The sequence below is a fragment of the Afipia sp. MLSD5-FHT05B12 genome, from assembly GCF_058793355.1.
Window position 1 is genome coordinate 1 of the sequence record NZ_JBXAFS010000027.1, and the last position, 46,455, is coordinate 46,455.

Below are 46,455 nucleotides of genomic sequence, written 5' to 3' on the forward strand. Positions count from 1 at the left end.
TCTTCCGTCCCCTGACAGGCCGCCCCGTGACATTTTAACTTTGCTGAGATCGAGACATCTCAACTTTGTTGCAACACGCAGTCCAGCTTGTCGGCAAGCACGTCGATTCCACGGTCAATAATCCGATCGAAGCTGTCGCGCAATGGCGCGGTGGAGCTGTTCGCCCGCTCTGCGTATTCGACGCCAAGCCGCTCCCTTACAAGGACGTGATCGTCGACGGAAAATCATGGGGCGATATTCCGACATGCAAGTCGCAGGGACTCGATGTCGAGTACGTGATGCTGCGCGGGTTCTTCACATCGCCGAAAGCGACCAAGGAGCAGGTCGATTATTATGTGGATGTGTTCAAGAAAGTTCGCGAAACGCCCGAGTGGCAGAGCCTGATGAAGGATGGCGCCTTTAATCAAACCATGATGGTCGGTCCCGAATATTCGGCGTGGGTTGATAACGAACAGAAACGGCATCAGGCCTTGATGAAGGATGCCGGTTTCCTGGCCTCGCCGCAATAATTTCAACGATAAGCCGCCGGCGGACTTGGTCCGCCGGCAAGGCTTCAGCGTGGTGACAAATATGAGCGAGCATTCTTCTGGGGTTGGTCAGCGCGGACCGTCGCATCGGTGGACGGAGTTCGGCGTTGGCGTGTTTTGCATTCTATTCGGTGTGATCACGATTGTCGGCAGCATGAAAGCCGGAGCCGGGTGGGGGCCGGATGGTCCCAAGTCCGGATTCTTTCCCTTCTATATTGGCATTATCATCGTGATGGCGAGTTGCGTGAATTGCATCCAGCTTCTGATGGAGCCCGATGACGGTCGCCTCTTTGCGGATTGGGGACAGCTTCGCCAGGTCCTCTCCGTTTTCATACCGACTACTGTTTACTGTCTGAGCATTCCGTATCTCGGCATTTACGTCGCCTCGGTGATTCTCATTGCCTTGTTCATGAAGTGGCTCGGTAAATACCCGTGGACCACAACGGCCGCCGTGGCGCTGGGCACGCCGTTCGCGGTCTACTTGTTCTTCGAAAAATGGTTCCTCATTCCGCTGCCAAAGGGCCCGCTGGAAGAGTTGCTTGGTCTCTAGAAATTCTCGCCGCGGCTGAGGACATTGATATGGAAGAAATCGTAAATCTGTTTCACGGCTTCGCGACAGTACTGCAGCCGTTCAACATTCTGGTTATGGTTATCGGGATCGTTCTCGGTGTGGTGATCGGCGTGCTGCCCGGCCTCGGCGGTGCGAACGGCGTCGCGATCCTGCTGCCACTGACGTTCAGCATGCCTCCGACATCGGCAATCATTATGTTGTCGTGCATCTATTGGGGCGCTCTGTTCGGCGGCGCCATCACGTCGGTTCTGTTCAACATACCGGGCGAGCCGTGGTCCGTGGCTACGACATTCGACGGTCATCCAATGGCGCAGAAAGGCAAGGCCGGCGAGGCGCTCACTGCGGCGTTCACTTCATCATTCGTCGGCGCATTGTTTGCCGTGATCATGATCACGCTGGTTGCGCCGTTGGTGGCGAAATTCGCGCTTCAGTTCGGGCCGGCGGAAAAATTCGCGGTGTTCTTCATCGCGTTCTGCAGTTTCATCGGCATGGGTAAGGAGCCGCCGTTCAAGACAATTGTCGCGATGATGATAGGTTTCGCCCTAGCGGCTGTGGGCCTTGACAGTATCACGGGACAATTACGCCTGACCTTCGGTTTCTCCGAAATGCTCAGCGGTTTCGATTTTCTGATTGCGGTCATCGGTCTCTTTGGAATTGGCGAGATCCTTCTCACCATGGAGGAGGGGCTCAATTTCAGAGGCAAGCCGGCCAAAATCAACGCGCGGGTGGTGTGGGATACTTGGAAAGAGCTCCCGGGCTACTGGGCGACGTCATTGCGCTCGTGCCTCATCGGCGTGTGGATGGGCGTGTCACCGGCCGGTGCGACGCCTGCTTCTTTCATGAGCTATGGCATCGCCAAGCGCATGTCGAAGCAGGGCAAGAATTTCGGCAAGGGTGAAATCGAGGGCGTGGTCGCGCCTGAAACTGCGGCGCATGCCGCAGGCACCGCTGCGCTGTTGCCGATGTTGTCGCTCGGCGTTCCAGGATCGCCGACGGCCGCGGTGCTGCTCGGCGGATTGCTGATCTGGGGATTGCAGCCCGGACCGTTGCTGTTTGTCGAGCAGAAGGAATTCGTATGGGGCCTGATTGCCAGCATGTATCTCGGCAATTTCGTCGGGCTGATCGTGGTGCTGACTTGTGTGCCGCTGTTCGCTGCGATCCTGCGTATTCCATTTAGCATCATCGCGCCCGTCATTCTGGTTCTGTGCGCAATCGGCGCGTATACTGTTCACAACAACACCTTTGATGTCGTGATGATGATGGTGTTTGGCGTGGTCGGTTACGTCATGAAGAAGTGTAACTATCCGATGGCGCCGCTGGTTCTAGCCATCGTGCTTGGGGACAAGGCTGAGGAGGCATTCCGGCAAGCACTGCTTGGATCGCAGGGTAGCCTCGGCGTCTTCTTCTCCAACGGTCTTGTTGGAACGATCATGACCTTGGGACTGATCGCCCTGTTCTGGCCTCTGATCTCGAACGGATGGTCGCGGCTGCTGTCACGCGCGCCGAAAACAGCAATGTAAGCAAAGAGAAAGAGGGTATGCCCTCTGAATCGTGCGTGCCTATCGCGCGACTTTTCTGATAGACTATTGTCCTATCGAATGGCTCCGGCGACCGCCGGAGCCATTTTTCTTTGCGGAAACCCATGATCGCTATGCATAGCTAAAAAGTCGCAGTTCCCTCGAATACCTCTTGCAATCTGGCATATCATATACCAGCCTCCGCGCCTGTAGCGTCTGCCGAATTTTAACAGAGCAAGGGCGCACTCGGAGGAACGATGACGGATACTGTTCATACGGCGGCCCCGGCGGCTGCACGCGTCAGCGATACGTATCGCTGGGTTCAGTTGGCGATCGGCGTTGGCGCCATGGTGATGATCGCGAATTATCAATACGGCTGGACGTTCTTCGTCCCCGACATTCAAAAAAAATTCGGATGGGATCGCGCATCGATCCAATGGGCATTCACGTTGTTCGTGTTGTTCGAAACGTGGCTGGTCCCCGTCGAAGGCTGGTTCGTCGACAAGTACGGTCCGCGCATCGTTGTTCTTGTGGGCGGCATTCTCTGCGCGATCGGCTGGGCGATCAATGCACAGGCCACATCGCTCAACGGTTTCTATCTGGGCATGATTATCGCGGGTATTGGCGCCGGCGGTGTTTACGGTACCTGCGTCGGCAACGCGCTCAAGTGGTTTCCCGACAAGCGCGGTCTTGCTGCGGGCATTACCGCTGCCGGTTTCGGTGCAGGCTCCGCGCTTACGGTCGCTCCGATCCAGGCAATGATCAAGAACGACGGCTTCCAGAACACCTTCCTCTATTTCGGTCTGGGGCAGGGCATTATCATTGTGATGCTCTCGTTCCTGCTGTTCGCACCGAAAGCGGGACAGGTACCGGCGCCGGTGATGAATGCGGCTCTTCAGCAGACGCGCCGTAACTACGCGCCGACCGAAGTCATCCGGCATCCGATTTTCTGGCTGATGTACTTCATGTTCGTCATCGTCGGCGCAGGTGGATTGATGGTGACTGCGAACCTCAAGCCGATCGCCGTGGACTGGAAAGTCGATAGCGTTCCCGTCACGCTGATGGCGATGACGATGACCGCGGTTACGTTCGCCGCGACCATTGATCGTGTCCTCAATGGTCTGACACGGCCGTTCTTCGGCTGGATCTCCGATATGATCGGCCGCGAGAACACGATGTTCATTGCGTTCGGCATGGAAGGCGTCGGCATCTACATGCTCTACCTCTGGGGGCACGATCCGGTCTGGTTCGTGTTGCTATCGGGCTTCGTGTTCTTTGCCTGGGGTGAGATCTATTCGCTCTTCCCGTCGACCTGTACGGATACGTTCGGATCGAAATTCGCGACCACGAATGCGGGCCTGCTATACACCGCGAAAGGAACGGCGGCGCTGCTCGTTCCCGTCGCGAACTACATGCAGCAAGGCTCGGGCACGTGGGACATGGTCTTCATCGTGGCGGCCGGCGCGAACATTCTCGCCTCGCTGCTTGCGGTCATCGTGCTGAAGCCGTGGCGCAAGGTCGTGGTCGCGAAGTCGCAGACGGCCTGATCGATCACGACACACGTCTCAAGAAGCGCGCTCGTCTCTGGATGGGCGCGCTTTTTCTTTTTCCGGCCCGATTGACTCGCACCGGACGAGTGGGCAATCTCTGGTATACATAATGCAAGACAACAATGTGAATCTCATAAGCTCTGAAAACAGGGCGTTTCCTGACCTCGGGTCATGACGGGAGGATTGCAATGAATATCCACGAGTATCAGGGCAAGGCGGTCCTGAAGAATTTCGGAGTGACGGTGTCCGCGGGCGCGCCAGCGTTCACCGTCGATGAAGCAATCGCTGCGGCGAAGTCGCTGCCGGGTCCGGTCTATGTCGTGAAATCGCAGATCCACGCTGGCGGTCGCGGCAAAGGCAAGTTCAAGGGATTACCGGCAGACGCGAAAGGCGGCGTGCGGCTGGCGAAGTCGATCGATGAAGTCGCAAGCTTCGCCAAGGAAATGCTTGGACGCACGCTGGTGACGGTGCAAACCGGGCCCGCGGGCAAGCAGGTCAACCGGCTCTACATCGAGGACGGCTCGGACATCGAGAAGGAATTCTATCTCTCCATGCTGGTCGATCGCGAAACTTCGCGGATTGCATTCGTGGTGTCGACCGAGGGTGGCATGGACATCGAGAAGGTGGCGCACGACACGCCGGAGAAGATCGTGACGTTCTCCGTCGATCCGGCGACCGGCGTGATGGCGCATCACGGCCGCAAGGTCGCGCAGGTGCTGGGCCTGAGCGGTGATCTCGCCAAGCAGGCCGAGAAGCTCACCGCGCAGCTCTACAACGCGTTCGTCGCCACCGACATGGCGATGCTGGAGATCAATCCGTTGGTGGTAACGAAGCAGGGCGAACTGCGTTGCCTCGACGCCAAGATCAACTTCGATTCCAACGCGCTTTATCGTCACCATGAGCTGGTGAAGCTGCGCGACCTGACCGAAGAAGACGAAAAGGAAATCGAGGCGTCGAAGTACGATCTGAACTATATCGCACTCGAAGGCACCATCGGCTGTATGGTCAACGGCGCCGGGCTCGCGATGGCGACCATGGACATCATCAAGCTCTATGGCGCGACGCCGGCGAACTTTCTCGATGTCGGCGGCGGTGCGACCAAGGAAAAAGTCGCCGCAGCCTTCAAGATCATCACCTCCGATCCGAATGTGAAGGGCATCCTGGTCAACATCTTCGGCGGCATCATGCGTTGCGATGTCGTCGCCGAGGGCGTGGTTGCCGCTGTACGCGAGGTCGGCCTCAGCGTGCCGCTGGTGGTGCGGCTGGAAGGGACTAACGTCGAACTCGGCAAGAAGGTCATCGCCGAGTCCGGACTGAATGTCGTCGCCGCAGACGATCTCGACGACGCCGCGCAGAAAATTGTTCGCGCCACACTGAAGGAAGCCGCGTAATGGCCATTCTCATCGACAACAATACCAAGGTGATTTGCCAAGGTTTTACGGGCAAAAACGGCACTTTTCACTCCGAACAGGCGGCGCTCTACGGCACGCGCATGGTCGGCGGAACCTCGCCCGGCAAGGGCGGCTCCTCGCATCTCGGCTTGCCGGTGTTCGATACGGTGGCGCAGGCGCGTGAGGCAACCGGCGCGGACGCCAGCGTGATCTACGTTCCACCACCAGGCGCTGCGGATGCGATCTGCGAAGCGATCGATGCCGAAGTGCCGTTGATTGTTTGCATCACCGAAGGCATTCCGGTGACGGACATGGTGCGCGTCAAGCGCGCGCTCGAAGGCTCAAGCTCACGGCTGATCGGTCCGAATTGTCCTGGCGTGATGACCGCGGGCGAATGCAAGATCGGGATCATGCCCGGGAACATTTTCAAGAAGGGTAACGTGGGAATCGTGTCGCGCTCCGGCACGCTGACCTATGAGGCGGTGTATCAGACCTCCGCCGAGGGCCTTGGCCAGACCACGGCTGTCGGCATTGGCGGCGATCCGGTGAAGGGCACGGACTTCATCTCGATGCTTGAACTGTTTCTTGCCGACCCCGACACCAAGTCGATCGTGATGATCGGCGAGATAGGCGGATCGTCGGAAGAAGACGCTGCGCAGTTCATCAAGGACGAGGCGAAGCGCGGACGCAAGAAGCCGATGGTCGGTTTCATTGCCGGACGCACCGCGCCCCCGGGCCGCCGCATGGGTCACGCGGGTGCGATCATCTCGGGCGGGAAGGGCGATGCTGAATCCAAGATCGCGGCAATGGAAGCCGCCGGCATCCGCGTCTCGCCTTCGCCTGCGCGCCTTGGCAAGACACTGGTGGATGTGTTGAGAGGCTGAGCGGGTATATCACGTCATTCCGGACAGGCCGCGCAGCGGACTGATCCGGAATCCCGAAGAGTTCATCGGAAACTATTTCTGGATTCCTGGCTCGCTCGCAAGTGTTCGCGCCCCGGAATGACGAGTGTGTTGTGTCGTTATGCCCGGGCTTGTCCCGGGCACTTTCGTTTTGAGATTGATTTCGCTTCGTCATTGCGAGCGCAGCGAAGCAATCCAGACGAGGCGATCACTGTGCCTCGCATTCGTGTTTTTGCATCAGCTGTCCTGAGTCGACGGGCGAGGAGCGACTATTATGGATCTTCAACACCTTGATCGCCAGTCACGATGCACAGCACTGCATAAGGCGAAAGAGTGACGAACTTTGCTGCAAAGGGCGAAGTGGTGACGGCATGGTGACCGCTGTTTTGTTCTCGAAAACGCATAACCCCACCGGAGGGTACGCCACCGCAGAATAGGAACTCATTCCGATTGACTCGTGGCATAATGTATACCAATATTAACACGTCGGAGGGCCATCGGTCCTCCTGCATGAACCGTCCACGGGGAAGGTCATCCCCACAAGCGAGGAGGTTGTGATGAGAGTCGGAGACATCCTGAGCAGGAAGAGTACCCGTATCGCCACCGTCCGCATGAACGAAACCGTCGCCACTGCCGCGCGGCTGCTGCGCAATGACAATGTCGGCGCGCTTGTTGTGAAGGACGTCTGCCGCACCGAAGGCAATGTTGCCGTTGGCATGTTCTCGGAACGCGACGTCGTGCGCGCTGTCTCCGAGCACGGCCAGGCCGGCCTCGCGATGAAGGTCTCTGCGCTGATCTCGGTGCAGAAGCTGGTGTCGTGCCAGTCGACAGATTCGATCGAGCATGTGCGCGAACTGATGGCCGAGAATCATATCCGGCACGTGCCGGTGATCGACGACCATACACTGATCGGCGTGATCAGCCTCCGCGACATCAACGCCGCTGACGGCATTGTTGCATATCCCGAGGCCTCAGCGACCCAGCCTGCGTTTGTTGTCTGACGGTTCTCCCTGCAGGGCGCGATCACATGCTCTCCCCGGATGTGTGATTGCGCTCTGCTCTTTTTCGCTTTGCGATATTTCGGGAAACACCATGAAGGTTTGTATTTACGGCGCGGGCGCAATCGGCGGGTATCTCGGCGTGCAGCTTGCACTGGCAGGGGCTGACGTCAGCCTGGTGGCGCGTGGCGCGCATCTTGCCGCGATGAAGGCCAATGGCCTCAAGCTTCTGATCGGCGGCGAGGAGCGCGTGGTTCATCCGCGCTGCACCGATAATCCCGCCGAACTCGGTCCGCAGGATTTCGTCATCATCTGTCTCAAGGCGCATTCGATCACCGGCGTAATCGATGCGATGCAGCCGCTGCTCGGACCGAAGACCCGTATCGTCACCGCGGTGAACGGCATTCCCTATTGGTACTTCTACAAGCACGGCAATGAATGCGAAGGCTCGGCGCTGGAGAGCATCGATCCCGGCGGCCGGCAGTGGAACGAGCTGGGACCGGAGCGCGCCATCGGTTGCGTGGTCTATCCCGCGACCGAGATCGAAGCCCCCGGTGTCATCCGCCATGTCTACGGCGACCGCTTTCCGCTCGGTGAACCTTCCGGCGAGAAAAGCGCCGATGTCGAGGCACTGTCGGCGATGTTCGTCAAGGCTGGTCTCCAGGCTCCGGTGCTTGAAAACATCCGCGACGAAATCTGGCTCAAGCTGTGGGGCAACGTCTGCTTCAATCCGATCAGCGCGCTGACCCATGCCACGCTCGATGTGATCGGCAGCGATCCGGGCACGCGGGCGGTGGCGAAGTCCATGATGGTGGAAGCCCAGACCATCGCCGAGAAATTCGGCATCAGGTTCCGCGTCGATGTCGAGCGCCGGATCGAAGGCGCGCGCAAGGTCGGCGCACACAAGACCTCGATGCTTCAGGATCTCGAGCGCAGCCGGCCGATGGAAATCGATCCGCTGGTCACGGTGGTTCAGGAGATGGGTACGCTGTCGAAAATCCCGACGCCGTCGATCGACATCGTGCTGGCGCTGGTGGCGCAGCGCGCCAAGCTCGCCGAGCTTTATTGAACAGATGGCGCAGTAGGCGGCTCTCCACCGGTCGTCCCCGCGACGGCGGGGACCCATACTCCCTGAGTTGTCGTTAAATCCCGGTAGTCGAAAGAGTTGGTTCGAATATCGCGAATTGAATTGAGTGGCTATGAGTCCCCGCCTTCGCGGGGACGACGAGGGGTGTGGCTCCTCGAAACTCTGGAGATGACGCTGTGACGAGTTGGGTTCGCTTTCGCCATCAGGATCAGATCGGGTTCGGCACGCTGTCGGGCCAGAACATCACCGTGCATCACGGCGACATGTTCGACAGCCCGAAGGCGAACGGCAAAACGCTCGCGCTGGCCGATGTCGAACTGCTCGCGCCCACCACGCCGTCGAAGATCGTGGCGCTGTGGAATAACTTTCACGCGCTGGCGGCGAAGCTGGAAAAGCCCGAACCGCCGGAGCCGCTCTATCTTTTGAAAGCGCCGACCACAGCGGCTTCACCCAATGCGGTGGTGCAGAAGCCCGCCTGGTACGACGGCAAGGTGGTCTATGAGGGCGAACTTGCGATCGTGATCGGGAAGGTTTGCCGCGCGGTCCCGGTCGAAGAGGCTGACGAATTTATTCTCGGCTACACCTGCGTCAACGACATCACGGCCGCGGACATTCTCAACAAGGACCCGACCTTTCAGCAATGGGCGCGCGCCAAGGGATTCGACGACTTCTGCCCGTTCGGCCCGGCCATTGTGACCGGTATCGACCCTGCGTCGCTCACGGTGCGCACCGTTCTCAATGGCGCGGAGCGGCAGTCCTACAAGATCTCGGACATGATCTTCTCGGCGCAGGAGCTGGTCAGCAAGATCTCGCACGACATGACGCTGCTGCCCGGCGACATCATCGCCTGCGGTACGTCGCTCGGCGTCGGCGTGATGAAGGAGGCGGTGAATTCCATCACCGTCGCCATCGACGGCGTCGGTGAACTGACCAACGAGTTCCGGAATTGATGCTCAGCGCGAATTCTCGGGTTCGTTCCGCGTCACCTTGGTGCCGGTGAGCTCGGCGAACGCAGGGCCAAGGCCCGCCATGCGCACCAAGAGCGCGAGGTCGTTCTTCTGCGTGCCGCTGAGTTGTGCGTAGAACGCGCGCGTTGCCGCTTTCAGGCGCGCGATGGCATCGCTTTCGGTATCGAACGAATCGTCGCGGTCCTTCTTCAGCCGCTTCTGATAGTCCTCGATTTGCAGCGTGACCTCGCGCATCGCGGTTTCCACTGGCGGCCAGTACTTCTGTTGCGCGGGCGTGAGGTTGAGCCGCTTCTTGATGCCGGCGATCTGGGAGTCGTTGAGGAACAGCCGCGACGGCTTCTCCGACTTCGCGGCGAGTCTGCGCGGCAGCGTCACCGGCGCGTTGAGCCAGGCGCGCGCGGTTTCATACATGTCATTAGGAACACCGGCGTCCGTGCTCTCCGCCGGAGCAGGCGTGGCGATCACGCGGTCCTGCTTCATTGTCACGTTGGAGACCGGGTAGCGCGCCTCGAACACGGGTTCATCAGGCGTCAGCGAGGCTGACGCTTGCTGGAAGAACAACTGATCGCCGAGCAGCCATCCGCCCACGCCGGCAAGGATGCCTGCGCCGCATGTCAGCACGAGATATGTAGTCCTGATCGCCAATGGATTTCTCGATCGCGGGTTTCCGGTCGCGGAAAGCCGCCAAGTCTGCCGCAAAATGTTGAACAATTGTGGCTTTCCGAGGCTCCGTTCCGGCAGGCCTTGGCGGCACCTTGCCAATATCAGGTAAATTAGCCCATTGGGGCCATTTTCGCAGCGCAAGACAGGGCAGCCCGGATCGGTTAAAGGGAGCGCTGTATCGACAGGTTCCCGCGTTTCGGGATCATCACCTCGTCCCGGAGAACAACAATGAGCGACAAGAAACAGGACGCCGCCAGCGCAATGGCGCAGTACGACGCAGAAGGCCGCGCCGTGCGCGCCAACATGGAAAAGCTGCGGGCGCTGCGGCTCGCCAAGGAAGCCGCGGAGGCCGCCTCGGCGCCCCCGGCCAAAGTCAAGAAAGCGGCGGCGAAGCCCGCCAAGAAGGCGGCCCCGGCCAAGCTGTCCGACTGGCTTGCCAACCAGCAAAAGGGCGGCTTTCGCACCTAGGGGCATGATCTCGAAAAGTCGAAACCGGTTTTCGGATCAGATCATGTCCACACGGCAAGCGGCATGACGGGAGAGCGCCATTGACGACGGTCTACGATTTCTCGGCTGCGACGCTGGACGGCGAAGATCGTCCACTCAAGGCCTATGAGGGGCAGGTGCTGCTGATCGTCAACACCGCGAGCGCGTGCGGCTTCACGCCCCAATACGCGCAGCTCGAGGAGTTGCAACGCGCGCTCGGCCCGCGCGGCTTTTCGGTGCTGGGTTTTCCGTGCAACCAGTTCGGCGGGCAGGAGCCGGGCAGCGCGCAGGAGATCGCGGCGTTCTGCTCGCAGAAATACGACGTGACGTTTCCGATGTTCGCCAAGATCGATGTCAACGGCGACAAGGCGCTGCCGCTGTTCGACCATCTCAAGCGCGAGAAGCCAGGGCTGCTCGGCGCGTCGATCAAATGGAATTTCACGAAATTCCTTATCGATCGCACCGGCAAGGTCGTCGCGCGTTATGGCTCGACCACGCCGCCTGGCGCGCTGAGCCGCGATATCGAAAAGCTCCTGTAATCCGGGACGCTGTGATTTAAGACCAACAAGACTTCAGAATAACGAGAATCAGGATACGACGATGAGCGAATTGCCCGACCGCCTCTCCACCGACCCCCGCAGCCCGTATTACAACGCCGAGGTTCTCTCGCGGGACGTCGGCATCCGCTTCAAGGGTGTTGAGAAGAACAACGTGGAGGAATACTGCGTCAGCGAGGGATGGGTGCGCGTGACCGCGGGCTCATCCAAGGACCGCTACGGCAATCCGCTGACCATCAAGCTGACCGGCCCGGTCGAGCCGTATTTCCGGGACGAGCGGTAAACTCGATTCTGCCGTCGTTCCGCAACGCGGGGGCGACGGCTATTGTCTGCGAACATTAGCGCATTGCCGCACGCTGACAGGCCGCCGGTGCGTCGTCATGGCGGGCGAGCCTGCTCGCCGGAATTCATGGTGCGACGATATAGTATCCGCCGACGACGAGGATGACCGCGAGCAACGCGATGATGCCGAGGACGGCAGCGATGATAGCCCCCAGTCCGTGCGAATCCAGCCAGTTCTGAAGTGCTCTGCCCGCTCTCATGGCGGTCTCTAGTGTCCCGAATCCGAAGTTCGCTTCATCTTGCAGCACCTTTCGTAGCGAACTTCGGATTCGAAGGACACTAGCAATCATAAATTCTAGCGTGGCTTTGGTTCGCAAGTCCGCAACAGAACGAAGCGTAGCACGATGCGGACTTGCGAACCGCCACACTAGAACAGTTTTTGTCTTGAGGGAAACCGGGGTGCGGCAAAAAGGCCGGACGGTTACCGGGTTTTCTTGTCGATCACTTCGGTAGACGGCCGGTCAGTGCCCCGGACGGTTTCCTCGCGCCAGTTACCTTGGCCGTCCTCGAACTGGATGACTTCGGTTCGGCCGGGCACTCGCTGTTCCGCTGCGGCGCGCGCGGCAGCCGCGCGCGCCGCCTCGTGGGTTGGAAAGGTCTCCGAAAACACGTTGTTGAACTTGTAGGCCCAGCCGCCATCGTGTTCGACCACCTCGTAGACCACCTTGACCATCCCGGCACCCTTGGGGTTTGCGACGCGATAAGTCCTTTAACGTGATGTCTGCTGCGGCCGATTTCAACGCCTCGATGACGCTGGGTTCCAGCCCGAATGGCTAACCCAGTCCGCCCAGGACACCTTCGACGATCTTGCGTTCCTCGGCGGTCAGCGGTGTTTGCGGCGCGATAGGGTCGCCGACGGCGTAACCCTGCATGTCCAGCCCGGCCTTGATGCAGGCCGCGAGATTGAACCGCGCGAACACTTCATTCACCCGCCACAGCTTGCGCTGAAGCGCGACAGCTTCATCCCATCGTCCCGCCTTGCACAGATCGTACAGCCGCACGCTTTCGCGCGGCACGATGCAGGCCGGCCCCGCCATCCAGCCGACGCCGCCGATCAGCATCACGGCGGAGGGAATATGTGCCGACGCCGCGAACACCTTCATCTTGTCGCCGCAGCGGTTGATGATCGACAGCAGGCGGCCGGTGTTGTTCGAGGCATCCTTGATGTACTGGATGCGCGGATGCTCGGCGAGGCGCGCGATCACGTCGAGCGTGAGATCCGAGCGCTGGAAGTTCGGGTTGGTGTAGATCACCACCGGAATATCGACAGCGTCTGCGATGGCGCGGAAATAAGCCTCGACCTGCGCGTCCTTCACCGGGAAGTATGCTTCGAGGATGGCCAGGATGCCGTCGGCGCCGATCGCCTGATACGCTTTCGCCTGCGCGACCGCATCCGCTGTCGATGTCGACGCCACGCCTGCGATCACCGGCACGCGCCTGCCAGTGGCTTCCACCGTCGCGGCGACCACGGCTGTGCGCTGCTCGCGGCCAAGATAGGCGAATTCGCCGGTCGAGCCGAGCGGCGTCAGTCCGTGGACGCCCGCCTTTATCATGTCGTCGCAGAGCCTGCCCAGAACATCGGTCTTGATGCTGCCATCAGGCGCGGTCGGGGAGACGAGGTAGGGAAAAACACCGTGCAGGTCAGTTGGCAGGTCGGTCATTTGCGGGCTTCACTCTCATTAAGTGGAGTGGATTTTGACATTCGCTTACCTACCGGCGGTGAGTCCGCGAAGCGAATGTCAAATCCAAAACTCCTCTGGAAACTTATATTTGCTAGTGGTCCGTCGTTTCTGGTTCGCAGCGATGCCCGCTGAAACGGGATGCGAATGTTGGAATCGGGTCACCAGGTGGGCGCGTTAACGATTGATGGCTTGTTTTCGACGTTTCGATTGATCCGCGCAAGCCTCGCACAGCATGATGTGGACGCGCTGCGCGCATGCGACACAAGATGTCGGTGCGCCCGCAGACGATCATGGTATGAATCGCTGATTCGGGCGCGTTTCGTTCCATCCGCGTTCCAAACCTTAAGATCATGCGGCGTCTTGGCTGGTGCGGCTGTCACGTTATGAGACAGTTTGCGCGGAAAGTGCCGGAACACGCACGATGCGGCGAGGCAATGATGAGGTCTGAGATGATAAGGCTGATGATTTCCGCGCTGCTGCTGACGCTGGTCCCGCATGTTGCGATGGCGCAGGACGTGCCCGGCATCGAAATCTGCACCGCCGAGAAAACGATGGAACGTCGCACCGGCTGCCTCCAGAGCAATGTGAACTTCCTGAAGGCGTCGCTGACCAAGGCCTCGCTGGAGAATCAGCAGAAGATCGACGCTGCCAACCGGCAGATTGATGCGCTGAAGGCAACGGTGGTCGGGCTGCAGAACACTGTCACGCAGTTGCAGGCTCAGGTGCAGGCACTGGGCAAGCAGCCCAACGGGGCGGCCAAAGACGCACCGAAGGAAGCGCCAAAGACGCCAGCCGCCAAGTGACGCGCGCGGCTGCCAGGTCCGGTGTGGTGAGGAAGGCGCGCACCGCGAAGCCGAAACCTCGCGTCGCGAAATCAAAGCCTCGCGCCGCGAAATCAAAACCCGCAGCGTTCGTCTATGTGCTCGGCAGCTTTCACAAGGGCCGCTACATTTCGTATGTCGGCTGGACCAACGACGTCGCGCGGCGACTTGAAAAGCATAATGCCGGCATCGGCGCGCGCTCGACACGCGGGCGGGCGTGGACGCTGCTGCATACCGAGCCGTTCCTGACGCGGAATGAAGCCATGAGCCGCGAGTGGCACCTCAAGCGTGACCGCGCATTCCGGAAAAAGCTGGTGGACAGGGTGCGGGCGACATTATGAACACGACGCCATCTCCCATCGTCATCGACGCCGCGCACACCCGCGCCAGCCTGCCGTTCGATCGGCTGATCGCGGCGCTGCGCGAGGCGTTCACCGAGGGGGCTGATGTGCCGCTGCGTCATCATCATTTCATGCCGCAGCCGGACGGCTCGACCGCGACTATTCTCATCATGCCGGCGTGGCAGCGGGCGTTTATCGGCATCAAGATCGTCACGATCTTTCCCGAAAACGGCAAGCGCGCGCTGCCGGGGCTGTTTTCGAGTTATCTGCTCTGTGACGGCGAGACCGGACAGCATGTCGCGCTGATCGATGGCAATGAGATCACCTCAAGGCGCACGGCCGGGATAGGTGCGCTCGGCGCAGCGTTTCTCGCACGCGAGGATGCGACGAAGTTGCTGGTGGTCGGCTCGGGCCGGATCGCAAGCCTCACGGCGGATGCGTTCCGCGCGGTGCGTCCGATCGAGACAGTCGCGGTGTGGAATATCCACGAAGCGGGCGCGGCGCGGCTGGTGTCCGATCTCCGCGCCAGAGGCATCGACGCTCATGTCGCGACCGATCTGGAGCGCGCGGTGGGCGAGGCGGATATCGTGAGCTGCGCGACGCTTGCACACAAGCCGATCATCAAGGGCGAATGGCTGAAGCCCGGCGTGCATCTCGATCTGGTCGGCAGCTTCACGCCGTTCATGCGCGAAGCCGACGACGAGGTGTTCCGGCGCGGACGCGTCTGGCTCGATACCTACGACGCGCTGAAGGAAAGCGGCGAACTGCTCGACCCGATCCGCGACGGTGTCATCGCGGCCGACGATATCGCCGGTTCGCTTGCCGAACTGTGTCGGGGCGAGCGCAGGGGCCGCAGCGGTGCATCGGAGATCACCGTGTTCAAGGCGGTCGGCAACGCGCTGTCCGACATCGCCGCCGCCGCGCTGGTGTGGAAGGATTTTTCTGCGAAAGCCTGAATCTCTCCCTGGGTCGTCCCCGCGAAAGCGGGGACCCATAACCACCAAACTCGAATGTGGTCCGCGATGCGGGCGACGAGTGCATCGGCTATCCATGCTGAACGATGATCCAAGGAGTATGGGTCCCCGCCTTCGCGGGGACGACGTGGTGATGCGCCGTGACAAGCCAGCTCTGCGTCCTCGCGCTGGTCATTCGCAAAACCGCACGATAGGTTTCGCGCGCTAAAATTAAAAACACTGTTCGGAAGGTCTTCATGTCTAACGTCCGCGTCATCGCAACCGGTCTCGAATTCCCCGAAGGGCCGGTGGTGATGCCCGATGGCTCTGTGGTGCTGGTGGAAATTCGCCGCCAGACGCTGACGCGGGTTCATCCCGACGGGCGCAAGGAGATTATCGCGAAGATTCCCGGCGGGCCGAACGGCGCGGCGCTGGGACCTGACGGCAAGATGTATCTCTGCAACAACGGCGGCTTCTCCTGGGCGCCGGGTCCGGGCGGCAACATCATGCCGGGCGCGCCGCGGCCGTCGGAATATATCGGCGGCTCGCTGCAGCGCGTTGATCTTACGACCGGCAAGATCGAGACGCTGTTCACCCATTGCGGCGAACGGCAGCTCAAGGGGCCTAACGACCTCGTCTTCGACAAAGAGGGCGGGCTCTGGTTCACCGATCTCGGCAAGCGCCGCGCGCATGATCTCGATGTTGGCGCGGTCTATTACATGAAGAAGGGCGGAGCCGAACTCGTCGAGGCCGTGCCGCACATGCTGCCTGCCAACGGCATCGGCCTCTCGCCGGACGAGAAGACTGTCTACGTCGCCGAGACGCCGACTGCGCGGCTGTGGGCATTCGCCATCGGTGCGCCGGGGCAGATCGCGCCGATTGAACCGATTTATCGCGGCGAGGTCGGCAGGCCGATTTCGGGGCTTGGCGGGTATCAGATGTACGACTCGCTCGGCGTCGAGGCCTCCGGCAACGTCTGCGTTGCCACGCTGATTACCGGCTGCATCTCGGTGATCGCGCCCGACGGCAAGCTGGTTGAGCAGGTGCCGACCGGCGACAATGTCACCACCAATATTGCGTTCGGCGGACCTGAACTGAAGACGGCCTACATCACGCTGTCCGGCAAGGGCGAACTGGTGGCGATGGACTGGCCGCGCGGCGGCCTGCCGTTGAATTTTTTGAACAAGTAACTCTTAACCTCGCCCCGTTCTTGCGGGGAGAGGTCGGCGCCATAAGCGCGTTTACGCGCGTCTGCGACGCGCTATTGCACCGGGTTAGGGGCGCTTTCGCGAAATCGAGATTGTTTGCAATATGCCCCTCACCCCAACCCTCTCCCCGCAAGCGGGGAGAAGGAGCAAGGCATCGGTCGTAAAAGGAAGTATGAATGTCCTGGCTCTTTCCCGTTACACTTGAAGGTCCTCACGCGCGGCTCGAGCCGCTGTCGCGGGATCACGCCGCCGACCTCACGGAGGCCGTGCGTGACGGTGAGTTGTGGAAGCTCTGGTACACCTCCATCCCGTCGCCGGACACCATGCAGTCCGAGATCGAGCGGCGTCTTGCGTTGCAGGCCGCAAGATCGATGCTGCCGTTCACGGTGAAGGATGCCGGTGGCAAGGTCGCCGGCATGACGACCTACATGAACGCCGATGCGGTCAACCGGCGCGTCGAGATCGGTTCGACATGGTATGCGAAACGGGTGCAGCGCACTGCGGTGAACACCCAGTGCAAGCTGCTGCTGCTGACCCATGCCTTCGAGAAGCTGAACTGCATCGCGGTGGAGTTCCGCACGCATTTCTTCAATCACCAGTCGAGGCGCGGCATCGAACGGCTGGGCGCCAGGCTCGACGGCGTGTTGCGCAGCCATCAGATCGCACCGAATGGCACGCTGCGCGACACCGTCGTGTACAGCATCACCGCGGCGGAATGGCCGACAGTGAAGGCGCACCTGGCCTATCAGTTGCACGAGAAGGCGCGGTAGACGCAGCTCGGGTTCCGGAATTAACCTGCTCGGCAGGCGTTAAGGTTTAAACACGGCTTTCGTTGCGCCGGCAGACAAGCGGATTATCGTTTTAGCGCGGACAATTGCCCCCGTCCGCAACCAGCACGACGGGGCCGTCGGCCGGCATACTGCGATCGGCGGCCCTCGCCATGAGGCAACCATGTCCGAGGCTATATTCGTTCTTGTCCTGGTGTTCGTGGTCGGTTTTGGCATCGGCTATGGCGTGCGATCTCAAATGGTCATCATGCGCAGGGCCAGGGCCCGCCGCGGGATGTGATGTACTCGCCGCGCGGGAGCGTTACGCGCCTGCGGCGGCTGCCTGCTTCGGAAATGGCGTCAGCGCGACCGCCATCGACACGCTGCCGATTTCACCCTGAACATCGAGGATCGCGCCTCCGCCAATGCCGAGGCCGCGTTGCGTGTCCCACCGTGCATTCGCCCTGATACCGATCCACCCGCTCGCCGGCGCTTTCAGCAATTGCACCATGAGATTGGGGTTGGGATCAGCGACCACGTTCTGCAGCGGGCGCGCGATGCCATGCGCCCAGTCCGCCGGTCCGAGCACCGACGACAGGCCGCCGGGTGCGGCACCTTCGATGATCGGCACATTCTGGTGAAACCACGCAACACCGTCGCCCATGCGCGCATCCATCGCGTTCATCATCCACGGCCTGCCGTGGAAGGATGCGATGGTGCGGAGCGGATAGCGCAACGGATCGACCGGCGTGGAATCGGCGCGGGGAATTTCCGGGGCCTCGATACGGCGTTCGTTGGCGAGCGTGACGCGTGCGGTGGCGCAGGGTTCGGAATCGCCGCCCGCGAACATTGTGTTGTCGATGACGTTGACCCGCCCGCCTTCGCGCAGCGCCGCGATCCGCGTGCGCAGTTCGGTCATCGGCGTCGGCTTGAGGAACGACACGGTGACGCTGACCGCGGTTCCCCATTTGCAGGTACTCGCAAGCGCCTCGATTTCAGCGGTGAGCAGACTTGCGATGGCGCCGCCTTGCAGGCCGCTGAAGGGCCCCGCAGCCAGCGGCGTGGGCTGCCAGTGTCCCGCCGAGCGGCCGGGTTCGAAGATCGCCATGATCACTATCCAGATGAGAAGGATTGAACGGGCATTGAATTTGGATCAGATTTCATGGAGCGACAAACGGAGCCTCGTCACGTGACATGAATAAAATTCACCCGTTGGCTGAGCTATCCGGGCCACTGCGCGTGATTCCACCGCTGCCCGCGCTGCTGGCATTTCAGCGTGCCGCCGCTCAATTGAGTTTCCGCCGTGCCGCGCGCGATCTGGCGCTCAGTCCGTCGGCGATCAGCCATCAGATTCGAGGTCTGGAGGAGCGCTTCGGCGTGCGGCTGTTCGCACGCGGCGGGCGGGTGGTGAAACTGACGCCGGATGGCGAGCGCTATTTCGAGGCGGTGTCCGGCGCGCTGGCGATGCTGGAAGATGCCAGCCGCGATCTGCTGCGCGAGGCGCGCGGCAGTCAGGGTGAACTGCGCATCTCCTCGATGCCGTTCTTCACCAGCACGGTGTTGATCCCCGCGCTGCCTGCGTTCAAGCGAGATCATCCCGCGATCACGCTGTATATCGAGGCGACGCATCAATATGCCGACTTCGATCGCTCGGGCGTCGATGTCGCGATCCGGTACGGCCGCGAGCGCACGGCGGGACTGAAGCTGGAGCCGCTGGTGGATGTCGGCAGCCTGCCGGTGTGTACGCCGCAGTTGCGGCGGGTGCTGCGCGATCCCGCTGACCTTGCGAAGGCCACGCTGATCCATGTCTCCGCGCAGCCGCGGGCGTGGCCGGCGTGGTTTGCCGATGTCGGCGTGGGCGATATGGTTCCGGCGGCGCATATCTGGTTCGACAGCGTGCCGGCGGCGCTGGAGGCAGCAGAGCAGGGGCTTGGCGTCGCGCTGGGGATGAATCCGCTGATCCGCGGCCGCAAGGGTTTTGGCAGGCTTCTGGTCCCGCCATTCGATTTGCCCGCGCCGCACATGCAGACACTTTATGTCGTGACGCGCACCGAGCAGGCGAAGGACAAGCGCATCGCCGCCTTCAAGCGCTGGCTGATGGCGGCGGTGAAGCAGGCAAGCGGATAGGCAAAAGAAAAGGCGAGAGAGCCGAGGCTCTCTCGCCTTGATTCAATTCAGGCTTGAGGCGCCGGTCAGACTTCCCGGCGGCTGAGGAACGCCAGGCGCTCGAACAGATGCACGTCCTGCTCGTTCTTGAGCAGTGCGCCGTGCAGCGGCGGGATCAGCTTGCGCGGATCGCGTTCGCGCAGCTGCTCCACGGTCATCTCTTCATTGAGCAGCAGCTTGAGCCAGTCGAGCAGTTCCGAGGTGGAAGGTTTCTTCTTCAGGCCCGGCACGTCGCGGACCTCGAAGAATATCTTCATCGCTTCCTGCACCAGACGCTTCTTGATGTCGGGGAAGTGGACTTCCACGATGGCGTTCATGGTGTCGATGTCGGGGAACTTGATGTAGTGGAAGAAACAGCGGCGCAGGAACGCGTCGGGCAGTTCCTTCTCGTTGTTCGAGGTGATCATGATGATCGGGCGCTGTTTCGCCTTGATGGTCTCGCCGGTCTCGTAGACATGGAATTCCATGCGGTCGAGTTCGAGCAGGAGGTCGTTCGGGAATTCGATGTCGGCCTTGTCGATTTCGTCGATCAGCAGGACCGGGCGCTTCTCGCTGGTGAAGGCCTCCCACAGTTTGCCGCGCTTGATGTAGTTCGAGATTTCCGACACGCGCGGATCACCGAGCTGGCTGTCGCGCAGGCGCGACACCGCGTCGTATTCATAGAGGCCTTGCTGCGCCTTGGTGGTCGACTTGATGTGCCAGGTCAGCAGCGGCGCATCGAGCGCTTGTGCGACTTCTTCGGCCAGCACGGTCTTGCCGGTGCCGGGCTCGCCCTTCACGAGCAGCGGGCGTTCGAGCACGATCGCGGCGTTGACCGCGACCTTGAGATCATCGGTGGCGACGTAATTCTTGGTGCCGGTAAATTTCATCGAAGTTTGCCTTGGTAAGTTTGTCTGGGTTCGTTTGTTCTGTTGGAAAGAATTTCGCCGCCGTTTCGTTTCAAACAAGAAGCGACCGCTTCATAGGCGGTCGCTTCCGGGAGCCCTTTAAAACGTCACGCCCGGCGGATCAATGAGAGGATGACCAGCACGACGATGCCGCCGATCGCCGCGTTGATGATCTCGCCGATCATGCCGACGCCGAGCCGAATGCCGAGCTGCGGCAGCAGCCAGCCCGCGACCACCGCGCCGACGATGCCGACGACGATGTTGCCGAGAAGTCCGAAGCCCGCGCCCTTCACGATCAGGCCGGCCAGCCAGCCAGCGATCGCACCGACGATAATCCAAGCAATAATGCCCATGGACGAAACCCCTTGTTTTAAACGCTGCGACTCCCGCTTCGGGGCGTCGCGCGTCCCCGGTCAACGCCGCGAACTGTCTCCGGCTGGAGCAGTCCGGGAGGCGTCAAACAACAGTTTAAATGAATTTGCACACCAATCCAAACCGCGCCAGTACTGTTTTTGAACGCAATCCTGCCTTGCGGGGCGATTTTCCGGGTAGACGCAGGCAGACGGATGGCCTGCAACCCTGTAGTTTCATCGCTCTAACCCGTCAGCGCGGGTGACGCACGCCCTTGACGGAAGCGGCTTCGGAGGCGATCTAAGTCCCATGTTTCTGCAATTTTTCACATCGCTGCGCGACGCGCAGGTGCCGGTCACGCTGCGTGAATATCTGACGCTGATGGAGGCGCTCGACGCCAACCTCGCGGATCAGAGCGTGGAGCATTTCTATTATCTGTCGCGCGCCTCGCTGGTGAAGGACGAGCGCAATCTCGACAAGTTCGACCGCGTGTTCGGCACGGTGTTCAAGGGGCTCGAAAGCCTGCTCGACGCCATGGAGAAAGCCGAAATTCCGGCGGAGTGGCTGCGCAAGGCTGCCGAGAAGTATCTCACCGAGGAAGAGAAAAAGCAGATCGAGGCCATGGGCTGGGACAAGCTCATGGAGACTCTCAAGAAGCGCCTCGAGGAGCAGAAGAAACGCCATGAGGGCGGCAGCAAGTGGATCGGCACTGGCGGCACGTCGCCGTTTGGTGCGAACGGCTACAATCCCGAAGGCGTGCGCATCGGCCAGGAGAAGAACCGCAACTTCTCGGCGGTGAAGGTCTGGGACAAGCGCGAGTTCAAGGATCTGGACGGCAACGTCGAGCTTGGCATCCGCAATATCAAGGTCGCGCTGCGCCGCCTGCGCAAGTTCGCGCGCACCGGTGCGCCTGACGAACTCGATCTCGACACCACCATCAAGGAAACCGCCAACCACGGCTATCTCGATGTTCACATGCGCCCCGAACGGCGCAATGCGGTGAAGGTCCTGATCTTCTTCGACATCGGCGGATCGATGGACGGTCACATCGCGCAGGTCGAGGAACTGTTCTCGGCGGCGAAGGCCGAGTTCAAGCACATGGAGTATTTCTACTTCCACAACTGCCTCTATGAGGGCGTGTGGAAGAGCAACAAGCGCCGCTTCACCGACCGCACCCCGACCTGGGACATCCTGCACAAGTATCCGCACGATTATAAGGTTGTGTTCGTCGGCGACGCGTCGATGTCTCCGTATGAGATCGTGGTACCGGGCGGCTCAGTTGAGCATGTCAACGAGGAGCCCGGCTCGGTGTGGCTGGAGCGCGTGACGCGCACCTATCCGCACGCGGTCTGGCTCAATCCCGTCGCGCGCAAGCATTGGGATTATTCGGAATCCACCACCGTGATCCGCCGCCTGTTCTCGGAGCGGATGTTCCCGCTGACCCTTGAGGGGCTCGAGGGCGCGATGAGGGAACTGACACGGTAAGCGCACAGTCCCGGAAAGCGAAAACCGGTTTCCGGCAACCGGTTGGCGTCGACCGATCCCGTGCATATGCTCGAACCATGAACCCTCGCGCGGTCATATTTGCCCTTCTGTCGGCCGCACTTTTTGGCGCTTCAACGCCTGCGGCGAAATTGCTGTTGGGTACAGTGCATCCCGCCATACTTGCCGGTCTGCTCTATTGTGGCGCGGGCATCGGCGTCGCGATCCTGCGACGGATTGCAAGTGTAAGCAGCGCGCATGCGCGGAGGGAAACGGCGCTTCGGAAGGGCGATATTCCCTGGCTTGCGGGTGCGATTGTGGCAGGCGGAATAGCCGGGCCGCTTTTGCTCATGGTGGGGCTGTTACGCACCGACGCGACCACCGCATCTCTTCTGCTGACGTTCGAAGGCGTGGCGACCGCGTTGCTCGCATGGTTTGCCTTTCATGAAAATTTTGACCGGCGGGTCGCCGCAGGCATGGCGTTTCTGGTGCTGGGCGCGATTGTACTTGCATGGTCGGGGCAACCCACATTTTCGTCGCTGGCGGGGCTAGCCGCGATTGTTGGGGCGTGTCTCGCCTGGGGATTGGACAACAATCTGACCCGCAAGGTGTCGCTTGCCGATCCGCTTGAAATCGTCGAGTGGAAGGGCCTTGTGGCGGGGCCGGTCAATCTCTTGATAGGTCTTTGGGCTGGAGGAAGCCTGCCCGCACCTGACGCAACGGGTCTCGCCGGGCTGATCGGTTTTTTGAGTTACGGCGTCAGTCTTGCTCTCTTCGTATATGCTCTGCGCCATCTCGGAACCGCGCGAACCGGCGCTTATTTTTCGACGGCGCCCTTTATCGGCGCTGTGGTCGCGATCGTCGTTCTGCGGGAGCCTCTGACGTTTCAAATCGCCATTGCCGGTGTATTGATGGTGATCGGGGTTTGGTTACATCTGACCGAGGAGCATGTTCATGCGCATGAACATGCTCCACTCATTCATAGTCATGCACATGTTCATGACGAGCATCATCAACACGAGCATGGTCCTGATGATCCGGCAGGCGAACCGCATTCCCACGTCCATCGTCACGTCTGGATGAAGCACGCTCACCCTCACGTTCCGGATATGCATCATACGCATCGGCATTGAAGGGCCGGGCCGAATGGCGAAACAACTAGCCGGTCTTTGAAGAAACAGGTTGGCCGCGAAGGCCGGTCATGACAATTTGCTCCGGACCGAATTACGCTGGATCGAGCCACATCAAGAACTTGAGGCAAAGGGAATGCCATCCACCATCAACCGCGGCTACAAGAAACTGCTCGACGAGGCCAACGCTCAGATCGAGACCATCAACGCGGCCGAAGCCGTCGAACGTTTTCCGCAAGGCGGCGTGGGACAGAGCGAAGTCGTGATCGTCGATCTGCGCGATCCGCGCGAGATCGAGCGCGAGGGCCGCATTCCCGGCGCGTTCCATTGCCCGCGCGGCATGCTGGAATTCTGGATCGATCCGGAAAGCCCTTACGCCAAGCCGGTATTTCAGGAAAACAAGAAGTTCGTGTTCCAGTGCGCCTCGGGCTGGCGCTCGGCGCTGGCCGCCAAGACCGCGCAGGATATGGGCCTCTCTCCGGTGGCCCATCTCGGCGGCGGCTTCACCGCATGGAAGGCCGCTGGCGGTCCGGTCGAAAAGGCCGAGCCGAAGAAGAAAGATTAATCGTCACCACGTCATCCTTCGAGTCTTGCCGAAGACGGCTCGCACCTCAGGATGACGTCGACCTCCATCCCATCGATTGCAGAACAAGCATCAAGCCGTCACCCTGAGGTGCCGTAGCGCAGCGAAGGCCTTGAAGGGCGACGGCGAATTGGAAATACAGGAATAGACAATGACCCACGATCCTCTCGTTTCCACCGAATGGCTTGCCGTACACCTGAACGATCCACGCGTGAAAGTTCTCGATGCGACCTTCAAGCTGCCCGGCATTCTGCCGCTGCCGAAGGACGACTATCTGGCGCAGCACATTCCCGGCGCGGTGTTCTTCGATGTCGATGCGGTGTCGGATCATTCGAGCGCACTGCCGCATATGTTTCCGTCGGCCGAACAGTTCGGCCGCGACATCGGAGCGCTCGGCATCGGCAACGATGACATCGTGGTGCTGTACGATGCGGGTGGATGGGTCGCTGCGCCGCGCGGTTGGTGGATGTTCCTCTCGTTTGGCCACAACAATGTTCGCGTGCTCGACGGCGGCCTGAAGAAGTGGCTGGCCGAGGGCCGTCCGGTTGATAGCAGCGCGGTGACCCCGAGGCCCGCAATGTTCAAGGCGGCGTTCGATGCCAGGCGCGTCCGCAGCGTGCAGCAGTTGATCGGAAATCTTGAGAGCAAGGCCGAGCAGGTGGTCGACGCGCGCCCAGGCGCGCGTTTCGAAGGCAGTGTGCCCGAGCCGCGCCCCGGTCTGCGCGGCGGACATATTCCAGGTAGCCGCAGCGTGCCTTATGCGGGCCTGTTCGATGCCAATACCGGCGCGATGAAGCCGCTTGCGGACTTGCGCGCGGCGTTTTCCGGCGCGGGCGTCGATCTCGACAAGCCGATCGTCACGAGTTGCGGCTCGGGTGTCTCGGCGGGTGTGCTGACGCTGGCGCTGTACCGGCTCGGGATCGCTGACACCGCGCTCTATGACGGCTCATGGGCGGAGTGGGGCGAGCAGAGCGGCCCGCCGGTCGCGACCGGCCCGGCATAGCCGGGCGATCCTAGCCGCCGAACAGCGGAAAGGCATTTTGCTGCTGGCGCTGTTGTTCAGCGCGCGCACGTTCGGCGGCGCGAGCGCGAGCGATCTGACGCCGCTGTGCGATGGCGAGAGAGTTGACGCGGCGGACTTTCTTGGCCGCAGGCCGGGGTATCGTCGCGGAAGCCGTCGCCTCTGTCGATCGTTCCAGAGACGCGACCGTCTCCGTCGATCGTGGTTCGGAGGCTTCAGTCTCCGAGGATCTGGTCTCAGTTGGCTTCGCTTCGGATGATTTCGAGTCCACTCGCTTCGGTTCGGCAAAGCGAGGTTCGGACATTGCGTCGACAGCTTTCGCTTCTGAAATCCTGAACTCGGAGGACTTCACATCCACAGGCCTCGCTTCAAGAGGCTTCACTTCCTGAGGCTTCTCGTCCTGAATCTTTGTCTCGGGCGCACTGGCTTCGGAGGTTTGGATATCCGACGGTTTGGTTTGCTCGACAGGTGCCTCTGCCGCCCGAACACCGGCGCTGTCCTGTGCATTCAGAGCGGCAGCGGCCTCTGCGGCCGGAGGGGGTTCGGCCGGCGTTTGTTCGGCGTCCTTGACCGCGCTGCCGGTGTCCTGCCTGGCGATCTCGGCCGGCTTCGTTTCCGGCGGGTCGCGCGGAATGTCCCGGATGATGACCTGCTGGCGGATGGTCCTGTCCGGAGACGGCTTTGCCGTCAGCGCCTCGACCCGCAGCATCGCCAGCGTCGGTCCGCTGATCTCGAACTGCGGCGCCAGCATCGGCTGCTGCGCCAGCCGCCACGACGGCAGGCTGGCGAATTCGTCGTGCGCCGCGCGCAGCAGCGCGGCCGCGCCAAGGCCGAAGATCAGAACGGAAATTGCCAGCACGGTCGTCGCAAACAGGATTCGGAATCCGGGGAGCATTGTGACGTGTCCTGCCTTCGGCAATGGAGGCGCGAAGGTGATCGAGCCAAAACGGAACGCATGCGAACGCTGGAAGAGGCAAAAACTGAACGCTGAAAGGTGGGCAAACGCCACGAATCAAGCCCTTGAGAAGGATACCGCACGCCACGGATTTGCCCGAAAAAAGTTCGGCTGGGGCCCGGCACGGCGTCACATTGGCGGGAACCTGTTGCCCGGTTGCAATCTCGCGAAAAAGTCAGCCATTCCGGGCGCTTTTTTCCAACGAATGTCTTGAATGCGCCGCTATCCTGCGCGAACTGCCGTTAACGATACGGTGGCGGGTTCGCGCTATATAAGGGGCATGATGTTCAATCGGCTTTCCAAGGTTTCTGCCAAGTGTTTCACGACGGCTTTTGCGGTTTCCGCGGTGGCCGGCCTGGCAGGTGCATCTGTCGCACTGGCGCAGTCCTATCCGCCGCCTCCGGGCTATTCGCAGCCGATCCAGCCTGCGCCCTACGACGCGCGGGACGATCGCAGCGTACCGGATTTCGACCGGCTTGACGGCGATGACCGTGGTACGGCGCTGTCGCCTCCGGGCTATCAGCAGCAGCCGAATTACCAGCAGCAGCCGGCTCCGCAGCAGCAGAGCTACCAGCAGCCGGGACTGGACCCGCGCGGCCCGGTGATGTCGCCGGATGACCCGCGTTATGGCCGCTCGACGGTCTATTCCGATCGCGGTCCGGCGCCGATCTACAGCGAGCGCGGCCCGACACAGCTTTATCCCGACCCGGCCCCGCCACAGAACGGCGACGGCCCGATGCGTCCACCCGGCGCGGTCGATGGCGGTTCGACCGGCGCGGTTCAGCCGCAGGGGCAGGGAACGGCGATGGGTGCCAATGGCCGTTCGGTGATGGCGGCCTTGCCGCCGGAAGAGCAGCCGGAAACCGGCCCGCGCAAGGAACTGCCTGAGCGTCTGCGCCGGCAGGAAGTGAACTATCCGACCAAGGAGCCGGCGGGCACGATCATCGTCGATACCCCGAATACGCAACTCTATTATATTCTCGGCAATGGCCGAGCGATCCGTTATGGCGTGCGTGTCGGCCGCGACGGCTTCACCTGGACCGGCGTGCAGAAAATCACCCGCAAGGCGGAATGGCCGGATTGGCATCCGCCGACGGAAATGATCGAACGCCAGCCGTACCTGCCGCGCTTCATGGCCGGCGGCGACGGCAATCCCCTCGGCGCGCGTGCGATGTATCTCGGTTCGACCGTGTACCGTATCCACGGCACCAATCAGCCATCGACCATCGGCCAGTTCGTTTCATCCGGCTGCATCGGCATGCTGAACGAAGACGTCACTGATCTGTTCGAGCGCACCAAGGTCGGCACCCGCGTCGTGGTGCTGCCGGGCGGCAAGCCGCCTGCACCGCCCGTGACTGCGTCCGCGCAGCCGTATCAGGGCGGCCCTGCTCCTGCGCCGATGGCGAACGGTGTACCTCCCCAGCGTCCGACCGCCTCGATGGGCGTGCCCAATCAGGGACCGACGGCGGTGCCGCCGCTGCCTGCGCCGGTCACGATCCGCTAAGCCGGATTTCAGGTCATGCAAAGGCCCGGCCAATAGCAGTCTGCCTTGCGCAGACTGCGTAAACTTGTCCGCGCTGCCGGGTTTTTTGTTGCACGGTGTTACGTCATCATCCGCACCGGCGCGCCCTTGAGCCACGCGGCGATGTCCTCGACCATATCGCCGTAATACTTCCGGTAGTTGTTCTCGGTGACATAGCCGAGATGCGGCGTGAGCACGACATTGTCGAGCTTGCGCAGCGGATGATCGAGCGGCAGCGGCTCCTGCGAGAACGTGTCGAGGCCCGCGCCCGCGATCGCCTTGCGCTGAAGCGCATCCAGCAGCGCGGTTTCATCCACGATCGGTCCACGCGCTGCGTTGACCAGATAGCTGGTGGGCTTCATGCGCTCGAGATCGGCGCGCGTGACCAGCCCGCGCGTGCGTCTGCTCAGGATGACGTGAATGGTGACAATGTCGGCGGTGGCGAACAGTTCGTCCTTGCTGGCGTAGCTCACGCCCGCGGCGGCGCAGGCCTCTGGCGTCAGGTTCTGGCTCCAGGCGATCACTTTCATGCCAAGCGCTTTGGCGACCGATGCCACCTTGGTTCCAAGTTTACCGAGCCCGACAATGCCGAGCGTCATGCCCTCGACATCCTGTCCCATGGTGGTCTGCCATGGCTCGCCCGCATGCATGCGGGCGTTCTCGAAGCCGATCTTGCGGGTCAGTTCCAGCATCAGGCCAATGGTGATCCCCACGGTGGCGTTGCCGGCTCCGCCGGTTCCACACACCGTGATGCCGCGCTCCTTCGCGGCCTCAAGATCGAACGATGCATTGCGCATGCCCGAGGTCAGCAGCAGTTTCAGCTTTGGCAGCGCGGTCAGCACCTCGCGGCTGAAGGGCGTGCGCTCGCGCATGGCGCAGACGATCTCGAAATCCTGCAAGGCGCGCACGGTCTCGTCGCTTGACGCGAACGGCTTGTTGAAAACGGTGGTTTCGATCTTGTCCCTGAGCGGGGACCAGTCGGCGAATGTCAGGGCGACATTCTGGTAGTCGTCGAGGATCGCGCAGCGCAGGGGCATTCAGGTTGATCTTCTTCGTTCTGAATTTGGTATCCGGGAATGGTGCCGCGCCTGAGCGGCGCGCGCAATGGCTTGTCAACTCAGTGGCGGCGTTCGCACTTCGCCCTTCGTGCGCGCATTGGCGCGCACCTCCGCGTCCTGTTCATTGAGCTTTCTTTTGCTGCGCCAACTGAGCCTGCGGCCCCAGCGGGTCTGCGTCAGGACGAAAGCCGCGCCAGCGAGGATCGCGATGGATACGGCGGCCAAAGCAACATCCCTCTCGCTGATTTTTCCAAGATCTTGTCTGGCGAAGAAGGCCGATGCCATCGCGATGGCAACGCCGCCGCCGATCAAAACATACAGGATGCGGTTCATCGGTTCGCTCGCGGTCTGCAAGACGAGGCAAATTGGGCCGGGTCGGCCGGTACCGTTATGGTATCCGCAGTCTAGCTGAAACCGGTCAGCCGCGACGGGCCTGTTTGGCCGCACAGGCCGGGCCCGGGCCGCGCATATAGTGCCGTTCCGGGTGGTAGGGGTTGAAGGCCGCCTTGATGAAGGTGCGCCAGAACTCGCCGATCTCGGCCAGCAATCCCCTGGAAGCGGCCGTGCGGGGCGCGGACATGTCCGCGATATGGGCTGTCATCGGTGTGCTGTGCGTCGTCATGGCTTCTGCTCGACGATCTGCTGTCTTGACGCTGCCTGTTGGTCGCGGCGCGCCTGCTCGCGGTTCGAAACTGCAGCTTGTGGGGGATTCGATTAAAAAGCCGTTTTTGACGCGGCAACGGCCCGGCAGCGCTGGAAAATCCTGTCGTTAGGCTTTCCAAAATCCTACCCTGCGGTTGCCCTTTGCGGTTCCCGCCGCTACATCAACGGCAGCAAATTTCCCCGCGCATTCCCGCTCAAATCTGACGGTTCCAAGGATCACGATGGCTCGCCAGTTCGTCTACTTCATGCAGGGTCTGACCAAGGCCTACCCGACCCGCAAGGTGCTCGATAACGTGCATCTGTCGTTCTATCCGGACGCCAAGATCGGCGTGCTCGGCGTCAACGGCTCGGGCAAGTCGACGCTGCTCAAGATCATGGCCGGCCTCGACAAAGACTATAACGGCGAGGCTTGGGTCGCCGACGGCGCGCGGGTCGGCTACCTCGAACAGGAGCCGCAACTCGATCCGGCCAAGACCGTTCGCGAAAACGTTATGGAAGGCGTCGCCAAGCAGAAGGCGATCCTCGACCGCTACAACGATCTCGCGGTGAACTATTCCGACGAGACCGCCGACGAGATGACCAGGCTGCAGGATGAGATCGAGGCCCAGGGCCTCTGGGATCTCGACAGCAAGGTCGATCAGGCGATGGATGCGCTGCGCTGCCCGCCGGACGACGCCGACGTCACCAAGCTCTCAGGCGGTGAACGCCGCCGCGTGGCGCTGTGCCGCCTGTTGCTCGACCAGCCAGACCTGTTGCTGCTCGACGAACCGACCAACCATCTCGACGCGGAATCCGTATCGTGGCTGGAAGGCCATCTGCGCAATTATCCCGGCGCGATCCTGATCGTGACCCATGACCGCTACTTCCTCGACAACGTCACGGGCTGGATTCTCGAACTCGATCGCGGCAAGGGCATTCCCTACGAGGGTAACTATTCACAGTGGCTGGTGCAGAAACAGAAGCGTTTAGAGCAGGAAGGCCGCGAGGACGCCGCGCACCAGAAGACGCTCGCCCGCGAGCAGGAATGGATCGCCTCATCCCCGAAGGCACGTCAGGCAAAATCCAAGGCGCGCTACCAGCGCTATGAGGACCTGCTCAAGCAGGCCAGCGAGAAGCAGACCCAGACCGCGCAGATCACCATTCCTGTCGCCGAGCGACTCGGCCAGAACGTGGTGGACTTCGAAGGTCTCAGCAAAGGCTTCAACGAACGGCTGCTGATCGACGATCTCACCTTCAAGCTGCCGCCCGGCGGCATCGTCGGTGTGATCGGCGCCAACGGCGCGGGCAAGACCACGTTGTTCAAGATGATCACCAAGCAGGAGACGCCGGACGCGGGCACCATCACGGTGGGCGAGTCCGTGCATCTCGGCTACGTCGATCAGTCGCGCGACGCGCTCGATGGCAAGAAGACCGTGTGGGAGGAAATCTCCGGCGGCAACGAGCTGATCCTGCTCGGCAAGCGCGAGGTGAATTCGCGTGGCTACTGTTCGTCGTTCAACTTCAAGGGCGCGGACCAGCAGAAGAAGGTCGGCGCGCTGTCGGGCGGCGAACGCAATCGCGTGCATCTCGCCAAGATGCTGAAATCCGGCGCCAACGTCCTGCTGCTCGACGAACCGACCAACGACCTCGACGTCGATACGCTGCGCGCGCTCGAAGAGGCGCTGGAGGATTTCGCCGGTTGCGCCGTCATCATCAGCCACGATCGCTGGTTCCTCGACCGTATCGCGACCCACATTCTCGCCTTCGAGGGCGACAGCCATGTCGAATGGTTCGAGGGCAATTTCCAGGATTACGAGAAGGACAAGATGCGCCGTCTCGGTCAGGACTCGGTGATCCCGCATCGCGTGAAGTACAAGAAGCTGACGCGGTGAATGCACCGCTCGACAGCAGCATGAATGAGCAGGAGCGTGCGCTCCTGTCCATGGATGTCGCATGGGTCCAGTGGCGGGCGGAATTCCGGAAGAAGCTTTTCACCGGCGGCGTTCTCGAACGTCCGCTGCGCAGCGTGTTCGAAGCCGACATGATCTTCAGCATCGTCGCGCACCATGCGCTGAAGGGGCGGCCGATCACGCATAAGGAACTCACGACCTATTTCGGCATGATCGCGACCGAGGCGACGGTCTCGCGCCACATCGACGATATGGAAAAGGGCGGTCTTGTCGAGCGCCGCCTCGACGACAACGACCGCCGCCGCATGTTCCTGATGCCGACGCGGCGGCTCGAGGGCCTCGGCCATGAATTTCAGCAGGCGCGGCTGCGCATCATGCGCGAAAATGGCTTTGTCTGGAATGGCAACGGGGCAAGAACGCCGAAATGAGGTGGCGTGAGCCAGCAACGCGTCAGAAGGTAGCAAGCGCGACGCGCGGCAATCATAGTGCTACCGCCGGAATCCGGCTACGGCTGTCGGGGTGGAGAATCAACAGGCCAGGTAGCGAATGACCGGAGAGTCCAAGAAACTAACACCCGAGACAATCGGGGCAGCATCGCCAGCGTCCTTGATCGAATGCCCCGACAGCATTCTTGATGCGGCGGAACGGGCTGTTCTTGCCTTCGATATGGCATGGGTTCAGTGGCGATCGGATTTCCGGCGCACCGTTGTCGCCTCCGGCATCTTGCGCCGTCCGTGGCGGAGCGCGTTCGAGGCGGATTTGATTTTCAGTATCGTCTCGCATCGGTGGCTGACCGGGCGGCCGATTACACTCAAGGAGCTCGCGACCTATTTCGAACAGTTTGCCACCGAGGCGACCGTCTCCCGCCACATCGACGACATGGAATGCGCTGGCATGCTCGCGCGCGCCGTCGATGCCAATGATCGTCGCCGCTTCTTCCTGATGCCGACAGAGCGCCTCGAAGTCATAGGCCGAGAATTCCTTCAGGCACGAGTCCGTACCCTGCGTGAACACGGTTTTGTGTGGGCGGGTTGTACCGACGGCAAAGCCACAATTGATCCTGCGTAAAATCACGTCAGAGCATGCCGCCGCTTCAGAGACACTGCTAGCCTTTGCAAATCTGGCCATCGTTTGGCAGGTGACGTACAAGGGGCGTCCGGTAATATCTGGCGCGTAGTCTATCCGCAAAACTGGTATCCACTTTTGCGGAATACGCGCGAGCGTTGGAGCGTCACGATGTCCGACTGGGATGCGCAGCAATACCTCAAGTTCGAAGACGAGCGGACGCGGGCGGCGCGTGACCTGCTGGCGCAGATTCCGGTTCAGGACGCGCGGGGCGTGGTTGACATCGGCTGCGGGCCGGGAAATTCCACCGAACTCCTTGCCAGGCGCTGGCCGCAGGCGAAGATCACCGGCATCGACACCTCCGCGGACATGCTGCGTCAGGCCCGCGAGCGCCTGCCGCAGCACACCTTCATCGAGGCCAATATCTCGCACTGGGCGCCGCCGCCCGGCACCGACGTGCTATTCGCCAATGCGATCTTCCAGTGGGTTTCGAACCACCTCAAGCAGCTGATGCGTCTCGCCATGGCGCTGCCGGATGGCGGATCGATGGCCGTTCAGATGCCGGACAACATGGATGAGCCGTCGCATGTGCTGATGCGCGAGGTTGCGCGCCTGCCGCAATTTCATACCCAGCTTGCACACGCGCTGGAGGCGAGGGGCGAGTTGCCGAAGCCGGGCGTTTATTACGACGCGCTGCGGCCACTGTGCCGGCGCATCGACATCTGGCATTCGGTCTACAATCACGTGCTGGAGGACGCGCCGGCCATTGTCGAATGGGTCAAGGGCACGGGACTGCGGCCGTTTCTTGATCCGCTCGAAATCCCCGAGCGCCGGGAATTTCTGGAGGCCTACACTGCGCGTATCGCCGCGAGTTATCTGCCGCAGGCCGACGGCAAGGTGCTGCTGCGGTTCCCGCGGATTTTCATCGTGATCGTCAAGTAGCGCCGCAGCCTCGCAAATCTGACGCGATGATGTCGAATCGGAAAATCCGCTGCGGTTAAACGCCGCTACAGCATGGCTCGACAGAATCTGACATGTTCCTTAGCTGACAGCCGTGAGACGATCGCCAGCCGGAGCACTCCCGAGATGACCATGACGCCCGAAACCCCGTTGCCGACGCGTGCCGACCTCGCGCTGCGCCCGATCCCGATGCTGATCTTCGGGTCACGCTGGCTGCAATTGCCGCTCTATGTCGGGCTGATCGTCGCCCAGGGCGTCTATGTCGTCCTGTTTCTGAAGGAACTCTGGCACCTCATCATCCATTCATTCGACTTTTCCGAACAGCAGATCATGCTCGTGGTGCTTGGTCTGATCGACGTGGTAATGATCTCCAATCTTCTGGTGATGGTGATCGTCGGCGGTTACGAGACTTTCGTGTCGCGGCTCAATTTGCAGGGCCATCCCGACGAGCCGGAATGGCTCAGCCATGTCAACGCCAGCGTACTCAAGATCAAGCTCGCGATGGCGATCATCGGCATCTCGTCAATCCACCTGCTGCGGACCTTCATCGAGGCAGGCAACCTCGGCGGCGCGGGCCGCACCACGAATTACACCGAAGCGGGCGTGATGTGGCAGACCATCATTCACGGCATGTTCATCGTCTCGGCCATCGGCATCGCCTACGTCGATCGCATCTCGAACGGCCCGGTGTTCGTGCCGAACGGTGGTTCACATAACGGACACGGCAAGCATTGATGCCCTAGCGTGAGAGACAAAGTCATTGCGAGCGAAGCGAAACACGGACGGAGCGATCATCAAGCGAGGGCTGGATTGCTTCGTCGCGATGCTTCTCGCAATGACACTGGCGCAGCCGACTTTCGCCGCTGACGCCGCATTCACGCAGTTCATCGCCTCGCTGTGGCCGGAGGCTCAAAAAACAGGTATCGCGCGCGCGACCTTTGACGCGCAAACGCGCGGGCTGGAGCCGGATTACAAATTGCCGGATCTGCTGCTGCCCGGCCGTCCATCGACCGGCGCGCCGTCGCAGGCCGAGTTCGTGCAGGTGCCGGCGGATTATCTGAAAGAGGCGAGCATCGCACGCCTTGCCGCCCACGGCCGCACCCTGATGCAGCAGCATGCCGCGACGCTGAAGGCTATCGAGCAGCGCTTCGGCGTCCCTGGCACGATCATTCTGGCGATCTGGGGCCGCGAGACCGATTATGGCCGCTACGCCTTGCCGTATGACGGCCTGCGTGTACTGGCGACGCAGGCTTATGTCGGGCGCCGCAAGGATCAGTACCGTGGTGAATTCATCGAGGCGCTGAAGCTGATCCAGAACGGCGATGTGACGCGCAAGGATCTGCGCACGTCATGGGGCGGTGCGACGGGACTGACGCAGTTCCTGCCATCGGAGCTTCACAAGCATGGCGTCGATTTCGACGGCGACGGCCATATCAACATCTGGACGTCTGTGCCGGATGCGCTCGCCTCCGCGGCGCAGCAGTTGAAGAACAAGGGCTGGCAGGCGGGCTTGCGCTGGGCCTACGAAGTCCGCGCGCCGGCCAATGCCGATTGCTCGCAGGGCGTGCCGGAAGTAACCAAGCCAATATCCGAATGGCTGCGCCAGGGTTTCTTGCCGGTGCGCGGCCTGCGTCTCAGCGCCGCCGAGCAGGCGCAGGAGGCGTCACTGTTGCAGCCGGAGGGAATTTACGGCCCGGCATTCCTCACGACGAAGAACTACTTCGTCATCAAGGAATATAATTTTTCCGATCTCTATGTGCTGTTTGTCGGCCATCTCGCCGACCGCATGGCGGGCGGTCAATCCTTTGCTACGCCGTGGTCGGCGTCCACGCAGTTGCGTAGTGCCGATGTCGAGGCGATGCAGAAGCATCTGACGCGCGTCGGTCTCTATTCGTCAAAACTGGACGGCAAAGCGGGGATGCAGACCCGCGCGGCGCTCGGCGCGTATCAGAAGCGGGCAGGCCTGAAGGTCGATTGCTGGCCGAGCGCGGAGGTGCTGCGTGCGATGAGCGCAGGACGGTAATCTCTTTACGAGAGAGCCGTCACCCGAGGAGCCGTAGCGGAGCGAAGGCCTCGAAGGGTGACCGCGGCATCCTGGATCGTCATCCTTCGAGGCTCGCAAGAGATCTCACCTCAGGATGAGGTGATCGTCCTTGCGGCGAGATGAGAAAGACCTGTTGCTCTGGAAAACAAAAACCCGGCCGCGAGGCCGGGTTTTGAAACTCATGTCTCACGAAGCAATCGTGAGACGTTCAGATCAATCGCAAACCTGAACGCGGCGAACGCGCCAGCCGTAACCGTCCCAGAAACGCTCGCGCACGAGGCGGCAGGCGGGCTCTTCGACGTACACTGGGCCAGGTGCGTAGCCATAGCCGTAAGCCGGGCGGCTGTTGGCGATCGCGCCGCCGATAATCGCGCCGCCCAGAAGGCCAAGGCCGACGCCGGCAGCCACACGGCCGCCGTCAGCCTTGGCGGCAGGCATCGCGGTAGCAAGCGAACCAGCGATCGTTGCGACCGCGAGGAACGCCGAAAGAACCTTCTTCATGTTTGTTTCTCCTCAGATCACGCCAGAGCCTGGCGCAAGGCGATTGGTCTGTAAGGATCCAATGTCGGAACTCAAGATAGCCCGATTTGACCCCTGTTAGAAAGTACCGGCGTCATCCCCCACCGGCGATTCAGCGATTGTCCCGGTGCCAATATAGCGGATTCTGGCGCCCGGACCTTTACAAAAAATGCCCCGGAGCGGCTTTTGCCGTCCGGAGCGTTACTTTCTTCCAAGCCGGGACGGCTAAAAAATGGCCACCCGGCGATCAGTTGTGTCAGTTACAAACCTGAACACGGCGGACGCGCCAGCCGTAGCCGTCCCAGAAGCGCTCACGCTGCCAGTAGCAGGGGGCGCCACCGTAATAGACCGGGCCGGCGCCGTAATAGCCGTAGCCCGGGCCGTAGTAACCGCCGCTGTTGGCAATCGCCGCGCCTGCGATGGCACCGCCGAGGATGCCGAGGCCCACGCCGGCTGCGACACGTCCGCCGCGCGCTTCGGCCGGTGCCGGGGCTGCGAGGGCGGTGACTGCGACAGTGGCGGCAGCGGCAACCGCCAAGACGATCTTCCTAACGCCGATCTTCTTCATGGCTTTCACCTTTCGTCGTTGTGACCCTCAAGATAACGGGTCCCGGCGGCGAAAGTTGCACGGTTGCATTGAACGGGAACTGAATGGCGGGGCCGGATTTCCGCCACGATCAGGTGCGGCGCAAGAAAAACGGCGCCTCGCGAAAGCGAAGCGCCGCTGGAATTTTCGAGAGCCGCGAGAACAATCCGCGTGCCCGACAATCAGAACAGCGAAGCGTACTGTTGGAGACCGGCTTTCTGCACGAGGCCCATCGCGGTGCGCTTCTGGTCCTCATCGAGACTTGCGAACAGCGCGGACGCGGCAGGCGCAAAGCGGCGAACGGCTGCTTCGTTGACCTGTGGCTCGCGCGCGAGAACGCGCAGCGCGCTGGCGACGGCGGGCCAGTACTTCGCCTGCTCGGCGCGCAGCTTCAGCGCCGCGCGATAGCGCATGATGGCGACTTCGCTCATCGCCGACTGAAACATCGAAACCTTCTTCTGGGGCGCGGCGGCCTCAGTACCGACGGACGCAGTGAAATCCTGGGCATAAGCTGGCGCACTCACGGCAATTGCCAACGTGGCAACAACAGATGCAATCGCGATTGGCAATTTTCGCATTTTTCTCACTTCAAATAAGCGTGGGTGATGGCGGGGACGTACGTGCCATATGTGACCAAAATGCGATGGGTTGGGTTAACAAATCTGGAAAATGGGGCGCTACCCTTTGTTAAGGTTTAGGACGCGGATTTGTTCCGCAAAAACAATGCTGTTTTTGCCCCCCGTAACATTCGCTCACGAAAGGTGAAGCGGGTTCCGTAGTTAATTCCGGAACCGCGAGAGCCAAAATCTTCCGGTGAATGCTGGATATTTCGCATGATCGCGATTCGATGCAGTTTAATTCAGTGTGCGGCGTCCATCGTCTCCGCGAACAGTTCGAGCGCACAAAGCGCGAAGGCACGCATGTTGGCAATGCGATCGCTGTTGCCGGTTTCGAGTGTAATCACGCGCGCGAGCGGTCCCGCAACTGCCATGCATGAATGTCCGGCGGCGTCGCCGTAGCGATTACCTGACGGGCCTGTCGCGCCGGTTTCGCTCAGGCCCCACGTCGTGTTGAGCAATTCGCGCGCACGGTTTGCCAGCAGGGTGGCATAGGGCTCGGTCGCGCCGCGCATGCCGATGGCTTCCATCTCTTCTTTCGTGATGTTTACCAACGCCGCCCGCGCACGCGGCGTGTAGATCACGCCGCCGCCGCGATAGTAGGCCGATGCGCCGGGCACCGCGAGCAGCGCCGCCGAGATCAATCCGCCGGTGGAGGACTCTGCAACGGCGATGGTTTCTTTTCGCGCGATCAGGGACACGGCGATTTTTTCCGCGAGCGGCAGTAGCTTTTCCATGGGGGCTTTCGATGTGTAAGTGGTTGGGCTCAGAGCTGCGTTTTGTAGCGCGCTTCGACGGCTTCCTGGGTTTCGGGTGTGCCTTGGCCGGTCTGCTCGTGAATGACTTCGCTGATGCTCGGCTGAGCGGAGCGCGCGACGCGCGAATCCGGCGACCAGAGCTTCGAACGCATCAGCGCCTTGCCGCAGTGGAAATAGACCTCGCGCACGGCGATATCGAGCACTGCGCGGGGCAGCTTGCCGAACTCAATCATGCTGGCCAGCAGGTCCGCATCCGCCGAAAGCGTTGCATTGCCGCCGACGCGCAGCGTTTCATCGAGGCCCGGCACGAAGAAGATCAGTTGCACATAGCCACTGCCTGACAGGACGTTGCGGAAGCTGTCTATGCGGTTGTTGCCAGGACGGTCCGGCATCAGCAGGCGTGTCTCGCCCTCAATGCGGACGAAGCCGGGATTGCCGCCGCGCGGGGAGGCATCGACGGTTCCGTCGGGACCGGCCGTCGCCAGCACGCAGAATGGTGACAGGCCGATGAAGTTGGCGGCGTGGCGGTCGATGCGCGGCAGTTGCTTCGCAATTACGCGGTCGGTGGGTGGGGCATAGATGATGCCGAGATCGTCAGGTCCGATATGCGCCACGCCATGCTCCTGTTCTTGCAATACTATCGTTTAACCCAATCCGCCGCGTCGTGCAGCACGGTCATTCCGGGGCGCGGGTTCCGGCGAGCGGACCCGGAATTTCGGAGAAATAACGATGAACTCATCTGGATTCCGGATCGGCTTGCTTCGCAAACCGTCCAGAATGCGGGGCTCTTCTCAAAGTCCAGTTTAGATCGATTCCAAATACAGACATGAAGATCGAGCCAGTTTGGAATAACTTAAAAGTGGCTGTTTTCCTTTTGCATACGGGGCCTCGGTCCAATACCTGTGGACCAATGGTCCTCACAGGTTTTCCCGGCAGTCCATGATTGTTTGTTCCTGCAACGTCCTGACTGACCACGACGTGCGCAACGTTGTGACCCAAGCCAAGGATTTTCCGCGCACGGCTGGGCAGGTCTACGGCTGCCTGGGCTGTAGCGCCGAGTGTGGCCGTTGCGCGCGAACCATCAAGAAGATCATGGACGAAGCGCTGGGTGCCTGCGCCAAGGCTTGCTGCTCTGGATGCCCCCACAGCCAGCATGAAGCGGCAAACGAAGATCAGCAGCCGGTGGTCCTTCTGGCCCAGGCCGCCTGCTAGACACCTTCACTCATTCAAGTTTTCCCAGTCTGCCCCGGTCCTTTCGGCCGGGGTTGTGCTTGCCTGTAATCTGATTTAGAACGTTTCTAAATTGAATGTGGGCCGTTTAGCGATGGCCTTGCAATGGAGTGCATCATGAAGGGCGACGCGAAGGTTATAGAGTTCCTGAACAAGGCGCTGCGCAGCGAACTGACCGCCGTCAGCCAGTTCTGGCTTCACTACCGGATGCTGGAAAACTGGGGCCTGAAGGATCTCGCCAAGAAGTGGCGCAAGGAATCCATCGAGGAAATGGAGCACGCCGACAAACTTATCGACCGCATCATCTTCCTTGACGGCTTCCCGAACCTGCAGGTGCTCGATCCGCTGCACATCGGCCAGAATGTGAAGGAAATTCTGGATTGCGACCTCAAGGCCGAGTATGCGGCGCGCGAGCTTTATGAGAAGGCCGCGACCCACTGCCATAGTGCGAAGGACTACGTCTCGCGCGATCTGTTCGAGAGCCTGATGAAGGACGAGGAAGGCCACATCGACTTCCTCGAAACCCAGATCGACCTGGTCAAGAAGATCGGTGTCGAACTCTACTCGCAAAAGCACATGGGTGGACTGGAAGACGGACACTAGGCGCGTCGGCTGTCATTCCGGAGCGCGAGCACAGCGAGCGAACCCGGAATTCAGAATTTATGAGAAGCTGACGCTCCCTGGATTCCGGGTCCGCGCAAAAGCGCGTCCCGGAATGACGAACTGCAATCAAGCCCGGACCGCTCATCGCGTTCCGGGTTTTCTTTTGGCTCTTACTTCCGACGAAAATGCCTTAGCTTCATCAACAACAAGAAACATCCGGGAGAAACGCGATGACCTATGACTGGCCTGCGATCGTTGGCGACCTCGACTCGCTGCTGAAGCTGCGTTCGATCCCATTCGGCATGAAGATGTTCGCGCGGCGCGAGGACATGGAGGCGATTCCGAAAATCCGCCGGCCGCAATCGGTCCATACGCTGGATCAGATCGTGGCGCAGGCGGCGCGGATCGGCTGGACGGTGGGCATCACCAGCGACGATCTGGTCGGTGCGCAGTGCCGCGCGGTGGTTGGTCTCGGCGGCGCCAAGACCGAGACCTGGCAGTCCGGTCAACACATGACCGGCGTCTGGTTCTCGACGCAGCAGGATGCGCAGGCGCACCAGGAAGCGATGCATTGCGTGCCGGACGGGAAGTACGACGCGCTCGCGGTCGGGCCGCTGTCGTCAGGCAAGCTCGATCCGCCCGACATCGCGCTGTTCTACGCGACGCCCGGCGCGATGATCTATTTTATCAACGGATTGCAATGGTCCGGCTACAAGCGGTTCGACTGGAGCGTGGTCGGTGAATCCGCTTGCGCGGATTCATGGGGCCGCGCGCTGACCACACGATTGCCAAGCCTGTCGATCCCGTGTTTCGCCGAGCGCCGTTATGGCGGCGTGCTGGATGAGGAAATGCTGATGGCGACGCCGCCGGAATATCTCATCAGCGCCATCGCCGGCATGAAGGCGCTGTCGAAGAACGGCTTCCGTTATCCGTTCGCCCAGTATGGCGTGCAGCAGGATGTGCGTGCCGGCATGGCGGTGAGTTATCCGGGCAGGGCGTAGGGACTTAGTCATCCTGAGGTGCGAGCCGCATTTGCGGCGAGCTTCGAAGGATGGCGTTGCCGTCATCCTTCTTCGAGGCTCGCAGGTACTTGCACCAGGATGACGACTTTCATCACACCACTCACGACCCGTCCGCCGGCACGAAGCATGTAATCTCGATGTTGCCGCGTATGGTGACGTACCACACCACCGCGCCGCCGGTGGGATTGCCGCCGGTGCGGATGATCGCCTTCTCCGGCACCATCCACCAGGTGCCTTCGATCGGTACCCAGTAGTTGCCGCTGCGCACATCGTAGTCGGTGCGATGTCCATCCGACACGTCGCAGCACGGCACACCCGTCGGACTGCGCGCATCCTTGAACCATTTGCGGATGTGTTCGGGGACATCGCCGAATTGTCCGCGATCGACCGCGAAGGCCATAGCGGCAGACAGCGTCAGCGGAATCATCAGGGCAAGGCGAAGCGGCCACCTCATGCGATCCTCCGCGATCAGAATCGTCAGGAGTTTCGGACGGTCATCTGAAGGCGTCCAGACACACCCGCGCGAGGCGCGAAATTCTTCCAGCACATAGTTGAGGCACGATGCAACGCAGCATCGAGGTCGCGGCGGGTTTATGCCGGGCGCGTTTCCTCGATGCGGATCACTGCGGCGGCGAAACCGACGGTGACCGAGAGCGCCAGACACCAGAAGCCGACATAGACATACATCACGGCGGCGACCGCGCAGCCGGACGCGAAGAAGCAGATCGCAAGCGCGAGGCGGCTAAAACGGGTTTTCACCGGCACACGATCTTCGGGCTTGGTGCCGGTGATGAGATCGACGGCGTCCAGTGTGACCTGCACGGTGGAGCCGGTCATCATGGTGGACGGCGGCAGGCTGGCCATATGCACGCGCTGCACGGCATTCTGCATCGCCATCGCGGCGACGCCGGCAAACCCGGTCAGCAGCGCCATCGGCGTGTTGGCGTCCGGAAACGGACCGTAGCGCACGGCGAGAAGAAAGAAGGCCAGCAGACATGCGACCTTCACCCCGAGCAGTATTTGCATCGCGGGCAGGTTGTGCGCACGCAGCGCAATGCCTGCGAGCCGGGCCAGCGCGATCACCGCGACGAATTCGGGCAGCGCCAGGATCTTGCCGACGATGCCGTGGCTGCCGTGGACCAGCGCCGCGCCGAGCGTGACGAAGTTTCCGGTGACGTGCGCCGTGAAAAGTCCGGCCAGACCGAGGAAGCCGGCGGTATCGACGAAGCCGCCATTGAACGAGAGCAGCGCCGCGACGACGTTGGACCGGCTGATTTTCGTCATGGGTCTGCTCTCCTACGAGTCGCATCGCGTTGCAAAGCCAGAGTAATTTCGGGCCGTGAGGGAAGCGGATGGAAGAACAAGGGCGATCCGGCTATTCAGTCGGTCGCGACGAACAATCCCACCGCTTCACGCACCGCGTCGATCGGTTGGATCGCAGCCGACCAGAAATCCCATTCCGGCGCGAACAGATCGGCCGTCGTGTCCTCGCCGCGCGCCCAGGCGTAGAAGAATTCCTCCGGCTCGAAGGCGCCGGTGGCGGAGCCCGCGACATCATTGAGCGGGATGCCGAGATGCCAGCTCAGGATCACCGGCAGCACGTGTCCCGACATCGCATGAGCGCGATGCATGGTCGACGTAAGCGTCGATGTCAGCAGTTCGCCGCGCGGCGATGTATCGTAACCGGCGAGAATGTGCGTGGAATCGTGCGGCACGGCGAATTCGAAATTGAGCGCGGTCGGCTCGCCGGGATAGGCGTAGCCGTTGGCTTGATAGAAGATCGCAAACGCGTGCCCGAAGGTGTTCTCCGGCAACCGCGCCAGCGCATGAAACCGTGTCGCCAGCGCGGGGTCGGGCTCCGCGTCGTAAGGCTGCAGCCACGGGCCCATTTCGGCGATCGCCCATGCGCGGCCTGTCACGCTCTCGAGATTGGCCTGGAGCATGTGGGTCTTGGCGTCCTTCAGATCGCCCAGCGCGATCCGCGCGAGGTCATGGACAAACTCGTCCTTGACGCGGAGTAAGTCCGCAAGCTTCACGACGCCGCTCAGCTTCGCGGGATTGATCGTCCCATCGACGAACGCCATGACCGCGGCGAAGCTCGCGGCCTGCGCGGCGAGGGCAGGGTCGTCAGAGAGTTCGGCCTGCCGGTAGGGACTGAGCGGTGTCAGCCCTGCGAGACCGAACTGCGGCTCGAGATGAAAAATGAAACGCGTGGCCGCGGCGATGGTCTCATGGTCGATCGTGGTTGGCGATCCCTCGGTGGCGGCAATGCCGAGCATCACGGCAAGGGTGCTGCGGGCCTGATCCAGCGTCGCGGGAATGTGCATGGTTTCTGCCGCGTTCCTACCTGAACTGCGTTTGGCAGAGTGGACCAAGCTTTCTGACGTTCTTCTGCATGCAGGCGGTGATGCGTTTCACGTCCGGGACAGACTCCTGGCAGAATTTTATCGCATCCTTGCGGCAGGCCCAGCGCTGCTCCGGCGTGCCGGCCGCATGCACCGCCGAGGCGGGGAGCACGGCGATGGCCGCACGGACGGCAAAGGTTCTGGCGAGCAGTCGGGTCATGATCAGGTTCCTGTGAGGGAACCGTAACCTGATCATTCCCGTCCATCAAACAGTAAACACGACCGCGCGAATTCCAGCTTTTCGTCTGGCATAATCTTGGACCAGCCAGGCCCTTAGTGATGCGCCGGCACCTCGGCGCCGTCCGCCGAATACTGCCGGATCTTGTTGCGCAGCGTGCGCACCGAGACTCCGAGAATTCGGGCCGCGTGGGTGCGGTTGCCGTCGCAGCGCGCGAGCGTTTGCAAAACAAGTTCGCGTTCGATTTCCTGGACTGTGGCGCCGATGAGCAGCGGGACCACCTGGTCCGGTGCCACGGCCGGCGCATCCGGCAATAGCCCCGATGCGCGTATGTGCATTTCCTGAGTCATCGAGACCTCCTGACCAATGCTGCACCTGTCAGGGACGCAGACTATCTCCAAGGTTCTCCGATCTCAGCCCGGGTAAAGGGTGAGCCGATATGGTTAACAGAACCTTAATTTCCGGGATAACCTGTTCATGGAACTCGCGAATTGGAACTCGATGGAACCGCCCGGGATCGCAGGAGAAATCGGGCTGGCTGCGATGGGACTCCCCAAATTTGCGCGGCTCACCGCCGGGAATTAAGTGAGATGTAGGCCCGCGCCGGGCGTGAGGGGAAGAAGCATCATGTGCCGCAACATCAAAACGCTGTTCAACTTCGAGCCGCCCGCCACCGATGACGAAATCCACGCGTCGGTCTTGCAGTTCGTGCGCAAGCTGTCCGGCTTCAACGCGCCGTCGAAGGCGAATGAAGAAGCGTTCCACCGGGCCGTCGCTGAAGTTTCCGCCAGCGCGCGCAAACTGCTGACGTCGCTGCACACCCACGCGCCTGCGCGCGACCGCGACGTCGAAGCGGAGAAAGCAAGGGAGCGGAGCCGGGCACGGTTTGGCTAAACGCAAAACGGGCCAGCTTTCGCCGGCCCGTTTTCTTTTGCGTTGCGAAGTGCTTCAGGAGCGCGGAATAGCGATCGGCACGAACCGGGGATCGCTTGCGCGGCGGTCGAACGCTGCTACCCGCAGCAAAGCTTCAAGCTTCAATAGAAAGATTTCCGCCAACATTGTCATGATCCTTCCGGTCGACTGTATGGCAGTTGGACGCCGACTCAACGCCGTGCGTTCAATGTCTGAAATAAAAACTATGCCTTGCTGTTGAGCTTCGCAATGGCTTTGCTGCCAGCTTGCTACAAGTTAACCTTACGCAAGACCGCGCCCGCCGGGAGGCATTTGATGAAACGTGTCGCCGTACCGCTGCTGTTCGTCCTTTCGCTGCTGACTGGTGCCATGTCCGTCGCCGAAGCTGACACATCGGATCGCTTCGCCATGGGCGGCTGGATCGAGAAATTCCAGCCGGCGATCGATCAGGCCAACGCCAGCGGCGAACTGTTTCGTATCCGAGGTCATTGCCAGTCGAACTGCACGCTGTTTCTCGGCGTGCGCAATGTTTGCGTCGAGCGCAGCGCGCGGCTGCTGTTTCATGCCGGTCATGGCCGCGGGCCCAACAGGTACGTCATCAACGCCGGTTCGACCCAGCGGATGCTGAATGCCTACAACGGAAGGCTGCGGCAGTACGTCGTCGAGAAAGGCTACCTCACGAGGCTGGAGTTCAGCACGATCTCCGGCGCGCGGATCATCGATGAGTTCGGCTATAAGGAATGTCCGCGCGGAGGGTGATGCCGCGCGTCACGCTGCGCGCTGCGCCAGGAAGCCCCAGTCCCACGGCAGCTTCTTTGACAGCCGGGGTTTGCGCAGACCATCCACCGACCAGGGGTAATACACCCTGGCTATCCGCGTGATCTCGAAGCCTGTTCCGGACACGGTGGAGATCAATTCGTCGCGCTCGTAAAATTTCTGCCAGACGCCGTCACGATGGACGAGGCCACCGGCCTTGATCTTGTCCGCCGACGCGCCGAGCTTGTTGACCATCAATTGCGATTCCATCGACGGCACCACCACCAGCGCAAAGCCTTCTGGCTTGGTGACATCGGCCATGGTCGACCACAGTGCATCGCGCTTGGCCTGGCGCGGCGAGGTGATGACGTTCAGACAAACTGTCAGGTCGGCGACGGTGCCGAGGACTTTCGCGGACTCGCATACATCCATCGCGAGCCATTTTGCGTTCGGGAGGTTCGCGCATCGCTTCTTCGCGCGTGCGACGATACGCGGCGCGAAATCGATTCCGGTGATCCGGTCGAAGCGGTGTCCGAATTTCTTGACGAAGCTGCCGACCCCGCAACCGAGATCGACCAGCTCAAGATTTTTCCTGGAGCGGCAGGCCGCAGCGACGAAGCGTGGCATCTGTCCGCTCGTCTCGTCCGTCACGATATCGCACACCAGCGACTCGAACTTCGCCGCGTGCAAATCCCATTCGACTCGATTCACAGGAACCCCTTTCGGTCATTGTGAAGCCCGAATCGATTAAACAACAGAAATCGGCGCCGCGATATGCAAAGCGACGCCGAATCTGTTGATCAATCATGCGTCTTCAGGGTTCCTCTTGCGTCATTGGCGTTTTACGAATCTTCCGCATGCGCTAGACTTGATTCGGCTTTGTCGATCCGTTCGCAGCATCCGCTGCTCGCATGCCTTGCTCACACCAATCCGGAGAATCCATCATGCGTTTGTCATCTGCCATTCGCGCCGCGCTGATCGCTGTGACGGCGCTCATCGGAGCCGGTCTGTCATCCGCCCATGCCGACAGCGGCACCGTGTCGCTCGTCATCTACAAGGCCGGATGGTTCATCGGCGGATCGGGCGGCAGCGGCACGCTCAATTTCCGCGGCAGGTCCTATCCGCTGTCCACCGGCGGAATCGACTACGGTCTGGTGTTCGGCGGATCGAAGACGGTGCTGCGCGGCCGGGTGAGCAACATCAATCGTCCCTCGGATGTGGCTGGCGTCTATGGCGCCGCGGGCGCTGGCATCGCCGTTGGCGGCGGCGCACGCGCCATCGTTCTCACGAACCAGAAGGGCGCGGTGCTCGAACTGTCCGGCCGTCAGGTCGGATTGATGGCGAACGCGGACCTCAGCGGACTTGCGATCACGCTGAAGTAAGACGCGCAACTATAGCGCTTGCTCAAGGAAAAAGGCCGGACATGAGTCCGGCCTTTTGTTTGTTGTCGCGAGCTCCGCTTCCAGCGCCGTTGTTACTTCCTGTCCTTGCGATGCTTCTTTTTCTTCTTGTGATGATCGTCGCCGTCATCGCTGTCGTCGTCGAGCGCGCCTGCCGCGAGGGCCGCGGCATGGCGGGAGGCGGCTTCCTGCTCCTCGCGCTCTTTCGCTTCCTGCTCGCGCTTCCGGCGATGCTCTTCCCATGCGTCGAAAATCGTCTCCAGCCATGGAAGGATTTCCTCGAAGGAGGGCAGGCGGCCGGGCGGACCTTGTTCGCCGCGCGGGCCTTGTGCGCCCACCGGGCCCTGCTTGCCCTGAGGCCC

56 protein-coding genes and 2 pseudogenes are annotated in these 46,455 nt (G+C 61.4%); 35 read left to right on the forward strand and 23 right to left on the reverse strand.

Features of this window, described 5'->3' with window-relative positions; all coding sequences use genetic code 11:
• Positions 1 to 77 precede the first annotated feature (77 nt).
• The 9 genes and pseudogenes from AC1Q6J_RS21380 to AC1Q6J_RS21420 form a co-directional block, all read left to right on the forward strand.
• Positions 78 to 509 (forward strand): annotated as a pseudogene (locus AC1Q6J_RS21380) (Bug family tripartite tricarboxylate transporter substrate binding protein); the annotation flags it as partial.
• A gap of 61 nt (positions 510 to 570) precedes the next feature.
• Positions 571 to 1,077, forward strand: coding sequence for a tripartite tricarboxylate transporter TctB family protein (locus tag AC1Q6J_RS21385; RefSeq protein ID WP_492281161.1), 507 nt, complete (start codon positions 571 to 573; stop codon positions 1,075 to 1,077).
• Between the two features lie 29 nt (positions 1,078 to 1,106).
• Positions 1,107 to 2,618, forward strand: coding sequence for a tripartite tricarboxylate transporter permease (locus tag AC1Q6J_RS21390; RefSeq protein WP_492281162.1), 1,512 nt, complete (start codon positions 1,107 to 1,109; stop codon positions 2,616 to 2,618).
• Positions 2,619 to 2,872: 254 nt separating this feature from the next.
• Positions 2,873 to 4,162, forward strand: coding sequence for an oxalate/formate MFS antiporter (gene oxlT, locus AC1Q6J_RS21395; RefSeq protein WP_492281163.1), 1,290 nt, complete (start codon positions 2,873 to 2,875; stop codon positions 4,160 to 4,162).
• A gap of 191 nt (positions 4,163 to 4,353) precedes the next feature.
• Complete coding sequence (gene sucC / locus AC1Q6J_RS21400) at positions 4,354 to 5,556, forward strand: ADP-forming succinate--CoA ligase subunit beta (protein ID WP_492281164.1); 1,203 nt, start codon at positions 4,354 to 4,356, stop codon at positions 5,554 to 5,556.
• Positions 5,556 to 6,440, forward strand: coding sequence for a succinate--CoA ligase subunit alpha (gene sucD / locus AC1Q6J_RS21405; RefSeq protein WP_492281165.1), 885 nt, complete (start codon positions 5,556 to 5,558; stop codon positions 6,438 to 6,440). The genes sucC and sucD overlap by 1 nt, the downstream gene beginning before the upstream one ends.
• Before the next feature lie 575 nt (positions 6,441 to 7,015).
• Complete coding sequence (locus AC1Q6J_RS21410) at positions 7,016 to 7,459, forward strand: CBS domain-containing protein (RefSeq protein WP_492281166.1); 444 nt, start codon at positions 7,016 to 7,018, stop codon at positions 7,457 to 7,459.
• Positions 7,460 to 7,550: 91 nt separating this feature from the next.
• On the forward strand, positions 7,551 to 8,525 hold the full coding sequence (locus AC1Q6J_RS21415) for a 2-dehydropantoate 2-reductase (RefSeq protein ID WP_492281167.1): 975 nt from the start codon (positions 7,551 to 7,553) through the stop codon (positions 8,523 to 8,525).
• A gap of 194 nt (positions 8,526 to 8,719) precedes the next feature.
• A complete protein-coding gene (locus AC1Q6J_RS21420) occupies positions 8,720 to 9,493 on the forward strand; it encodes a fumarylacetoacetate hydrolase family protein (protein WP_492281168.1) in 774 nt (257 codons plus the stop codon).
• 3 nt (positions 9,494 to 9,496) lie between these two features.
• Here the strand turns inward: AC1Q6J_RS21420 and AC1Q6J_RS21425 are convergent, their stop codons facing one another.
• A complete protein-coding gene (locus AC1Q6J_RS21425; RefSeq protein WP_492281169.1) occupies positions 9,497 to 10,156 on the reverse strand; it encodes a hypothetical protein in 660 nt (219 codons plus the stop codon).
• Positions 10,157 to 10,402: 246 nt separating this feature from the next.
• Between AC1Q6J_RS21425 and AC1Q6J_RS21430 the strand changes: the two genes are divergently transcribed.
• The 3 genes from AC1Q6J_RS21430 (at position 10,403) to AC1Q6J_RS21440 (ending at position 11,500) form a co-directional block, all read left to right on the forward strand.
• Positions 10,403 to 10,642, forward strand: coding sequence for a hypothetical protein (locus AC1Q6J_RS21430; protein WP_492281170.1), 240 nt, complete (start codon positions 10,403 to 10,405; stop codon positions 10,640 to 10,642).
• Positions 10,643 to 10,722: 80 nt separating this feature from the next.
• On the forward strand, positions 10,723 to 11,199 hold the full coding sequence (locus AC1Q6J_RS21435; RefSeq protein WP_492281171.1) for a glutathione peroxidase: 477 nt from the start codon (positions 10,723 to 10,725) through the stop codon (positions 11,197 to 11,199).
• Between the two features lie 61 nt (positions 11,200 to 11,260).
• Positions 11,261 to 11,500, forward strand: a complete 240-nt coding sequence (locus tag AC1Q6J_RS21440) for a DUF3297 family protein (RefSeq protein WP_492281172.1) — start codon at positions 11,261 to 11,263, stop codon at positions 11,498 to 11,500.
• 124 nt (positions 11,501 to 11,624) lie between these two features.
• Here the strand turns inward: AC1Q6J_RS21440 and AC1Q6J_RS21445 are convergent, their stop codons facing one another.
• From AC1Q6J_RS21445 to AC1Q6J_RS21455, 3 genes are all read right to left on the reverse strand, one after another.
• Complete coding sequence (locus AC1Q6J_RS21445) at positions 11,625 to 11,759, reverse strand: hypothetical protein (protein WP_492281173.1); 135 nt, start codon at positions 11,757 to 11,759, stop codon at positions 11,625 to 11,627.
• Between the two features lie 221 nt (positions 11,760 to 11,980).
• Positions 11,981 to 12,232: a DUF2188 domain-containing protein gene (locus AC1Q6J_RS21450; protein WP_492281174.1), complete on the reverse strand. Its 252-nt coding sequence runs from the start codon at positions 12,230 to 12,232 to the stop codon at positions 11,981 to 11,983.
• A gap of 100 nt (positions 12,233 to 12,332) precedes the next feature.
• A complete protein-coding gene (locus tag AC1Q6J_RS21455) occupies positions 12,333 to 13,220 on the reverse strand; it encodes a dihydrodipicolinate synthase family protein (protein ID WP_492281175.1) in 888 nt (295 codons plus the stop codon).
• Positions 13,221 to 13,690: 470 nt separating this feature from the next.
• Here AC1Q6J_RS21455 and AC1Q6J_RS21460 point away from each other — a divergent pair, with 470 nt between their 5' ends.
• The 5 genes from AC1Q6J_RS21460 (at position 13,691) to AC1Q6J_RS21480 (ending at position 17,334) form a co-directional block, all read left to right on the forward strand.
• Positions 13,691 to 14,044, forward strand: a complete 354-nt coding sequence (locus tag AC1Q6J_RS21460) for a hypothetical protein (RefSeq protein WP_492281213.1) — start codon at positions 13,691 to 13,693, stop codon at positions 14,042 to 14,044.
• A gap of 116 nt (positions 14,045 to 14,160) precedes the next feature.
• The gene (locus AC1Q6J_RS21465; RefSeq protein ID WP_492281214.1) at positions 14,161 to 14,403 is read left to right on the forward strand and encodes a GIY-YIG nuclease family protein; all 243 of its coding nucleotides are present in this window, start codon (positions 14,161 to 14,163) and stop codon (positions 14,401 to 14,403) included.
• Positions 14,400 to 15,359, forward strand: a complete 960-nt coding sequence (gene lhpI / locus AC1Q6J_RS21470; protein WP_492281176.1) for a bifunctional Delta(1)-pyrroline-2-carboxylate/Delta(1)-piperideine-2-carboxylate reductase — start codon at positions 14,400 to 14,402, stop codon at positions 15,357 to 15,359. Before AC1Q6J_RS21465 ends, lhpI begins: the two co-directional genes overlap by 4 nt.
• Before the next feature lie 254 nt (positions 15,360 to 15,613).
• Entirely contained in the window at positions 15,614 to 16,546 is a 933-nt protein-coding gene (locus AC1Q6J_RS21475) for an SMP-30/gluconolactonase/LRE family protein (protein ID WP_492281177.1), read from the forward strand.
• A 194-nt stretch (positions 16,547 to 16,740) separates the two neighbouring features.
• Positions 16,741 to 17,334: a GNAT family N-acetyltransferase gene (locus AC1Q6J_RS21480; protein ID WP_492281178.1), complete on the forward strand. Its 594-nt coding sequence runs from the start codon at positions 16,741 to 16,743 to the stop codon at positions 17,332 to 17,334.
• 319 nt (positions 17,335 to 17,653) lie between these two features.
• Here the strand turns inward: AC1Q6J_RS21480 and AC1Q6J_RS21485 are convergent, their stop codons facing one another.
• The gene (locus AC1Q6J_RS21485; protein ID WP_492281179.1) at positions 17,654 to 18,439 is read right to left on the reverse strand and encodes an acyl-CoA thioesterase domain-containing protein; all 786 of its coding nucleotides are present in this window, start codon (positions 18,437 to 18,439) and stop codon (positions 17,654 to 17,656) included.
• An 86-nt stretch (positions 18,440 to 18,525) separates the two neighbouring features.
• Between AC1Q6J_RS21485 and AC1Q6J_RS21490 the strand changes: the two genes are divergently transcribed.
• Positions 18,526 to 19,458, forward strand: a complete 933-nt coding sequence (locus AC1Q6J_RS21490; RefSeq protein WP_492281180.1) for a LysR substrate-binding domain-containing protein — start codon at positions 18,526 to 18,528, stop codon at positions 19,456 to 19,458.
• 65 nt (positions 19,459 to 19,523) lie between these two features.
• Here AC1Q6J_RS21490 and AC1Q6J_RS21495 read toward each other — a convergent pair whose 3' ends face one another.
• On the reverse strand, positions 19,524 to 20,366 hold the full coding sequence (locus tag AC1Q6J_RS21495; protein WP_492281181.1) for an AAA family ATPase: 843 nt from the start codon (positions 20,364 to 20,366) through the stop codon (positions 19,524 to 19,526).
• Between the two features lie 125 nt (positions 20,367 to 20,491).
• Positions 20,492 to 20,737, reverse strand: a complete 246-nt coding sequence (locus AC1Q6J_RS21500) for a GlsB/YeaQ/YmgE family stress response membrane protein (protein ID WP_492281182.1) — start codon at positions 20,735 to 20,737, stop codon at positions 20,492 to 20,494.
• 307 nt (positions 20,738 to 21,044) lie between these two features.
• Between AC1Q6J_RS21500 and AC1Q6J_RS21505 the strand changes: the two genes are divergently transcribed.
• From AC1Q6J_RS21505 to sseA, 4 genes are all read left to right on the forward strand, one after another.
• Entirely contained in the window at positions 21,045 to 22,220 is a 1,176-nt protein-coding gene (locus AC1Q6J_RS21505) for a vWA domain-containing protein (protein ID WP_492281183.1), read from the forward strand.
• A 77-nt stretch (positions 22,221 to 22,297) separates the two neighbouring features.
• Positions 22,298 to 23,350, forward strand: a complete 1,053-nt coding sequence (locus AC1Q6J_RS21510; protein ID WP_492281184.1) for a DMT family transporter — start codon at positions 22,298 to 22,300, stop codon at positions 23,348 to 23,350.
• 133 nt (positions 23,351 to 23,483) lie between these two features.
• Positions 23,484 to 23,912, forward strand: coding sequence for a rhodanese-like domain-containing protein (locus tag AC1Q6J_RS21515; RefSeq protein ID WP_492281185.1), 429 nt, complete (start codon positions 23,484 to 23,486; stop codon positions 23,910 to 23,912).
• Between the two features lie 169 nt (positions 23,913 to 24,081).
• Positions 24,082 to 24,933, forward strand: a complete 852-nt coding sequence (sseA, locus tag AC1Q6J_RS21520; protein WP_492281186.1) for a 3-mercaptopyruvate sulfurtransferase — start codon at positions 24,082 to 24,084, stop codon at positions 24,931 to 24,933.
• A 10-nt stretch (positions 24,934 to 24,943) separates the two neighbouring features.
• On the opposite strand, the gene AC1Q6J_RS21525 is transcribed toward sseA, so the two are convergent.
• Complete coding sequence (locus tag AC1Q6J_RS21525; RefSeq protein WP_492281187.1) at positions 24,944 to 25,846, reverse strand: hypothetical protein; 903 nt, start codon at positions 25,844 to 25,846, stop codon at positions 24,944 to 24,946.
• Positions 25,847 to 26,189: 343 nt separating this feature from the next.
• On the opposite strand from AC1Q6J_RS21525, the gene AC1Q6J_RS21530 reads away from it, so the two are divergent.
• Positions 26,190 to 27,410 (forward strand): L,D-transpeptidase, encoded by a 1,221-nt coding sequence (locus AC1Q6J_RS21530; RefSeq protein WP_492281215.1) that lies wholly within the window; start codon positions 26,190 to 26,192, stop codon positions 27,408 to 27,410.
• 98 nt (positions 27,411 to 27,508) lie between these two features.
• Here AC1Q6J_RS21530 and AC1Q6J_RS21535 read toward each other — a convergent pair whose 3' ends face one another.
• From AC1Q6J_RS21535 to AC1Q6J_RS21545, 3 genes are all read right to left on the reverse strand, one after another.
• Positions 27,509 to 28,465, reverse strand: coding sequence for a D-2-hydroxyacid dehydrogenase family protein (locus AC1Q6J_RS21535; protein WP_492281188.1), 957 nt, complete (start codon positions 28,463 to 28,465; stop codon positions 27,509 to 27,511).
• Positions 28,466 to 28,540: 75 nt separating this feature from the next.
• Positions 28,541 to 28,819: a hypothetical protein gene (locus AC1Q6J_RS21540; protein WP_492281189.1), complete on the reverse strand. Its 279-nt coding sequence runs from the start codon at positions 28,817 to 28,819 to the stop codon at positions 28,541 to 28,543.
• Positions 28,820 to 28,904: 85 nt separating this feature from the next.
• On the reverse strand, positions 28,905 to 29,108 hold the full coding sequence (locus AC1Q6J_RS21545) for a hypothetical protein (RefSeq protein ID WP_492281190.1): 204 nt from the start codon (positions 29,106 to 29,108) through the stop codon (positions 28,905 to 28,907).
• Positions 29,109 to 29,370: 262 nt separating this feature from the next.
• On the opposite strand from AC1Q6J_RS21545, the gene ettA reads away from it, so the two are divergent.
• The 6 genes from ettA (at position 29,371) to AC1Q6J_RS21575 (ending at position 35,086) form a co-directional block, all read left to right on the forward strand.
• Complete coding sequence (ettA, locus tag AC1Q6J_RS21550; protein ID WP_492281191.1) at positions 29,371 to 31,020, forward strand: energy-dependent translational throttle protein EttA; 1,650 nt, start codon at positions 29,371 to 29,373, stop codon at positions 31,018 to 31,020.
• Positions 31,017 to 31,466 (forward strand): MarR family transcriptional regulator, encoded by a 450-nt coding sequence (locus AC1Q6J_RS21555; protein WP_492281192.1) that lies wholly within the window; start codon positions 31,017 to 31,019, stop codon positions 31,464 to 31,466. The genes ettA and AC1Q6J_RS21555 overlap by 4 nt, the downstream gene beginning before the upstream one ends.
• A 118-nt stretch (positions 31,467 to 31,584) precedes the next feature.
• Positions 31,585 to 32,106, forward strand: coding sequence for a MarR family transcriptional regulator (locus tag AC1Q6J_RS21560; protein WP_492281193.1), 522 nt, complete (start codon positions 31,585 to 31,587; stop codon positions 32,104 to 32,106).
• 168 nt (positions 32,107 to 32,274) lie between these two features.
• Complete coding sequence (gene tam / locus AC1Q6J_RS21565; protein WP_492281194.1) at positions 32,275 to 33,045, forward strand: trans-aconitate 2-methyltransferase; 771 nt, start codon at positions 32,275 to 32,277, stop codon at positions 33,043 to 33,045.
• A gap of 144 nt (positions 33,046 to 33,189) precedes the next feature.
• The gene (locus AC1Q6J_RS21570) at positions 33,190 to 33,798 is read left to right on the forward strand and encodes a TIGR00645 family protein (RefSeq protein ID WP_492281195.1); all 609 of its coding nucleotides are present in this window, start codon (positions 33,190 to 33,192) and stop codon (positions 33,796 to 33,798) included.
• An 88-nt stretch (positions 33,799 to 33,886) separates the two neighbouring features.
• Positions 33,887 to 35,086 (forward strand): lytic murein transglycosylase, encoded by a 1,200-nt coding sequence (locus AC1Q6J_RS21575; RefSeq protein ID WP_492281196.1) that lies wholly within the window; start codon positions 33,887 to 33,889, stop codon positions 35,084 to 35,086.
• A 234-nt stretch (positions 35,087 to 35,320) separates the two neighbouring features.
• On the opposite strand, the gene AC1Q6J_RS21580 is transcribed toward AC1Q6J_RS21575, so the two are convergent.
• From AC1Q6J_RS21580 to AC1Q6J_RS21600, 5 genes are all read right to left on the reverse strand, one after another.
• A complete protein-coding gene (locus tag AC1Q6J_RS21580; RefSeq protein WP_492281197.1) occupies positions 35,321 to 35,608 on the reverse strand; it encodes a hypothetical protein in 288 nt (95 codons plus the stop codon).
• A 274-nt stretch (positions 35,609 to 35,882) separates the two neighbouring features.
• Positions 35,883 to 36,194: a hypothetical protein gene (locus AC1Q6J_RS21585; RefSeq protein ID WP_492281198.1), complete on the reverse strand. Its 312-nt coding sequence runs from the start codon at positions 36,192 to 36,194 to the stop codon at positions 35,883 to 35,885.
• A gap of 200 nt (positions 36,195 to 36,394) precedes the next feature.
• The gene (locus AC1Q6J_RS21590) at positions 36,395 to 36,790 is read right to left on the reverse strand and encodes a hypothetical protein (protein WP_492281199.1); all 396 of its coding nucleotides are present in this window, start codon (positions 36,788 to 36,790) and stop codon (positions 36,395 to 36,397) included.
• A gap of 281 nt (positions 36,791 to 37,071) precedes the next feature.
• Positions 37,072 to 37,566 carry a CinA family protein gene (locus AC1Q6J_RS21595; RefSeq protein WP_492281200.1) on the reverse strand — a complete coding sequence of 165 codons (495 nt, stop codon included), beginning with the start codon at positions 37,564 to 37,566 and terminating at the stop codon, positions 37,072 to 37,074.
• Between the two features lie 29 nt (positions 37,567 to 37,595).
• Positions 37,596 to 38,201, reverse strand: coding sequence for a pyridoxamine 5'-phosphate oxidase family protein (locus tag AC1Q6J_RS21600; RefSeq protein ID WP_492281201.1), 606 nt, complete (start codon positions 38,199 to 38,201; stop codon positions 37,596 to 37,598).
• A 325-nt stretch (positions 38,202 to 38,526) separates the two neighbouring features.
• Between AC1Q6J_RS21600 and AC1Q6J_RS21605 the strand changes: the two genes are divergently transcribed.
• The 3 genes from AC1Q6J_RS21605 to AC1Q6J_RS21615 all read left to right on the forward strand — a co-directional run bounded on the left by AC1Q6J_RS21605 (position 38,527) and on the right by AC1Q6J_RS21615 (position 40,421).
• Positions 38,527 to 38,799: a (2Fe-2S)-binding protein gene (locus AC1Q6J_RS21605; RefSeq protein WP_006021770.1), complete on the forward strand. Its 273-nt coding sequence runs from the start codon at positions 38,527 to 38,529 to the stop codon at positions 38,797 to 38,799.
• A gap of 135 nt (positions 38,800 to 38,934) precedes the next feature.
• Complete coding sequence (gene bfr / locus AC1Q6J_RS21610; RefSeq protein ID WP_492281202.1) at positions 38,935 to 39,420, forward strand: bacterioferritin; 486 nt, start codon at positions 38,935 to 38,937, stop codon at positions 39,418 to 39,420.
• A gap of 230 nt (positions 39,421 to 39,650) precedes the next feature.
• Positions 39,651 to 40,421 (forward strand): DUF169 domain-containing protein, encoded by a 771-nt coding sequence (locus AC1Q6J_RS21615; RefSeq protein ID WP_492281203.1) that lies wholly within the window; start codon positions 39,651 to 39,653, stop codon positions 40,419 to 40,421.
• A 121-nt stretch (positions 40,422 to 40,542) separates the two neighbouring features.
• On the opposite strand, the gene AC1Q6J_RS21620 is transcribed toward AC1Q6J_RS21615, so the two are convergent.
• The 5 genes from AC1Q6J_RS21620 to AC1Q6J_RS21640 form a co-directional block, all read right to left on the reverse strand.
• On the reverse strand, positions 40,543 to 40,896 hold the full coding sequence (locus tag AC1Q6J_RS21620) for a hypothetical protein (RefSeq protein ID WP_492281204.1): 354 nt from the start codon (positions 40,894 to 40,896) through the stop codon (positions 40,543 to 40,545).
• Positions 40,897 to 41,033: 137 nt separating this feature from the next.
• A complete protein-coding gene (locus AC1Q6J_RS21625; RefSeq protein WP_492281205.1) occupies positions 41,034 to 41,726 on the reverse strand; it encodes a YoaK family protein in 693 nt (230 codons plus the stop codon).
• Positions 41,727 to 41,821: 95 nt separating this feature from the next.
• Entirely contained in the window at positions 41,822 to 42,769 is a 948-nt protein-coding gene (locus AC1Q6J_RS21630; RefSeq protein WP_492281206.1) for a hypothetical protein, read from the reverse strand.
• A gap of 16 nt (positions 42,770 to 42,785) precedes the next feature.
• On the reverse strand, positions 42,786 to 43,007 hold the full coding sequence (locus AC1Q6J_RS21635) for a hypothetical protein (protein ID WP_492281207.1): 222 nt from the start codon (positions 43,005 to 43,007) through the stop codon (positions 42,786 to 42,788).
• 113 nt (positions 43,008 to 43,120) lie between these two features.
• Positions 43,121 to 43,375: a helix-turn-helix domain-containing protein gene (locus AC1Q6J_RS21640; protein ID WP_492281208.1), complete on the reverse strand. Its 255-nt coding sequence runs from the start codon at positions 43,373 to 43,375 to the stop codon at positions 43,121 to 43,123.
• A gap of 277 nt (positions 43,376 to 43,652) precedes the next feature.
• On the opposite strand from AC1Q6J_RS21640, the gene AC1Q6J_RS21645 reads away from it, so the two are divergent.
• Positions 43,653 to 43,919, forward strand: a complete 267-nt coding sequence (locus tag AC1Q6J_RS21645; protein ID WP_492281209.1) for a DUF2277 domain-containing protein — start codon at positions 43,653 to 43,655, stop codon at positions 43,917 to 43,919.
• 333 nt (positions 43,920 to 44,252) lie between these two features.
• Positions 44,253 to 44,696: a hypothetical protein gene (locus AC1Q6J_RS21650; protein ID WP_492281210.1), complete on the forward strand. Its 444-nt coding sequence runs from the start codon at positions 44,253 to 44,255 to the stop codon at positions 44,694 to 44,696.
• A gap of 9 nt (positions 44,697 to 44,705) precedes the next feature.
• On the opposite strand, the gene AC1Q6J_RS21655 is transcribed toward AC1Q6J_RS21650, so the two are convergent.
• A complete protein-coding gene (locus AC1Q6J_RS21655) occupies positions 44,706 to 45,404 on the reverse strand; it encodes a class I SAM-dependent methyltransferase (RefSeq protein ID WP_492281211.1) in 699 nt (232 codons plus the stop codon).
• A gap of 233 nt (positions 45,405 to 45,637) precedes the next feature.
• On the opposite strand from AC1Q6J_RS21655, the gene AC1Q6J_RS21660 reads away from it, so the two are divergent.
• Positions 45,638 to 46,075, forward strand: a complete 438-nt coding sequence (locus tag AC1Q6J_RS21660) for a hypothetical protein (RefSeq protein ID WP_492281212.1) — start codon at positions 45,638 to 45,640, stop codon at positions 46,073 to 46,075.
• Positions 46,076 to 46,167: 92 nt separating this feature from the next.
• Here the strand turns inward: AC1Q6J_RS21660 and AC1Q6J_RS21665 are convergent.
• Positions 46,168 to 46,455 (reverse strand): annotated as a pseudogene (locus AC1Q6J_RS21665) (collagen-like protein); the annotation flags it as partial.

Bases quoted from the DNA above. Each gene is read 5' to 3' on its own strand.
- AC1Q6J_RS21385 (WP_492281161.1), top strand. From the start codon at position 571: ATGAGCGAGCATTCTTCTGGGGTTGGTCAGCGCGGACCGTCGCATCGG.
- AC1Q6J_RS21390 (WP_492281162.1), top strand. From the start codon at position 1,107: ATGGAAGAAATCGTAAATCTGTTTCACGGCTTCGCGACAGTACTGCAG.
- oxlT (WP_492281163.1), top strand. From the start codon at position 2,873: ATGACGGATACTGTTCATACGGCGGCCCCGGCGGCTGCACGCGTCAGC.
- sucC (WP_492281164.1), top strand. From the start codon at position 4,354: ATGAATATCCACGAGTATCAGGGCAAGGCGGTCCTGAAGAATTTCGGA.
- sucD (WP_492281165.1), top strand. From the start codon at position 5,556: ATGGCCATTCTCATCGACAACAATACCAAGGTGATTTGCCAAGGTTTT.
- AC1Q6J_RS21410 (WP_492281166.1), top strand. From the start codon at position 7,016: ATGAGAGTCGGAGACATCCTGAGCAGGAAGAGTACCCGTATCGCCACC.
- AC1Q6J_RS21415 (WP_492281167.1), top strand. From the start codon at position 7,551: ATGAAGGTTTGTATTTACGGCGCGGGCGCAATCGGCGGGTATCTCGGC.
- AC1Q6J_RS21430 (WP_492281170.1), top strand. From the start codon at position 10,403: ATGAGCGACAAGAAACAGGACGCCGCCAGCGCAATGGCGCAGTACGAC.
- AC1Q6J_RS21440 (WP_492281172.1), top strand. From the start codon at position 11,261: ATGAGCGAATTGCCCGACCGCCTCTCCACCGACCCCCGCAGCCCGTAT.
- AC1Q6J_RS21445 (WP_492281173.1), bottom strand. From the start codon at position 11,759: ATGAGAGCGGGCAGAGCACTTCAGAACTGGCTGGATTCGCACGGACTG.
- AC1Q6J_RS21450 (WP_492281174.1), bottom strand. From the start codon at position 12,232: ATGGTCAAGGTGGTCTACGAGGTGGTCGAACACGATGGCGGCTGGGCC.
- AC1Q6J_RS21455 (WP_492281175.1), bottom strand. From the start codon at position 13,220: ATGACCGACCTGCCAACTGACCTGCACGGTGTTTTTCCCTACCTCGTC.
- AC1Q6J_RS21460 (WP_492281213.1), top strand. From the start codon at position 13,691: ATGATAAGGCTGATGATTTCCGCGCTGCTGCTGACGCTGGTCCCGCAT.
- lhpI (WP_492281176.1), top strand. From the start codon at position 14,400: ATGAACACGACGCCATCTCCCATCGTCATCGACGCCGCGCACACCCGC.
- AC1Q6J_RS21475 (WP_492281177.1), top strand. From the start codon at position 15,614: ATGTCTAACGTCCGCGTCATCGCAACCGGTCTCGAATTCCCCGAAGGG.
- AC1Q6J_RS21480 (WP_492281178.1), top strand. From the start codon at position 16,741: ATGTCCTGGCTCTTTCCCGTTACACTTGAAGGTCCTCACGCGCGGCTC.
- AC1Q6J_RS21485 (WP_492281179.1), bottom strand. From the start codon at position 18,439: ATGGCGATCTTCGAACCCGGCCGCTCGGCGGGACACTGGCAGCCCACG.
- AC1Q6J_RS21490 (WP_492281180.1), top strand. From the start codon at position 18,526: ATGAATAAAATTCACCCGTTGGCTGAGCTATCCGGGCCACTGCGCGTG.
- AC1Q6J_RS21495 (WP_492281181.1), bottom strand. From the start codon at position 20,366: ATGAAATTTACCGGCACCAAGAATTACGTCGCCACCGATGATCTCAAG.
- AC1Q6J_RS21500 (WP_492281182.1), bottom strand. From the start codon at position 20,737: ATGGGCATTATTGCTTGGATTATCGTCGGTGCGATCGCTGGCTGGCTG.
- AC1Q6J_RS21505 (WP_492281183.1), top strand. From the start codon at position 21,045: ATGTTTCTGCAATTTTTCACATCGCTGCGCGACGCGCAGGTGCCGGTC.
- AC1Q6J_RS21510 (WP_492281184.1), top strand. From the start codon at position 22,298: ATGAACCCTCGCGCGGTCATATTTGCCCTTCTGTCGGCCGCACTTTTT.
- AC1Q6J_RS21515 (WP_492281185.1), top strand. From the start codon at position 23,484: ATGCCATCCACCATCAACCGCGGCTACAAGAAACTGCTCGACGAGGCC.
- sseA (WP_492281186.1), top strand. From the start codon at position 24,082: ATGACCCACGATCCTCTCGTTTCCACCGAATGGCTTGCCGTACACCTG.
- AC1Q6J_RS21525 (WP_492281187.1), bottom strand. From the start codon at position 25,846: ATGCTCCCCGGATTCCGAATCCTGTTTGCGACGACCGTGCTGGCAATT.
- AC1Q6J_RS21530 (WP_492281215.1), top strand. From the start codon at position 26,190: ATGTTCAATCGGCTTTCCAAGGTTTCTGCCAAGTGTTTCACGACGGCT.
- AC1Q6J_RS21535 (WP_492281188.1), bottom strand. From the start codon at position 28,465: ATGCCCCTGCGCTGCGCGATCCTCGACGACTACCAGAATGTCGCCCTG.
- AC1Q6J_RS21540 (WP_492281189.1), bottom strand. From the start codon at position 28,819: ATGAACCGCATCCTGTATGTTTTGATCGGCGGCGGCGTTGCCATCGCG.
- AC1Q6J_RS21545 (WP_492281190.1), bottom strand. From the start codon at position 29,108: ATGACGACGCACAGCACACCGATGACAGCCCATATCGCGGACATGTCC.
- ettA (WP_492281191.1), top strand. From the start codon at position 29,371: ATGGCTCGCCAGTTCGTCTACTTCATGCAGGGTCTGACCAAGGCCTAC.
- AC1Q6J_RS21560 (WP_492281193.1), top strand. From the start codon at position 31,585: ATGACCGGAGAGTCCAAGAAACTAACACCCGAGACAATCGGGGCAGCA.
- tam (WP_492281194.1), top strand. From the start codon at position 32,275: ATGTCCGACTGGGATGCGCAGCAATACCTCAAGTTCGAAGACGAGCGG.
- AC1Q6J_RS21570 (WP_492281195.1), top strand. From the start codon at position 33,190: ATGACCATGACGCCCGAAACCCCGTTGCCGACGCGTGCCGACCTCGCG.
- AC1Q6J_RS21575 (WP_492281196.1), top strand. From the start codon at position 33,887: ATGCTTCTCGCAATGACACTGGCGCAGCCGACTTTCGCCGCTGACGCC.
- AC1Q6J_RS21580 (WP_492281197.1), bottom strand. From the start codon at position 35,608: ATGAAGAAGGTTCTTTCGGCGTTCCTCGCGGTCGCAACGATCGCTGGT.
- AC1Q6J_RS21585 (WP_492281198.1), bottom strand. From the start codon at position 36,194: ATGAAGAAGATCGGCGTTAGGAAGATCGTCTTGGCGGTTGCCGCTGCC.
- AC1Q6J_RS21590 (WP_492281199.1), bottom strand. From the start codon at position 36,790: ATGCGAAAATTGCCAATCGCGATTGCATCTGTTGTTGCCACGTTGGCA.
- AC1Q6J_RS21595 (WP_492281200.1), bottom strand. From the start codon at position 37,566: ATGGAAAAGCTACTGCCGCTCGCGGAAAAAATCGCCGTGTCCCTGATC.
- AC1Q6J_RS21605 (WP_006021770.1), top strand. From the start codon at position 38,527: ATGATTGTTTGTTCCTGCAACGTCCTGACTGACCACGACGTGCGCAAC.
- bfr (WP_492281202.1), top strand. From the start codon at position 38,935: ATGAAGGGCGACGCGAAGGTTATAGAGTTCCTGAACAAGGCGCTGCGC.
- AC1Q6J_RS21615 (WP_492281203.1), top strand. From the start codon at position 39,651: ATGACCTATGACTGGCCTGCGATCGTTGGCGACCTCGACTCGCTGCTG.
- AC1Q6J_RS21620 (WP_492281204.1), bottom strand. From the start codon at position 40,896: ATGAGGTGGCCGCTTCGCCTTGCCCTGATGATTCCGCTGACGCTGTCT.
- AC1Q6J_RS21625 (WP_492281205.1), bottom strand. From the start codon at position 41,726: ATGACGAAAATCAGCCGGTCCAACGTCGTCGCGGCGCTGCTCTCGTTC.
- AC1Q6J_RS21630 (WP_492281206.1), bottom strand. From the start codon at position 42,769: ATGCACATTCCCGCGACGCTGGATCAGGCCCGCAGCACCCTTGCCGTG.
- AC1Q6J_RS21635 (WP_492281207.1), bottom strand. From the start codon at position 43,007: ATGACCCGACTGCTCGCCAGAACCTTTGCCGTCCGTGCGGCCATCGCC.
- AC1Q6J_RS21640 (WP_492281208.1), bottom strand. From the start codon at position 43,375: ATGACTCAGGAAATGCACATACGCGCATCGGGGCTATTGCCGGATGCG.
- AC1Q6J_RS21645 (WP_492281209.1), top strand. From the start codon at position 43,653: ATGTGCCGCAACATCAAAACGCTGTTCAACTTCGAGCCGCCCGCCACC.
- AC1Q6J_RS21650 (WP_492281210.1), top strand. From the start codon at position 44,253: ATGAAACGTGTCGCCGTACCGCTGCTGTTCGTCCTTTCGCTGCTGACT.
- AC1Q6J_RS21660 (WP_492281212.1), top strand. From the start codon at position 45,638: ATGCGTTTGTCATCTGCCATTCGCGCCGCGCTGATCGCTGTGACGGCG.